Origin of the sequence: Mycobacterium sp. 050272 (assembly GCF_039023525.1) — a bacterium.
GTDB lineage: Bacteria > Actinomycetota > Actinomycetes > Mycobacteriales > Mycobacteriaceae > Mycobacterium.
The window spans coordinates 1-55,001 of record NZ_JBCHKV010000020.1; the positions used below are offsets into that span (position 1 = coordinate 1).

General features: G+C 64.3%; 55 protein-coding genes, 1 tRNA gene and 2 pseudogenes (1 of these 58 running past the window's edge). 32 read left to right on the forward strand and 26 right to left on the reverse strand.

Annotated features, from left to right (window positions below; translation table 11 throughout):
• Positions 1–91: 91 nt before the first annotated feature.
• The gene (locus AAHS21_RS27105) at positions 92–421 is read right to left on the reverse strand and encodes a hypothetical protein (protein WP_342930605.1); all 330 of its coding nucleotides are present in this window, start codon (positions 419–421) and stop codon (positions 92–94) included.
• 345 nt (positions 422–766) lie between these two features.
• Between AAHS21_RS27105 and AAHS21_RS27110 the strand changes: the two genes are divergently transcribed.
• Positions 767–1,231 carry a CAP domain-containing protein gene (locus tag AAHS21_RS27110; protein WP_342930694.1) on the forward strand — a complete coding sequence of 155 codons (465 nt, stop codon included), beginning with the start codon at positions 767–769 and terminating at the stop codon, positions 1,229–1,231.
• A 275-nt stretch (positions 1,232–1,506) separates the two neighbouring features.
• Here the strand turns inward: AAHS21_RS27110 and AAHS21_RS27115 are convergent, their stop codons facing one another.
• Positions 1,507–2,046, reverse strand: coding sequence for a restriction endonuclease (locus AAHS21_RS27115; protein WP_342930606.1), 540 nt, complete (start codon positions 2,044–2,046; stop codon positions 1,507–1,509).
• A 219-nt stretch (positions 2,047–2,265) separates the two neighbouring features.
• Here AAHS21_RS27115 and pstS point away from each other — a divergent pair, with 219 nt between their 5' ends.
• Positions 2,266–3,342, forward strand: coding sequence for a phosphate ABC transporter substrate-binding protein PstS (gene pstS / locus AAHS21_RS27120; RefSeq protein ID WP_342930695.1), 1,077 nt, complete (start codon positions 2,266–2,268; stop codon positions 3,340–3,342).
• Positions 3,343–3,361: 19 nt separating this feature from the next.
• Here pstS and AAHS21_RS27125 read toward each other — a convergent pair whose 3' ends face one another.
• A complete protein-coding gene (locus AAHS21_RS27125; protein ID WP_342930607.1) occupies positions 3,362–4,186 on the reverse strand; it encodes an SDR family NAD(P)-dependent oxidoreductase in 825 nt (274 codons plus the stop codon).
• A 195-nt stretch (positions 4,187–4,381) separates the two neighbouring features.
• Between AAHS21_RS27125 and AAHS21_RS27130 the strand changes: the two genes are divergently transcribed.
• The 6 genes and pseudogenes from AAHS21_RS27130 (at position 4,382) to mtf2 (ending at position 9,291) form a co-directional block, all read left to right on the forward strand.
• Complete coding sequence (locus AAHS21_RS27130; RefSeq protein WP_342930608.1) at positions 4,382–4,690, forward strand: RNA 2'-phosphotransferase; 309 nt, start codon at positions 4,382–4,384, stop codon at positions 4,688–4,690.
• Positions 4,691–4,750: 60 nt separating this feature from the next.
• Positions 4,751–6,607, forward strand: coding sequence for a hypothetical protein (locus AAHS21_RS27135; RefSeq protein WP_342930609.1), 1,857 nt, complete (start codon positions 4,751–4,753; stop codon positions 6,605–6,607).
• Positions 6,604–7,047: a hypothetical protein gene (locus tag AAHS21_RS27140; protein ID WP_342930610.1), complete on the forward strand. Its 444-nt coding sequence runs from the start codon at positions 6,604–6,606 to the stop codon at positions 7,045–7,047. The genes AAHS21_RS27135 and AAHS21_RS27140 overlap by 4 nt, the downstream gene beginning before the upstream one ends.
• Positions 7,048–7,081: 34 nt before the next feature.
• A pseudogene (locus AAHS21_RS27145) lies at positions 7,082–7,334 on the forward strand (hypothetical protein).
• 221 nt (positions 7,335–7,555) lie between these two features.
• Positions 7,556–8,386: an LLM class F420-dependent oxidoreductase gene (locus AAHS21_RS27150; RefSeq protein WP_096290934.1), complete on the forward strand. Its 831-nt coding sequence runs from the start codon at positions 7,556–7,558 to the stop codon at positions 8,384–8,386.
• Between the two features lie 83 nt (positions 8,387–8,469).
• The gene (gene mtf2, locus AAHS21_RS27155; protein WP_342930611.1) at positions 8,470–9,291 is read left to right on the forward strand and encodes a fatty-acid O-methyltransferase Mtf2; all 822 of its coding nucleotides are present in this window, start codon (positions 8,470–8,472) and stop codon (positions 9,289–9,291) included.
• 25 nt (positions 9,292–9,316) lie between these two features.
• Here the strand turns inward: mtf2 and AAHS21_RS27160 are convergent, their stop codons facing one another.
• Positions 9,317–11,095: an NAD-binding protein gene (locus tag AAHS21_RS27160; protein ID WP_342930612.1), complete on the reverse strand. Its 1,779-nt coding sequence runs from the start codon at positions 11,093–11,095 to the stop codon at positions 9,317–9,319.
• A 318-nt stretch (positions 11,096–11,413) separates the two neighbouring features.
• Here AAHS21_RS27160 and glnA point away from each other — a divergent pair, with 318 nt between their 5' ends.
• Complete coding sequence (glnA, locus tag AAHS21_RS27165; protein ID WP_342930613.1) at positions 11,414–12,850, forward strand: type I glutamate--ammonia ligase; 1,437 nt, start codon at positions 11,414–11,416, stop codon at positions 12,848–12,850.
• A gap of 18 nt (positions 12,851–12,868) precedes the next feature.
• On the opposite strand, the gene AAHS21_RS27170 is transcribed toward glnA, so the two are convergent.
• From AAHS21_RS27170 to AAHS21_RS27185, 4 genes are read right to left on the reverse strand one after another with little or no spacing between them, the layout of a single operon-like run.
• Positions 12,869–14,584: an ATP-binding cassette domain-containing protein gene (locus AAHS21_RS27170; RefSeq protein WP_342930614.1), complete on the reverse strand. Its 1,716-nt coding sequence runs from the start codon at positions 14,582–14,584 to the stop codon at positions 12,869–12,871.
• A gap of 8 nt (positions 14,585–14,592) precedes the next feature.
• Complete coding sequence (locus AAHS21_RS27175; protein ID WP_342930615.1) at positions 14,593–15,501, reverse strand: phosphatidate cytidylyltransferase; 909 nt, start codon at positions 15,499–15,501, stop codon at positions 14,593–14,595.
• Between the two features lies 1 nt (position 15,502).
• On the reverse strand, positions 15,503–16,138 hold the full coding sequence (locus AAHS21_RS27180) for a lysophospholipid acyltransferase family protein (RefSeq protein WP_342930616.1): 636 nt from the start codon (positions 16,136–16,138) through the stop codon (positions 15,503–15,505).
• Positions 16,135–16,884, reverse strand: coding sequence for a CDP-alcohol phosphatidyltransferase family protein (locus AAHS21_RS27185; protein ID WP_342930617.1), 750 nt, complete (start codon positions 16,882–16,884; stop codon positions 16,135–16,137). Before AAHS21_RS27185 ends, AAHS21_RS27180 begins: the two co-directional genes overlap by 4 nt.
• A 147-nt stretch (positions 16,885–17,031) precedes the next feature.
• Here AAHS21_RS27185 and AAHS21_RS27190 point away from each other — a divergent pair, with 147 nt between their 5' ends.
• Positions 17,032–17,358 (forward strand): DUF732 domain-containing protein, encoded by a 327-nt coding sequence (locus tag AAHS21_RS27190; RefSeq protein ID WP_342930618.1) that lies wholly within the window; start codon positions 17,032–17,034, stop codon positions 17,356–17,358.
• A gap of 8 nt (positions 17,359–17,366) precedes the next feature.
• Here AAHS21_RS27190 and AAHS21_RS27195 read toward each other — a convergent pair whose 3' ends face one another.
• Positions 17,367–18,650 carry a cytochrome P450 gene (locus AAHS21_RS27195; protein WP_342930619.1) on the reverse strand — a complete coding sequence of 428 codons (1,284 nt, stop codon included), beginning with the start codon at positions 18,648–18,650 and terminating at the stop codon, positions 17,367–17,369.
• Positions 18,651–18,870: 220 nt separating this feature from the next.
• On the opposite strand from AAHS21_RS27195, the gene AAHS21_RS27200 reads away from it, so the two are divergent.
• Positions 18,871–19,536, forward strand: coding sequence for a hemolysin III family protein (locus tag AAHS21_RS27200; RefSeq protein ID WP_342930620.1), 666 nt, complete (start codon positions 18,871–18,873; stop codon positions 19,534–19,536).
• Between the two features lie 30 nt (positions 19,537–19,566).
• On the opposite strand, the gene AAHS21_RS27205 is transcribed toward AAHS21_RS27200, so the two are convergent.
• Positions 19,567–20,196, reverse strand: a complete 630-nt coding sequence (locus AAHS21_RS27205) for a DUF732 domain-containing protein (protein WP_342930621.1) — start codon at positions 20,194–20,196, stop codon at positions 19,567–19,569.
• 39 nt (positions 20,197–20,235) lie between these two features.
• A complete protein-coding gene (locus tag AAHS21_RS27210) occupies positions 20,236–23,121 on the reverse strand; it encodes an RND family transporter (RefSeq protein WP_342930622.1) in 2,886 nt (961 codons plus the stop codon).
• A 374-nt stretch (positions 23,122–23,495) separates the two neighbouring features.
• On the opposite strand from AAHS21_RS27210, the gene AAHS21_RS27215 reads away from it, so the two are divergent.
• Positions 23,496–25,778, forward strand: a complete 2,283-nt coding sequence (locus AAHS21_RS27215) for an SDR family oxidoreductase (RefSeq protein ID WP_342930623.1) — start codon at positions 23,496–23,498, stop codon at positions 25,776–25,778.
• Positions 25,779–25,798: 20 nt separating this feature from the next.
• The gene (locus AAHS21_RS27220; protein ID WP_342930624.1) at positions 25,799–26,194 is read left to right on the forward strand and encodes a DUF4267 domain-containing protein; all 396 of its coding nucleotides are present in this window, start codon (positions 25,799–25,801) and stop codon (positions 26,192–26,194) included.
• On the opposite strand, the gene AAHS21_RS27225 is transcribed toward AAHS21_RS27220, so the two are convergent.
• Positions 26,166–27,689, reverse strand: coding sequence for an NAD(P)-binding domain-containing protein (locus AAHS21_RS27225; RefSeq protein WP_342930625.1), 1,524 nt, complete (start codon positions 27,687–27,689; stop codon positions 26,166–26,168). The two genes, AAHS21_RS27220 and AAHS21_RS27225, sit on opposite strands and share 29 nt — an antisense overlap.
• A 104-nt stretch (positions 27,690–27,793) precedes the next feature.
• Here AAHS21_RS27225 and AAHS21_RS27230 point away from each other — a divergent pair, with 104 nt between their 5' ends.
• The gene (locus tag AAHS21_RS27230; RefSeq protein WP_342930626.1) at positions 27,794–28,621 is read left to right on the forward strand and encodes an LLM class F420-dependent oxidoreductase; all 828 of its coding nucleotides are present in this window, start codon (positions 27,794–27,796) and stop codon (positions 28,619–28,621) included.
• A gap of 2 nt (positions 28,622–28,623) precedes the next feature.
• On the opposite strand, the gene AAHS21_RS27235 is transcribed toward AAHS21_RS27230, so the two are convergent.
• On the reverse strand, positions 28,624–30,087 hold the full coding sequence (locus tag AAHS21_RS27235) for a YdiU family protein (protein ID WP_342930627.1): 1,464 nt from the start codon (positions 30,085–30,087) through the stop codon (positions 28,624–28,626).
• 24 nt (positions 30,088–30,111) lie between these two features.
• Positions 30,112–30,678 (reverse strand): hemerythrin domain-containing protein, encoded by a 567-nt coding sequence (locus AAHS21_RS27240; protein WP_342930628.1) that lies wholly within the window; start codon positions 30,676–30,678, stop codon positions 30,112–30,114.
• Here AAHS21_RS27240 and AAHS21_RS27245 point away from each other — a divergent pair.
• From AAHS21_RS27245 to AAHS21_RS27260, 4 genes and pseudogenes are all read left to right on the forward strand, one after another.
• On the forward strand, positions 30,677–30,844 hold the full coding sequence (locus AAHS21_RS27245) for a hypothetical protein (RefSeq protein ID WP_342930629.1): 168 nt from the start codon (positions 30,677–30,679) through the stop codon (positions 30,842–30,844). The genes AAHS21_RS27240 and AAHS21_RS27245 overlap by 2 nt on opposite strands.
• Before the next feature lie 90 nt (positions 30,845–30,934).
• Positions 30,935–31,806 (forward strand): annotated as a pseudogene (locus AAHS21_RS27250) (LLM class F420-dependent oxidoreductase).
• A gap of 33 nt (positions 31,807–31,839) precedes the next feature.
• Complete coding sequence (locus AAHS21_RS27255) at positions 31,840–32,466, forward strand: GNAT family N-acetyltransferase (protein ID WP_342930630.1); 627 nt, start codon at positions 31,840–31,842, stop codon at positions 32,464–32,466.
• 25 nt (positions 32,467–32,491) lie between these two features.
• Positions 32,492–33,550: a hypothetical protein gene (locus AAHS21_RS27260; RefSeq protein WP_342930631.1), complete on the forward strand. Its 1,059-nt coding sequence runs from the start codon at positions 32,492–32,494 to the stop codon at positions 33,548–33,550.
• Positions 33,551–33,575: 25 nt separating this feature from the next.
• On the opposite strand, the gene AAHS21_RS27265 is transcribed toward AAHS21_RS27260, so the two are convergent.
• The 3 genes from AAHS21_RS27265 to crcB (AAHS21_RS27275) are packed head-to-tail and all read right to left on the reverse strand — an operon-like array spanning position 33,576 to position 35,433.
• On the reverse strand, positions 33,576–34,673 hold the full coding sequence (locus AAHS21_RS27265; protein WP_342930632.1) for a DUF190 domain-containing protein: 1,098 nt from the start codon (positions 34,671–34,673) through the stop codon (positions 33,576–33,578).
• Complete coding sequence (gene crcB, locus AAHS21_RS27270; RefSeq protein ID WP_342930633.1) at positions 34,670–35,038, reverse strand: fluoride efflux transporter CrcB; 369 nt, start codon at positions 35,036–35,038, stop codon at positions 34,670–34,672. Before crcB (AAHS21_RS27270) ends, AAHS21_RS27265 begins: the two co-directional genes overlap by 4 nt.
• A complete protein-coding gene (gene crcB, locus AAHS21_RS27275) occupies positions 35,035–35,433 on the reverse strand; it encodes a fluoride efflux transporter CrcB (RefSeq protein WP_342930634.1) in 399 nt (132 codons plus the stop codon). The genes crcB (AAHS21_RS27270) and crcB (AAHS21_RS27275) overlap by 4 nt, the downstream gene beginning before the upstream one ends.
• Positions 35,434–35,513: 80 nt before the next feature.
• On the opposite strand from crcB (AAHS21_RS27275), the gene pgm reads away from it, so the two are divergent.
• The 7 genes from pgm to AAHS21_RS27310 all read left to right on the forward strand — a co-directional run bounded on the left by pgm (position 35,514) and on the right by AAHS21_RS27310 (position 42,006).
• Complete coding sequence (gene pgm / locus AAHS21_RS27280; protein ID WP_342930635.1) at positions 35,514–37,145, forward strand: phosphoglucomutase (alpha-D-glucose-1,6-bisphosphate-dependent); 1,632 nt, start codon at positions 35,514–35,516, stop codon at positions 37,143–37,145.
• 113 nt (positions 37,146–37,258) lie between these two features.
• Entirely contained in the window at positions 37,259–38,413 is a 1,155-nt protein-coding gene (locus AAHS21_RS27285) for an MFS transporter (RefSeq protein ID WP_342930636.1), read from the forward strand.
• Positions 38,414–38,469: 56 nt separating this feature from the next.
• Positions 38,470–38,542 (forward strand) — tRNA-Ala (locus AAHS21_RS27290).
• A 148-nt stretch (positions 38,543–38,690) separates the two neighbouring features.
• A complete protein-coding gene (locus AAHS21_RS27295; protein WP_342930637.1) occupies positions 38,691–39,941 on the forward strand; it encodes a DUF4010 domain-containing protein in 1,251 nt (416 codons plus the stop codon).
• Between the two features lie 237 nt (positions 39,942–40,178).
• Positions 40,179–40,484 (forward strand): hypothetical protein, encoded by a 306-nt coding sequence (locus AAHS21_RS27300; protein ID WP_342930638.1) that lies wholly within the window; start codon positions 40,179–40,181, stop codon positions 40,482–40,484.
• Positions 40,485–40,554: 70 nt separating this feature from the next.
• Positions 40,555–41,010, forward strand: coding sequence for a hypothetical protein (locus tag AAHS21_RS27305; RefSeq protein ID WP_342930639.1), 456 nt, complete (start codon positions 40,555–40,557; stop codon positions 41,008–41,010).
• A gap of 105 nt (positions 41,011–41,115) precedes the next feature.
• Complete coding sequence (locus AAHS21_RS27310; RefSeq protein ID WP_342930640.1) at positions 41,116–42,006, forward strand: DUF1295 domain-containing protein; 891 nt, start codon at positions 41,116–41,118, stop codon at positions 42,004–42,006.
• 6 nt (positions 42,007–42,012) lie between these two features.
• Here the strand turns inward: AAHS21_RS27310 and AAHS21_RS27315 are convergent, their stop codons facing one another.
• The 4 genes from AAHS21_RS27315 to AAHS21_RS27330 form a co-directional block, all read right to left on the reverse strand.
• Positions 42,013–42,873: a pyridoxamine 5'-phosphate oxidase family protein gene (locus tag AAHS21_RS27315; protein ID WP_342930641.1), complete on the reverse strand. Its 861-nt coding sequence runs from the start codon at positions 42,871–42,873 to the stop codon at positions 42,013–42,015.
• Positions 42,874–42,920: 47 nt separating this feature from the next.
• Entirely contained in the window at positions 42,921–43,619 is a 699-nt protein-coding gene (locus tag AAHS21_RS27320) for a PAS and ANTAR domain-containing protein (RefSeq protein ID WP_342930642.1), read from the reverse strand.
• Entirely contained in the window at positions 43,616–43,804 is a 189-nt protein-coding gene (locus AAHS21_RS27325) for a hypothetical protein (protein ID WP_342930643.1), read from the reverse strand. The genes AAHS21_RS27320 and AAHS21_RS27325 overlap by 4 nt, the downstream gene beginning before the upstream one ends.
• 249 nt (positions 43,805–44,053) lie before the next feature.
• Positions 44,054–44,239 (reverse strand): hypothetical protein, encoded by a 186-nt coding sequence (locus AAHS21_RS27330; RefSeq protein WP_342930644.1) that lies wholly within the window; start codon positions 44,237–44,239, stop codon positions 44,054–44,056.
• A 189-nt stretch (positions 44,240–44,428) separates the two neighbouring features.
• On the opposite strand from AAHS21_RS27330, the gene AAHS21_RS27335 reads away from it, so the two are divergent.
• From AAHS21_RS27335 to AAHS21_RS27345, 3 genes are all read left to right on the forward strand, one after another.
• Positions 44,429–45,307 (forward strand): CoA ester lyase, encoded by an 879-nt coding sequence (locus AAHS21_RS27335; protein WP_342930645.1) that lies wholly within the window; start codon positions 44,429–44,431, stop codon positions 45,305–45,307.
• Entirely contained in the window at positions 45,304–46,110 is an 807-nt protein-coding gene (locus tag AAHS21_RS27340; protein ID WP_342930646.1) for an SDR family oxidoreductase, read from the forward strand. The genes AAHS21_RS27335 and AAHS21_RS27340 overlap by 4 nt, the downstream gene beginning before the upstream one ends.
• A 171-nt stretch (positions 46,111–46,281) precedes the next feature.
• Positions 46,282–46,488: a long chain fatty acid-CoA synthetase Faa4p gene (locus AAHS21_RS27345; RefSeq protein ID WP_342930696.1), complete on the forward strand. Its 207-nt coding sequence runs from the start codon at positions 46,282–46,284 to the stop codon at positions 46,486–46,488.
• Positions 46,489–46,534: 46 nt separating this feature from the next.
• On the opposite strand, the gene AAHS21_RS27350 is transcribed toward AAHS21_RS27345, so the two are convergent.
• Both AAHS21_RS27350 and AAHS21_RS27355 read right to left on the reverse strand, forming a co-directional pair.
• On the reverse strand, positions 46,535–48,970 hold the full coding sequence (locus AAHS21_RS27350; RefSeq protein ID WP_342930697.1) for a glycogen/starch/alpha-glucan phosphorylase: 2,436 nt from the start codon (positions 48,968–48,970) through the stop codon (positions 46,535–46,537).
• A gap of 285 nt (positions 48,971–49,255) precedes the next feature.
• Positions 49,256–50,329, reverse strand: coding sequence for an NAD(P)-dependent alcohol dehydrogenase (locus tag AAHS21_RS27355; protein ID WP_342930647.1), 1,074 nt, complete (start codon positions 50,327–50,329; stop codon positions 49,256–49,258).
• A 200-nt stretch (positions 50,330–50,529) separates the two neighbouring features.
• Between AAHS21_RS27355 and AAHS21_RS27360 the strand changes: the two genes are divergently transcribed.
• Complete coding sequence (locus AAHS21_RS27360; protein ID WP_342930648.1) at positions 50,530–51,363, forward strand: alpha/beta hydrolase; 834 nt, start codon at positions 50,530–50,532, stop codon at positions 51,361–51,363.
• On the opposite strand, the gene AAHS21_RS27365 is transcribed toward AAHS21_RS27360, so the two are convergent.
• Positions 51,360–52,070: a hypothetical protein gene (locus AAHS21_RS27365; RefSeq protein ID WP_342930649.1), complete on the reverse strand. Its 711-nt coding sequence runs from the start codon at positions 52,068–52,070 to the stop codon at positions 51,360–51,362. The two genes, AAHS21_RS27360 and AAHS21_RS27365, sit on opposite strands and share 4 nt — an antisense overlap.
• A gap of 196 nt (positions 52,071–52,266) precedes the next feature.
• Complete coding sequence (locus AAHS21_RS27370) at positions 52,267–52,605, reverse strand: multidrug efflux SMR transporter (protein ID WP_096285756.1); 339 nt, start codon at positions 52,603–52,605, stop codon at positions 52,267–52,269.
• 53 nt (positions 52,606–52,658) lie between these two features.
• On the opposite strand from AAHS21_RS27370, the gene AAHS21_RS27375 reads away from it, so the two are divergent.
• A complete protein-coding gene (locus AAHS21_RS27375) occupies positions 52,659–53,078 on the forward strand; it encodes a DoxX family protein (protein WP_342930698.1) in 420 nt (139 codons plus the stop codon).
• A 3-nt stretch (positions 53,079–53,081) separates the two neighbouring features.
• On the opposite strand, the gene AAHS21_RS27380 is transcribed toward AAHS21_RS27375, so the two are convergent.
• Positions 53,082–53,717 carry a hypothetical protein gene (locus AAHS21_RS27380; RefSeq protein ID WP_342930650.1) on the reverse strand — a complete coding sequence of 212 codons (636 nt, stop codon included), beginning with the start codon at positions 53,715–53,717 and terminating at the stop codon, positions 53,082–53,084.
• Between the two features lie 173 nt (positions 53,718–53,890).
• On the opposite strand from AAHS21_RS27380, the gene AAHS21_RS27385 reads away from it, so the two are divergent.
• Together AAHS21_RS27385 and AAHS21_RS27390 are read left to right on the forward strand one after the other, a co-directional pair.
• A complete protein-coding gene (locus tag AAHS21_RS27385; RefSeq protein ID WP_342930651.1) occupies positions 53,891–54,691 on the forward strand; it encodes an SDR family NAD(P)-dependent oxidoreductase in 801 nt (266 codons plus the stop codon).
• A protein-coding gene (locus AAHS21_RS27390) for a phosphotransferase family protein (protein WP_342930652.1) crosses the window boundary here: on the forward strand, positions 54,691–55,001 show its 5' portion. 649 nt of this gene lie beyond the right edge of the window; the window shows 311 of its 960 coding nt (coding positions 1–311); it begins with the start codon at positions 54,691–54,693; its stop codon lies beyond the right edge, outside the window. The genes AAHS21_RS27385 and AAHS21_RS27390 overlap by 1 nt, the downstream gene beginning before the upstream one ends.

The following is a 55,001-nucleotide window of genomic DNA, read 5'->3' on the forward strand; positions in this document are numbered from 1 at the left end:
GACGCGCCGTGGGCTTCCCCGGCAACTGTTCCTTCGGCATACCTGCATCCTCGTTTCCAAGGTCAGGAGCCTCCGGGATTTCCAGGGCGTTTCAGGCGGGCGGAATTGCGCCGTCGCAGCCGCCGGGTGGGGGCGGGGCCGGGAAAGGTTCGTCGCCGCTGACGCAGTCGAAGTGCCAAATGGGAGGACCCCAGCTCTCCCCGGTGTCTTGCGACTGGCGCCACTGGTGCCAGAACGATCCGTCGGGATACTTGGTGCCGTCGCAGACAAATCCCATGAATCGCTGGCCCTCGCAGTAGTTCGTCGGGAGGTCCGGAAGGTGTGGGTCCGGTGGATCAGCGGTGGCAACCCCCGTAGAAAGCATGATTGCTGCGGTGCAGCTCAGTAGCGCAGCGCTGATGCGAGCAGGTTTGGATTTCATGTCGACTCCTATTCAAGGTGTGGGATGCGCCTCGGCGCCTCGGTTACGGCTTCCGGTTGCTCCCTTCCGCCATCCTTACTATAGCTAATCTATATATATCACTCCTACTAAAATATGTGAAATAACGGATTGTATGTGATAGGTCACCCACGCTCTCAGCATGGGGAGTCACTCGAACCCAAAGCTGACGGGTTGGTCCCGGCGCATCAGGAGGGGTGGGAGTTGCGACGGTCCAGAGACGGCCGCCCGCACGGCATCAATCTGCCTGGAGCCGCCGCGGGATGGTCACTAGACGGTAACGTCTGCGCGCCCACGATCGACAAACAATGCGTGACAGCAGGCAACATGACGAGGAAAGTCAAGATTGTCGCCGTGCTCTCGTTCGGCGCCTTGTTCCTTACGGCTCCCGGGACCGTTGCTAATTTTCCGGCGCACGCAGACGACTCGTTCTACAGCGGCGTAAACCGGGTTCGCGAAGGATGCCCGGCGATCGGCAACGATCCGCGTTTGACGGAAGCGGCGCAGCGGCACGCGGACGACATGCTGAAAAGCGGTGTGAACGGCCATATCGGTTCGGACGGCTCGTCACCGCAGGTGCGTATCACGGATGCGGGCTACCGGACTCCCTACAGCGGCGAGGTCGTCTTCTGGGGTACCGGATCCGCTGCGAATCCGAGCCAAGCTCTGGATTTGTGGATGCAAAGTCCGCCCCACCGCGCGATCATCCTGAATTGCGCCTTTACCGCCGCCGGCTTCGCAACCGCGTCTGACGGAAACAAAATGACCGTCGTCGGTGACTTCGCGGCTTGACGCCATCAAGACAGATGCCGAATCGCTTGCCTGAGGTTCGGCTTCGATTCCTGGGCGTGGCACTGCAGTTATTCTCTCGCCGCTACGGCGGCGTCCCGCCCGACGGGCATCGCACTAAGTTCAGCGGTGACGAGGAGCAGCTATGAAGCCGTAGCTATATAGGGGCACTCTCTTTCCCGTTGGTTGAGGATCGGCGCAATGGCTTTGAGTGAGTTCACCGGAGCACACTGCGCCTGGCAACGCCTCGTGGGCATACCGACGCAGGATCGAAAACCTCAGTTACGCAACACTTTTCCAGTGGGCGCAGGGACCCAGCTTTGCAACGCCTTGCGGCCGATCAGTTGACAACCGTGTGTGTAGGCCAATTGCTTTGCGGCAGTAGTGAACTCCTGATTACTCACCACGATGCTGCGCGTGCACCCGTGATGGCGCGCGCCGGCCACCACCTGCTGGACAGCGGCGACTCCAATCGTCTTACCGTGCCGCTTGCACTGGATCGCCGCATACTGGCCGTCCTTCTGCGCGATCAGGTCGACGCCGTAGTCACCGACGGCAGGGGTGAAGCTGACCTGCCAGCCCGCGCGCTGCATGCGTGCCGCGACGTAGTCTTCGAACTCCACGCCGTCCATTGCGTCGATTTCCCCGATGCCCGCAAAGGTCCGTAATCGCCGGCGCGACCGACGGTAGGCCGGCTGAATCAAGCCGGCGAAGAGCAGTCCACAACAAGCTCCCACCACACCCAGCACGAGGCGGTGCGTGAAGAATCCCAACAGCAGCCCGAAGTAGAGCGGGAGAAAAGCGAAGGCCGTCCTCATGCCGTCGCGACGTCTCGCAACCCCCGCGCGCCGGTCGCGGAAGTGACGATCGTTGGCGCCCTATTCATGAGCCGATGATAGAGATGAGCGACGACAAACAACGTCGTCCGACGACGGGGATGTCGCGCGCTTGGAGTACGTGCCCCGCGACGGGCCGAAAATAAAGGGGAGGACGTGAACTTTCGCTACCGCACGGCGTTGGTTGTGGTGTCGCTGGCGTTGGTCGCGGCCTGCGGGTCAAGCAAGACAGGCGGTTCGCCCGGGTCATCTATGGCGCCCGTGGTCACTGCGCCCGCGACGTCAAAGGTGACATTGTGGGAAACCGGTTCCAAAGATCTCTACCCGCTGATCGATGCCTGGGCCGCGGCCTATCACGTGAAATATCCAAACGTCACGATCACAACGGACGGCACTGTGTCCGCGTTCGGGATCTCGCAAGCGGCTGCCGGAGCTGTCAATATCGGCGCTTCCGGCGCCTATCTGTCCGCTGCCGACGTCGCCGCGCACCCGGGGCTGATGAACATCGCGGTGGCCATTTCGGCGCTGCACATCAGCTACAACCTGCCCGGCATCACCGAGCACCTCAAGCTGGACGGCAAAGTGCTGGCGGCGATGTATCAGGGCACGGTCAAAACCTGGAACGACCCGCAGATCGCCGCGCTCAACCCCGGCGTGGACTTGCCCGCTACCGCGGTGATTCCGCTTCATCGTTCCGACGGTTCCGGCGACACATTCTTGTTCACCGAGTATCTGTCGAAGCAAGACCCCGACGGCTGGGGCAAGTCACCCGGCGCCGGCACCACCGTCGATTTTCCCGCGGTCCCGGGTGCGCGGGTTGAAGACGATGCCGAGGGCAAGGCGGGCATGCTGAACGACTGCGCCGCGAACCCCGGCTGTGTCACGTACCACGGCAGCGGCTACCTCGACGTGGCCCACCAGAAGGGACTGGGTGAAGCCCAATTGGGTAACGCTGCAGGCAATTTCCTGCTCGCCGACTCCCAGAGCATTGGGGCCGCAGCGGCCAGCTTGGCCGGACAGACCCCGCAGAACCAGTCGATCTCGCTGGTCAACGCGCCCGCCGCGGACGGGTACCCGATCGTGAGCTATCTGTACGCCGTCGTCTACGGCAACCAGAAGGATCCCGCCACGGCGCAGACTCTGCAGGCGTTTCTGCACTGGGCGGTGACCGACGGGAGCAGTCCCTCGTTCTTGGAATCCGTTCATGCCTATGTCTGGCCACTGCCGGGTGCTGTCGCGAAGTTATCCGACGCCCAGATCGCCAAGATCGCCGGCTAGGCGCAGGTGCGCCGAATCCTTAAGACGCCGACGCGGAGCCCTTGCCCAACCCACGTTCCATGAAGCGCCCCATGGTCATGACGGCGCGGCGGCGTGGCATCAACCGGGTGGTGAGCAAGGTGACGAAGCGGTTCGGGCGTCCGGGCATGACGAGATGCTTACGGCCAATGGCTTTTAGCGTTTCCGCCGCGGCGTCGCGTGGATCGGCGATCTGCCAGCGGGGATACTGCGACAAAGCATCGCCCTGCGTGTCCATCAGCCCGGCGGACATGACGAGTACGTCGACGCCGCTACCGCGGGTTTCGTACCACAGCACCTCGCCGAACACGATCTGAAACGCCTTGTTGGCGGCGTACGCGCCGGTGTATGGCGCGGGTATCAGGCCGGCACCCGACGCGACGATCACGATGGCTCCTCGGCCCCGCTTCGTCATCAAATGCGCGAAGCGGTAGATGAGGTTGACGTACGCGCGCGCATTGACGTCGATCATGGCGTTGTGGACGTCCAACGACATGTCCAGGATTTTCGGTGTGTCCTTCGGGGTGTACATGTGGTTGCAGACAAGCACGTCGACGGTGATATCGGCGAGTTGGTCAAGGATCTTCGGATACACCGACAAGTCACCGAGATCGACAGCGATAGTGCGGACTTCGACGCCGTACTCGGTCCGAAGCGTCGTGGCCCGCGCTTCCAGCTCCTCTGCCAGGATGTCAACAAGCACGAGATTGAGACGGCGACTGGCTATTTCGCGCGCATAAGCAAAGCCGAGTCCTCGTTCCCCGGCGCTACCGGTGATCAGTGCCCAGGAACCCGCGTATCGATCAAGCGGATGGTGTTGACTCACGAAACCTCCAAAAACGTGTTCCCGTCCAGCGTGCGAATCGTACGGCCCAGCTGCTCGTGCAAGGTCGGCGACTTGTACAACCCGCCGCCATTGAGCCCGTCGCGGTCGTCTCGGTCAGCCGGGGGTGAGGGGCGTCGCCTCGCAAAACCAGCTAAGCTTCACGGCGCGGTGCCGGGGACCGAAAGGGGGGTCATCGTGGCTGATGAATTGGATGTCGATCTCGTCGCGCTGCACGTTGGTAGCAATCACGTGCTCAATGGGATCGGCGAGGCCGCCGTGGACTTCGTCGGCCATGAAGACGGGCTGGCCGATGCCGCGCCGGGTTGGGTGGGGTCCTCGCAGCTGGCGTTGGGTCAGCTGGCGGCGCGGTGGGAGGCCCGGCACAGCCAACACAAGCTTCAGGTAGGCGGATTGGGGACGCACGTCGCCGAAGCGCTGGTCGTCTACTCCACGAACGAGGACCGTTCGGCCGGCATGCTCAGGTCGGTGCAGGAACAGGGGTAGCGAGTGGGGTCGCTGACTCCCGCGGATGTCAAGCGCTGGGATCTGAACGCGATTCGTGCGGTGTTCGAGACGGCCACCGGACGCGCTAATACGTTGCAGCGCTTGGGGGAAAGCCTGCAGCAGGCCCACAGCGTGCTCGCCGAGTGGCAAGGTGAAGCAGGCGACGCATTTCGCGTCGATGTAGGAAAGATTCGGCGCGACATCGAGGCGGACGGCGCGGAATCCAAGCAGGTGGCAGCGGCGGTGTCGCGGGCCGAGGCGGATGTGAGTGCGTGCAAGCGCGAGCTGGATGACGTCGAACGGGCCGCCCAGGCTAACGGTTGGTCCATCACGCCGGACTGGCGGATCGACGTCGGCCCCGGGGGGATTCCCGCGAATCGACTCGATCTCGCGTACAAGCTGCAGAACCTGCAGGGGGAGATCGACGCCTGCAAACTTCACGCCCACACCGCCGATCACGAGCTTGCCGCGGCGATCAACGCTGCCGTCGGCGCAGCCCCGCCGGGTGCTCCCGGATCCGCGCCGGGCGGTGCCCCGGCGCCGCAAGGCCCGCCGAACCAGGCGCCGGGGGGCAAGCCGAAGACGTGGCAGGACATGTTGGCGCCCGCTGGCGGCGCGGACGCTGCACCGGGCGGCGCTCCGCCGAAGGACGCCCCAGTGCCCGTGGGCAGGCCGAAGACCTGGCAAGACATGTTGATGCCCGCCGACAACCCGCCTGAGGGTGTCCCGCCCAAAGGCGCACCCGCTCCGGCGGCCGTGGCGCCCGGCGGTACCCCGCCAAAGGTGCCGCCGGCTCCGGCAGCAGGGGGCAAGCCGCGGTCGCTGCAGGAAATGCTGTTGCCCGGGGGCCCCGTACCGCTGCCCCAGCCGAGCCCGGCGGAGTTGGAAAGTGCCAAGGGGTTGTTGCGCAAGGTGATGCTTGGCGACGGCGTGCCGCCGGATCAGATCGAAGCACGAGTGAACGAAGTGGTGGCCGGCGCACAGCGGTGGATCGACCAGGGCGGAATACCTCCCTACCTCCCTCCGGAGGCGAAGCCGTTGCCACCGCCGGGATTCGGCGAAGGTTTCGCTGACCGCTGGTTCGCCACCGAAGAAAACGTTCACAATCTCCTCGGGGTGGGAAATCGCGGATTGCCCGGCGCGCTGGACGCGTGGAAGCAAATGATCCAAGGCACAGTCGAGACTGTCCAAAACCCGGCGGGAGCCGCGATCGGCGAAGTGCAAAATGCCCTGAACTCGCCGAGTCCGGCCTACTACCTGGGCGGCAAATCCGCCGACGCGGCGGTGTCGTTGCCCGCGATGCTCTTCGGGCCGGAGGTTGCAGGCGTGGGAAAGTTGGCAGACATTGATGCCGCCGCCGCAATCGATTACGGCCCGACGCATTTGCCGCACACTCCGATCGGTTTGGAACATCCGTTCGGCTATCACTCGATTGCCGACCAGGCGGGACAGGATCTCTATTACGCATTCACGCACGGTGAGCCCACCGCGGACCTCAATCGGCAAATCGCTGAAATGTCGACTCACTACGTTGGGGAAACCCCAGACCGAGTAGTCCTGGGCAAATTCAACACGTACGAAGGCGGTTATATCGGTGAAGCCAGAGGTCACGGCGGAATCTATTTCGACACAGGCGATCCGACCTGGCAAGCCATGACGTTCGGCCTCGACAAGTCTGCTGAGCGAAGCCTCATATGGCCGGTTAACGAACAATTCCTCCGAGGCCAAATGGAAAGCGGTATCCCACGGATCGAATATCATTTGCCGCAGGGGGTTGGTAGCGTGGAGGAGCTGATGACGCTCGATCCGGATTCTTATTCTGCTAAGGAAATTTCGTTCTTGAAGAGCAATGCGGAGATGTACGGTTACCGGCAAGTCGGGGATTCGTGGGTACGTATTATAGGGGATCGGGGATGACACGAGAGTTCCTGGCAGGCGTCCAGTCTATCGTCGGGCCTGTATTGACGGACCTGGGCTTTCAGCTAGATGGGTTCGACGATGATGTGGATGAAGGGGGTCGAAAGGGCTCCGTTGCATTCTTCCGTTCGGAGGACTGCAGAATCCAAGTTTATGAGTCGACTCGAGACGGCGCGATTAATTGCATGATCGCCGCGTTGGACGCCCCGAAGGTGTTCGGTCCCCACGATCAGTCCGGAAAATGGCAATACCTTCCGAGGTTTGCCATGAGGAAGGGAGTCTCGCTCGAAGAAATCAGGAAGGACAATCTAGCAGTCGACTTTCCGACCAATGATCAATTGCTTGAATCAGTGCGGGAGCGCATCCAGAAGTATTTTCCCATCGCCCACGAAGGAATTCTCGAGATGGACGGGCCGGAGTACTGGAAATCGAACCCGTGAATTTCACGTGCTACACCTTTTTGGCGTTCGACCCATGGCCGTAGGGTTCCGAACGCGTAACGGTCTGAATATCTATGTCGACGAGGACGGCTCGTATCACTTCACCTTCTATGAGCGGGGCGAGCTAGGGTTCGACCGGACGAGCGACGTGGACGACCTTCTTTACTGGTACACCCAAGATGTTTTTACGAGTCAAGTGTTAAGACGAGTGGGAGACTGCAGCACTTTTCCGCAACGGCCAGCCCGAAGACATCGCGCTACTGCCCGACATCGGTGAACCGCTGTAGACCTCGCCGGCCGACCTCACGCTCCCGGTCGATGCCCAACGTGCCCGCCTCACAGCGACAACCCGGATGTTGTCGCTCGGAGGCGGGCATGAACGACATCCTGCGGACGCGAGGCCGGTGTGGCTGGTGTGGCGACCCGCGATGGCCCGGAATTTGCGTCGTGCGTACACGTGTTGGTTGACGGGTAGACGACGGATCACCGGCGACAGACAGGGACGAGCATGAAATTCGGAATCGCGACGTTCGTCAACGACGACACCATCGACACGATCTCGCTGGCACGCGCCATCGAAGAGCGAGGCTTCGAGTCGTTGGTGATCGCGGAGCACACGCACATTCCGGCGAGTCGGGAGTCTCCGTATCCGCAGGGTGGCAAGCTGCCCTCGATTTACTACCGCACCCTCGACCCGTTCGTGACGTTGGCTGCGGCGGCCGCCGTGACCTCGTCGATCGAGTTGGTCACCGGGATCGCCCTACTTATTGAACGCGATCCGATCACCACGGCCAAGGAGGCCGCCAGTATCGACCTGATCTCCGGTGGGCGCTTCGTGTTTGGCGTAGGCGCGGGATGGAACATCGAGGAGTTGCGCAATCACGGAACTGACCCGAAGACGCGTGGCGCACTGCTCGACGAACGTATCGAGGCCATCAAAGCGCTGTGGACAACCGAACCCGCTGAGTATCACGGCAAGTACGTCAACTTCGACGCTTCCTATCAGCGCCCCAAGCCGGTTCAGAAACCGCACCCGCCGATTTTCATCGGCGGCGACTCGGACGCCACCGTCAAACGAGTAATCCGCCATGACGCCGGTTGGATGTCCAACCCACTTCCGGTGGAGCGATTGACCAAGCGGATCGACCAAATGCGCGAGGCCGGGGGCAAGGCGGTTCCGCTGGCGACGTTTGGCACGCCGGCCGATCCCGATTACTGGGACTCGCTCGCGGGCTTGGGTTACGAGCGAGTCGCTTTGTTGTTGCCGACCAAGCCGCTTGACGAATCGCTTCGGATTCTCGACGACCACGCCTCAAAGGTTGCCAGCTACAACGGTTAAGCCGAGCTTTCGTGGCCTCGCTGTCCATATGCGAATTCGGATAAATTCGCTCGGGCCGATGATCATGGCACTACACTCCGTCCATGGAACTCGAGGCCCCAGAGTTTCGTCCTTCGCCGCTTTGGACTCTCAAAGCGAAATTCATCCAGTTCGTATACCAATATTTTTATCCCTACTTGACCCGTCGGCTTCGCGCCGACGACGTCCTGTTCCTCAATTACGGGTACGAGGAAGATCCGCCGATGGCCATACCGCTGTCGGCCTCCGACGAGCACGACCGTTACTTCATCCAGCTCTACCACCGGGTCGCGACCCAGGTTGACCTTGCCGGCAAGCGGGTGCTGGAGGTCGGCTGCGGCCACGGCGGCGGGGCCTCATACCTGATGCGTACCGCGCATCCGGCGTCCTACACGGCACTGGACTTGAACCCGATCGGGATCGCGTTCTGTCAAAAGCGGCACCGCCTGGCCGGCCTCGAATTCACCAAAGGCGACGCCGAGCATCTGCCGTTCCCCGACCAATCATTTGACGCGGTCATCAATATCGAATCCTCACATCTCTACCGCGAGTTCCCGCGTTTCCTCGATGAGGTAGGCCGTGTGCTCCGCCCTGGAGGGCATTTCTTATATGCCGACTTCCGCTTCGCCGACACCGTCACCGACTGGGAAAAGCAACTGGCGAACGCGCCGATGAGGATGCTTTCGCACACGACAATTAATGAGCAGGTTGTCCGCGGCATGGAAAAGAATTCGCAGTGGTGGGTACGCGCGGTCGATCGCCTGGTGCCGGCGATCCTGCACAGGTGGCTCCTGGTCCACGGTTACGTGCTGGTGTGGCGGGTTCACCAGGACATGCAAAGCGGCGGATCCACCGACTACCGGATGTACTGCTTCGCCAAGGCATGACACCCTTCGGCCGGCGACCGGTTCGTCAAGCGTCGGGGTCGGGCGCCCATCTGGGTGGGCGCACGTCTGGCCGGTGCGCCGAGCGCGCCGCGGCGAGCGTCGCTGCGCGCTGACCGTTGATAGCGGTCAGCGGGGGAGGCTGACCCTTGCGCAGCGTCGCGATCAGCTCGCGGTAAGGCCCGACGAGGTAGACAGTGTCACCGGCCTTCAGTCGGGCGTCGCGGCGAGGGCGCAACCTGATCGGCCCTTCGGGTCGAGTGATCGCAATGACGCGCGTCTGGGTGGACAGTTCGACCATCTGCAGGCCATCCAGCTCACTGCCCGCCGCCACCAGCATTCCACCGACCATGAACGAGCGCTGTCCGACCCAAAACGTCCCCAGCACCTGCAACCCCATCGCCGCTCCGATGAACCAGGGGGCTGCCAGATCGACGATCGACCGCACGTTCTCGAAACCGAACCGCCGATGGACCGCGGTGCCGAGCGCGCGGCCCTGAACCCGCATGACGATCGGCACCTTGGTATCGGCACCCAAGATCTCCAGCAAGACGATGCCGGTCTCGATGTTCTCCATGTCGTCCTTGGTCACCACCGCCACGCCCCGGGCCCGCTCGACGTGCGCCGATTCCAGCGTCTGCCGCATCGTTGAATCCCCGAAGATCACCGGCACATCGAGTTCGGCGATGGTCGAAAGGAACCGGTTGTTCTCGTTCGGCTCGATGACCAGGACGTCGTATCCGGCGGCGGTCAGGTCGGTCACCACGCGGACGCCAATTGAGCCCAGTCCGACCACGACGACGTGGTCGCGCATATGACGCGCTCGCCGCAGCCCGGCCGTCTGGACGAACCGCCGCGACAGGAGCAGATCGGCCAGGAATGCGACCGGGAGGGCAGTGACTATGACGCCGCCGAACATCACTGCGACGGCGAACAGCCGCAGCCAAGGAGATTGTTGCGCGAAGCTGAAATCGCCGTAGCCCACGGTCGTAACGGTCTCGGAGGTGAAGTACAGGGCGTCGATCCACGACATCCTCGGGTGCAGGTAATAGAACCGAACCACGGCAGTCGATCCGAGCGTCAACAGCACCGCGAAGGCCAGTGAGGGAAACAGCATCGGGTTCACGTCGTCGCGCATGGCGCGCAAAGCGTCGATGACGCGTCGCACCCGGGAGTGACGAGAGCGCTTCGCGCTGGTAGGAGGCACCGTGATCCCGCGGGCCTGCAATTCGTCTTTGACGCCGATCATCGACGTCCAGTCGCCGGCGTAGACCCGCAGATCCCGGCCCGGGCATGGCACCACCTCGCCCGGTGCGGGTGAGTTCTTGCCGTGGACCACTGCCACGGGTGCCAGGTCGGCGTGGATCTCGCGAAGGGTTGCCTCATAGGGTGCTTCGGACCCCCAGACGACGAATTCGATTCCAGCCGTATCGAACTGGTGTGCGTTGCGCGACAGTACTGCTTCGACGAGGGATGGCGTCGCGAGGTCGGCGACGTCCAAGATCGCGCCAGGGCCGTTGACTGCGGTAACCGCTTCGCGCAGCACGTCGTTGGCCAGCCGGGCCACCACACGGACATTGGGGCTGTATTCGCGTGCCAGCAAAGCGATTTCGAGATTAACCGCATCATTGGGTCCGGCACACACGACGGCGCGGGCGCGATGCACCCCGGCGCCGAGTAGATCGGCGGCGGTGTTGATCTTGATGATCCGCGCGCCTGCGCCTCTGAGCTCCTCAGCGATCGTCTTGGACAGCGGGTCGTCGCCGCTGACGATGATTTCGCGATGGAATTGAAAGACTTCGCCCATTTCGCGTGATCATTCGTTCCTTTGCCGCCAGCTGATCGCGACGACTAGCCGGCACAGGACGACGGTAGGTGTTCGGGCTGATTGCCATTCGGCTGCGGCTTTGCGTTCTGCGCCATGAGTACTCCGACCTCTACTTACACCAGCTTCGGCTGGCTCATATGACTATCGGGCACAACGTCGGATAGCGCCACCTGAGGAGCGAGCGAAAGTCAACCCCGATCTTTATGAGGCGCAACAGGTTCGACTCGAATGCGTCACGCGGACGAAATAGTTGAGGCGTAGAAAGCGCTGTCGCGCCATCAAGAAAAGGAGCATTCCTTGTCCGACAAGACGCCCGACGACATCTTCAAACTCGCCAAGGATCAGAACGTCGAGTACGTCGACGTCCGCTTCTGCGATCTGCCCGGAACCATGCAGCACTTCACGATTCCGATCTACGCCTTCGACGAGAACGTATTCGAGGAGGGCCTGGCCTTCGACGGGTCCTCGATTCGCGGGTTCCAATCGATCCACGAGTCCGACATGTTGCTGCTTCCCGATCCGGAAACCGCGACCATCGACCCGTTTCGTGCGCGCAAGACGCTCAACGTCAACTTCTTCGTGCACGACCCCTTCACATTCGAGGTGTACTCGCGTGACCCGCGCAATGTCGCGCGCAAAGCGGAGAACTACTTGATCAGCTCCGGCATTGCGGACATCGCGTATTTCGGCCCGGAAGCCGAGTTCTACATCTTCGACTCGGTGAGCTTTGACTCCCGCACCAACGGATCGTTCTACAAAGTGGACGCGACGTCTGGGTGGTGGAACACCGGAGAGGCGAACGAGTCCGACGGCACGCCCAACCTCGGGTACAAGGTTCGGCCGAAAGGCGGGTACTTCCCGGTAGCGCCTACCGACCACTATGTCGACCTGCGCGATGAGATTCTCACCCATCTGACCAATGCCGGCTTTGCTCTGGAGAAGGGCCACCACGAAGTCGGCAGCGGCGGTCAGGCCGAAATCAATTACAAGTTCAACACATTGCTGCATGCGGCTGACGATCACCAGATGTTCAAATACATCGTCAAGCAAACCGCCTGGCAGGCAGGCAAAACCGTGACGTTCATGCCCAAGCCGCTGTTCGGTGACAACGGCTCCGGCATGCACTGCCACCAGTCGCTGTGGAAAGACGACATCCCGCTGATGTATGACGACACGGGTTATGCCGGCCTGTCGGACCTCGCGCGCCACTACATCGGCGGATTGCTCTACCACGCGCCGTCGCTGCTGGCGTTCACCAACCCGACCGTGAATTCCTACAAGCGGCTGGTACCCGGTTATGAGGCCCCGATCAACCTGGTGTACAGCCAGCGCAACCGGTCGGCGTGCGTGCGTATCCCCATTACCGGCACCAACCCGAAGACCAAACGGCTGGAGTTCCGTTGCCCCGACTCGTCGGGAAACCCGTATCTGTCGTTCGCGGCCCAACTGATGGCGGGGCTGGATGGGATCAAACACAAGATCGAGCCCCCACCCCCGGTCGACAAGGACCTCTACGAGCTGCCGCCCGAGGAGGCCGCCGAGATCCCGCAGGCGCCCACCCAGCTGGCCGCGGTGATCGATCGGCTGGAGGAAGACAGTGAATACCTCACCGAGGAAAGCGTTTTCACGCCCGATCTGATCGAGGCGTGGATCAGCTACAAGCGCGACTACGAGCTTGCACCGTTCAATCTGCGGCCGACCCCGTACGAATTCGAGCTCTACTACGACGTCTAGATCAGCCGAGTCGCCGGCTTAGGCTCGCTCCTCGCGTCGCATCCGCCACCACGCGAATCCGGCGAAGGCCACGGCCAGCAACCCCAACATGGTTATGTCGAGAAGCCATGTCGACGCGACGCGGTGCCAGTGGGAGTCGTCCGCGATCCCCACGACGAGGTGAGTCAGGTCTGCCGTCGACGCGGTGGCCGCGAAGCCCCATCGCCCGGGCGTGAACCAGGCGAGGGTCTCGAACAGCGGCCGGCCGGTCACCGGTATGAACCCACCGGCGAGTACCAGTTGCGCCATCAGCGTCATCGCCAGCAGCACGATGACCTGATCGCTGGTACGAGCGAACGCCGAAATCGCAAGCCCCGCAATCATCGCCGCCACGCAAGTCGCGGCGACACCGACGAACAGCTCCAACATCGGGCTGCCCAGCGCCGCCGCCCCTGAGGGGCCAGGCTTGCCGATTCCAGGTGCGGTAACAATCAGGACCAGAATCGCCGACTGCATCGCCGCAACCCCGCCAAAGACCGCGATCTTCGCCAGAAGGTATGCAGTGGAGGATAATCCGGCCGCCTGCTCGCGCCGAAAGATCGGACGTTCACCGACGAGGTCGCGCGCGGTGAGCGTGCTGCCCATCAGGATTGCCGCGAAGCTCGTCAGTGCAATGACATGCTTCGCTTCGAGCGGCACAGCGGCATCCGCATGGCCGAGTCCGGCATGCCCGGCCACGGTCAGTGGCAGCAGCCCGACGATGAACGGCAGGACGGTGAGGAAAGCGAAATAGCCGCGGTTGGCGACTAGGAGCCGAACCTGCCGGCGCACCAGCGTCGACAGCTGACGCAACAGGCCGACCCGCGCGACTTCAACCCGCTCTGCGGGTTGGGCGCAAATGAGCTGTACGGCAGTCATTTCCCCCCGCGACCCGACGCCTTCGGTGAAACGCCGTCGAACGCCGTCGGGATCGGCGCATACGATGTTGAAGATGTCGGCCCAGTCGTTGGCTCCGATGGTCGATCCAATCTCACTGGGGTGACCGCAGAACGCGGTCTTGCCGCCGGGCGCCAGTAGCAGTACCTGGTCGCACACCTCGAGGAACGTCAACGAATGCGTCACCACCACGATCACACGACCCGCGTCGGCGAGCCGGCGCAGCATCGTCATGACGGCGCGGTCCAGCGCCGGATCCAGCCCTGTCGTGGGTTCGTCGAGAACAAGGAGCGCGGGATGCGCCAACAGCTCCAAGGCAATTGAGACGCGCTTGCGTTGCCCGCCCGACAGCTTTTCGATGCGCGTCGCGACGTGAGCTGTCAGCTCCAGTTCCTCGAGTACCGATGCGATCACCCGGCGGCGATCGCAGGCGGTGATGTCGGCGGGCATTCGGAGTTGCGCCGCGAACCCCAGTGCCTGGCTGACCGTCAGCCGGCCATGCACGACATCGTCTTGGGGCACCATCCCGATCCGGTTGCGCAACGCCGCGCCTGTGGTGTGCAGGTTACGACCGTCCAACGACACTGCGCCGTTGCTCGGACGCGTGGCTCCGGTGATCACTTTGGCGAGTGTGGACTTTCCCGCACCCGAGGGGCCGATCACCGCCGTCAACGTACCCGGGCGGGCTGTGAACGAAATTCCATCCAGTGCAACGATATTGCGCTCGAGCACAAGACTCACGTCACGTACGTCGAGGCCGCCGACCCTGGTGGTCGGTGGGATGCGGACGGCGAAGGCGGGTGCCACAGAACAGGTCATCTGATTCCTTATCCGAGTAGATAGGCCAACGGGAGTGCCAGCAGTAACGAGTCGATCCGGTCGAGCAGGCCTCCGAAGCCCGGAAGCCAGCAGCCGGCGTCCTTTACCTGCGCCTGCCGCTTCAACATCGACTCCAGCAGGTCGCCGAAGAGACCACCGAGCGAGACGGCGACAAGCAGTCCGATCGAAATCGTGCCCAGCAGCGAGAGAACGACGAACGCTCCGATGATCGCTCCGACGATCCCGCCGACCGTCTTGTTGGGGCTCAGTGGCGACAACGGACGACGCGCCCAAGCCATGCGGCGCAACCCCTTTCCGCCACACCACGCGGCCACGTCAGTGGCCGCGACGGCGAAGCACAGTAGATACGCGTCCGGCCACACCATCACCAGGTGGGCCAGCGACCAGCAGATCCACACCGAGCCGAAACCGGCGAAGGCCGTGCGCCTGGCGCCGTGATCGACGTCGCCGCCGAGCACCGAAGGAGCCGAGCACAGCAGCACGACGACGGGCGCGAGTTGCAACAGCGACGGGCGCAACCACGCCACGATCGGGTAGAGCACCGCTGCCGCCACGAGCAGGTAGGTATCCGGTCGCCGCAGTCTTACTAATCGCGCGTATTCGGCCACCGCGACGACGGCCAGTGCCGCCGCCAGCGCGGCGGTGGTGCCGTGGCCGATCCACACCGGGAGGCCGACGGCAGGCGCGATCAGCGCCCAGGTGCGCCACTTCTGGATCAGCTCGCGCTTGCGGGAGACGAGGACGACGATGCCGGCCAGGGCCAGGATCGCCACCGTGACCCACAGCAGAAACACGGCCCGGGAGTAGAGGTGGATGTGCAGGGGGCCCAGGTCGACATTGAGCGGCATGCGCCGATCCCGGCGGACGAAGGACAGGTAGTTCTCGACGATCGCCATGTCAGGATGCGAGCGCGTAGCGGTCGGCGGCGTCGGCAACGGCGCCGTCGCGCAAGGCCAGCACGTGTGCCCGCAGTTGCGGGGCCGACGTGGTGTGCGGGTCCAGCGGCGCGCCCACCTGGACGTGCATCGGGGCGGGGGAGTAGCGGCCGTCCTTGGGCAGCACGTCGGCGGTCCCCGTGATCGCGATGGGCACGATCGGCACACCGCAATCGCGTGCCAGTCGTATTGCACCGGAACGGAACTCGCCGATGGTGCCGTCGGTCGAACGGGTGCCCTCGGGGTAGATGACGACGGTACGGCCGGCCTTGAGGGCGGGGCCGGCCGCCGCGAGCAGCGCGGCATACGTGCCGTCACCGGAGCGCCGGACCGGCAGGATCCCCGCGAGTGACGTCGCGACGAAGCGCCGTACGGGCACGTCGAACCAGTAGTCGGCCGCGGCGCCGAATACCGGGCGGGTCGCCGGCGCAAGCGCCGCCAGCAGCACCGCGGTGTCGGCGTGCGAGCTGTGGTTCGCTACGACCACGCAACCACCCGCGGCGCTCCAGCGCCCGCTCACGGTCAGCCCACCCGAGGCGGCGCACACGATCCGCCAGAGCCAGTGCCGGAGCACGCTCTGCATCCGGTTCGTGGTCATGCTGCCACTCCGGTGAGAGGTTGCGTGACGAGGTTCAGCGGTTGGGTGATCGTGTTGATCGGCTGCGTGACCGCATCGAAGTGCTCCATCAACACGACACGCTGGGACAGCTGATCGCTCAGGCGGGATTCGTTGCCTCGCTGGGTCTTTAGCTCGCGATGTGCTGCCCGAAGCCGCAGCACCGTGGTGATCAGCGAACCGTTCACCAGCTGCGCCAGTAGTACGGGCATGATGACCGGAAACGCCGTGGCCAGCACGACGAACAGGCAACGTTCCGTTTTGCCCAGCGGGCCGCCGTTGCGGCGAGTTGCGCCCGCAGCCGCCGCGGCCAGCGACGCGAATGTCGGTAGCGTCGCGGCAAGCGCGGCGACGAGGACCTGAAACTCGAGCCAGGACAGCCAGTGCAGTCCGGGGCCGTGCTGACGTGCCGCCCACACCGCCAGGCCGGCGAACGCGAGCAGATCCGCCGTTCGGTCTCCGAGCTCGTTAATGACGAATCCCCAGGGCCGGCTTACGCCGCGGGCGCGGGCCACCGCGCCGTCGAGGTTGGCTCCGGCCAGCCGCAGCACCATGAACAGCGCCCCGAGTGACCAGCATCCGAACGCGACCGCTACGCCCGCTGCCGCGGCGGCGGTGACGCCGGCAGCGGTGAACACGTCCGGCGAGATCCGCCGCGCCACGGCGGCGTCGACGATGGGTGTCAACCGCTTGGTGAACCACGGCTTGAGTGCGTAGAGGCTGGTCACGGCGGCTCCTTTCGTATTGTGCCGATCTGTTGCAGATTCGCTGCCTGGCTGGTCTTGCGATTGCGACGAGTACATCGGGCGACGGCGACTACCGATCCCAATAACGGTCGGCGGGACAACCGCGCGGGACTGTAGGAAGATGAAGCGATGCGAGGGGTTATCGTTTTTGCGAGCTTTGCTGCTGTCATCGCTGTTGCCGCACCGGCACAAGCCGACCCAGGGGACACGACCTTTCTGACCGAGCTCAAGAACGCCGGCATCACCTATCAGACGCCGAGCGTCGCCATCGGGGTCGGCAAGAGCGAATGCAAACTGATGGATGAAGGCATGCCCGAGACCGAGGTCATCAAGGACCTGGAGGAGAGCAATCCGGCATTCAAGGGAGACAGCCCCGTCGCGTTCACCACGATCGCGGTGAACGCGTACTGCCCCCAACACGCAGGGGAACTGACACCGCCTCCGCCGGCCGCGTAGTCAAACCGCTACGGGGCTTGGCTGACGTCTCCCGGCCGTGTCCGCAATTGGACCGGTAGGCGTTTGAACCCATGCAAGGTGACCAGCTCGAGTGGCTCGGGTTGCTCTCGCAGGCTCAGGCTGGGAAACCGCTCGAATAAGGCGCGCAGTGCGATCGCGGCCTCGATCCGTGCCAAGGCCGCGCCGAGGCAACCGTGGATTCCTGAGCCGAATGCCACGTGATCTCGTGCATTGGGTCTGGTGATGTCGAACTGACCGGGATTGCTGAAAACCCGAGGGTCGCGGTTGGCGCCGCCCATCAACAGCACGAACATCGAGCCGGCGCGGATGTGCTCCCCGCCGATCTCGGCGTCGCGCCGGGCGCTGCGCACCAGCATCTGCACCGGGCTCTCGAATCGCAGGATCTCTTCGACCGCCGCGGGCCACAGCCCCGGGTCGTCGCGCAATAGGGCCAGCTGGTGTGGATGCTGAAGCAGCAGCACGATTCCGTTGCCGATCAGGTTCACCGTCGTCTCGAACCCGGCTCCAACCAGCAGTGCCGCGTTGGCAGCGAATTCGCGATGGGTCAGCTCGCCGCCGGCGGCCACGCGGCCGAACGGGTCGTCGCGCGCGTCACCGGCACGCGCCCGCTGGATGAATGCGGCGGCATAGCTGTCTACCTCTTGCAGACGCTCGACGGCCTGGCGAAACGTCTTCCAGCTGGTGCCGAAATCCAAAAGCGGGGCCAAGCTGTAGCCCCATTCGCGCACCTGCGGGCGCGCATCGACGGGCAACCCCAGGATCTCGGTGATCACCGCCACCGGCAGTTCCGTCGCGAAGTCGGCGACCAGGTCGGGCCGCGGGTTGCGCTCCAACCCGTCCAGCAGTTCCGCCGTGATCTCCTCGACTCGCGCGCCGAGCCGATCGATGGCCCGTGGTGTGAAGCTCTGCGCGAATAAGCGCCGATAGCGAGTGTGATCCGGGGGATTGGACATCACCATCGCCGGGCGCTCCACGGGATTGGGCAGGCCGGGATCCGTTCGGTCCAATAATGCCGGAAATGGCTGCGGCAGAGGCGCGTTCACGATGTTGGTGACCCCAAAGCGGTCATCGCGCAACACCATCCGGCAGATTTCGTGGTCGGCGCTGACCCACACAAAGGGCCGGCGCACCAGCCGGCCCTGTTGCCTGATGTCGTCGACCAGGCGATACATCTCTTCTCCGCGGGCCCGGCCCAGCAGAAATCGGGCCAAGGGTTGTCGGCGGCGGGCCTGCACCGCCAGGAACGCGCGCGGCGCACCGTACCTCGCCATCCAGCGAAACCAGATGCTCGTCCGGATAACGATCCTCCTTGGCGCGGCGGCGACGTCGTGGCCGGAACATATCACCGGCGCTCCGGTCACGCGCGGTACAGGTTATTCATAGGCGCGACATAGCCATTGCCCACGGTACGGCAGCACGATGTAACCAGATTCAGTTCGACCACGGGATGAATAACGCTTGACGGTAGGTGAGTCAGTGGTGAGGGGGACCATGGTTATCCAAAGCAATTCGGTCGCCCTCACGAGGCCGCGGTTGCGCGGATGGATCCATCTGTATTGCGCCGTAGCTGCCTTCATCGCCGGTACGGCGCTGGTGGTGGTGTCGTGGGCGCTGGAATCGAAGCGGGCCGGGCATTCGACGCTGACCTACACCTTGTCAATCGTGGCGATGTTCGCAGTCAGCGCCATATATCACCGCGTGTACTGGGAGTCGGCCACGGCCAGAAAATGGATGCGGCGGCTCGACCACTCGATGATCTTCGTGTTCATCGCCGGCAGCTACACACCATTTGCCAGACTGGACATGCCGCGCGGGACCGGATATGTGGTGCTGGCGATCGTGTGGGGTGGCGCGGCGGCCGGAACCGCGCTGACGCTGTTCTGGCCGTCGGCGCCGCGGTGGCTCGGTGTGACGCTGTACCTGCTGCTGGGCTGGGTTGCGATCTGGTATAGCCCGTTGATCCTGCACACCGCCGGAGTGGCCGCGACCGTCTTGCTGGCCGTTGGCGGCGCGCTGTACAGCGTGGGGGCGGTGTTCTACGGGCTGCGCTGGCCCGACCCGTGGCCGAGGACATTCGGCTACCACGAGGTCTTCCACGCGTGCACCGCGGTCGCGGCGATCTGCCAGTACATCGCGATGTGGTTCGCCGTCTTCTAACCCGCTGCTGTCACTGGCTCGGCGAGGTCGTTAAGGACCGCTGCCGACCAGGTTGTTGTTCTGCGGGCAGTAGGCGTGGACCGAGGTGGTCACGTACGCCTCGGCATGGCTACCAAGCGCGGGGTTGCTCGACCGGAAGTCCGCGATGATCTGCTGCACCGTCATGCCCAGACGGATGTTCTCGCACACCATCTTGCCGTTGTAGATGGCGGCGTCCGGATTGGCGAAGGAAATGCCCTGGTCGTTGAGGTCCTGAACGTATTTGTTGTCCTGGCCGGGTGTGGACACAATCGACGACGGGGCGGTCGTCGATGCGGTTCCCGGTGCCGGGACCGCCGCTGTGGATGTCGTGGCCGCGGTCGGCGCAGGCGCTGTGGCCTTGGGATGCGAGGTCAGCAGCGAACGCCCCAGAACGATCGCACCGGCGACCACCAGCCCGGCCGCCAGCACGGCGGCGGCGATACGCCAGGTAGCCCGCCATGATTGACGCGGATTCGCCGCGTCGCCCGGGGCCGCGACATCGTCATCGTCGCGCGACCATGCCAGGCCGGCCGCGCTCGCCGAAGTGGGCGCCTCGGGTTCCGCGGCAGTAGGCGCGGCAACCGTCTCGCCACCGTTGAGCTCGGCGGTCTTGTCGGTCGCTGGTCCCGGCTCGGACATGACGGCCATGGTACGGGCCGCGAACGACGACCCGGGGTGTTAGTCCGGCGCCCGGGTGCCGAGCAGTTCGCGGACCTGTGGGCGGGTGCCCTCGGACCGCAGCAGGTAACTGGCCGGTCGCGGCCGCACCTTCAACGGCCACCAGAACCAGCGTCGCAGCAGCGCGGCAATGGATGGCGTCATAAAGGCGCGCACGATCAGGGTGTCGAACAGCAGGCCCAGACCGATCGTGGTCCCGATCTGGCCGATTACCGTCAGGTCGCTCACTACCATCGAGGCCATCGTGACGGCGAACACCAGGCCCGCGGCCGTGACGACCTTTCCGGTGCCGCCCATCGCCCGGATGATGCCGGTGTTGATACCGGCGCCGAGTTCTTCTTTCATTCGTGAGACGAGCAGCAGGTTGTAATCGGACCCCACCGCCAACAGAATGATGACCGACATCGGCAACACGAGCCATTCCAACCCGAGCCCGATAATGTGCTGCCAGAGCAGCACGGACAATCCGATGGAAGCCCCCAGCGAAGTCACCACGGTACCCACGATCACCATCGCGGCCACAAAACTTCGCGTGATCATCAGCATGATCGCGAAAATGAGGCAGAGCGAAGCAATTCCGGCGATCATCAGGTCGTATCGGGAGCCGTCATGCAGGTCTTTGTAGGTCGCGGAGACGCCGCCGACGTAAATACTGGTGTTTTCCAGTGGGGTCGACTTCAGCGCCTCCTCGGCCGCGGTTTTAATCGCTTGGACACGCGCGATGCCTTCCGGAGTTGCGGGGTCGCCCCTGTCCGAAATGGTCATGCGTGCCGCTTTCCCATCCGGTGACATGAACAGACCCATCACCTTCTGGAAGGTGGGGTTCTTAAAGACCTCCGGCGGCAGGTAGAACGAATCGTCGTTCTTCGCCGCGTCGAATGCCTCACCCATCTCCGTGGAGATACTGCCCTGCGAGTCCGCCTGGCCGATGATGCCGCTCATGGTGGAATGCATGGTCAGCATCATGGTGCGCATGCTCTTCATGGTTTCGATCTGAATCGGAAGCTCGGCAGCCAGTTTCGGCATCAGCACATCGATCTTGTCGATGTTCACCACCAGTTCGCCCAGCTTGTCATTGATCGCGTCGATCCCGTCAAACGAATCGAAAAGCGACCTGATCGCAAAGCACACGGGAATGTCGTAGCAGTGTTTTTCCCAGTAGAAGTAGCTGCGGATCGGCCTCAGGAAATCCTCGAAATTCGAAATCTGGTCTCGCAATTCGCCGGTGATGGCCTGAACTTCGTGCGTCCTGCCGGCCAGATCATGGGTGACGGCGTTGAGCTGCAGTATCAGGTGATACAGCGTGGTGGTGATCCCGATCGTCTTGTTCAGCTCATCGGCCTGCACGAGCATGTCGTTCATGCGGGCTTTTTGATATTCCATGTTGACCAGCTGGCTCGCGTTCATCACGCCGAACCTGAACGGAATCGTCGTATGCGCCATCGCGGTCCCCGAGGGCCGGGTAACAGATTGCACCCGGGAAACGCCCGGAACCGCGAGCACACCCTTGGCCAATCGTTCCAGCACCAGAAAATCTGACGGATTGCGCATATCGTGATCGGCTTCGACCAATACGAATTCGGGCAACATCCGGCCCAGCGGGAAGTGTCGATTCGCGGCTGCGTATCCCTGGTTGGTCGGAAGGTCCTCAGGCAGATACACGCGGTCGTGGTAATTGGTCGTGTAGCCGGGCAGCGCGAGCAAGCCGACCAGAGTAACCGCGCACGCCGCCGCGAAAATGGGTCCCGGCCAGCGGACGACCGCCGTGCCGATCCGTCGCCAGCGCCGATCCGAGATCGTTCGCTTAGGCTCCAACAGGCCGAAGCGGCCGCCGATCGCAAGAACCGCCGGAACCAGCGTGAGCGCGATCGCCACGGCGACGAGCATGCCGATCGCGCAGGGGATACCGATCGTTTGGAAGTAGGGCATCCGGGTGAAGCTGAGGCAGAAAACCGATCCGGCGATCGTCAAACCGGAAGCCAAGACAACCTTCGCGGTGCTGCGGTAGGTCGTGTAGAAGGCCGCTTCCACATCTTCACCGGTCTGGCGAGCCTCCTGATACCGGCCGACGAAGAATATGCCGTAATCGGTTCCGGCGGCCAGCGCAAGCGTGACCAGCAGATTGACGGCGAAAGTAGAAAGGCTGATGGCGCCGATATTGCCGAAGAATGCGACGATCTGGCGCGCCACCTGCAGTTCTATTCCGACCATCAGCAACAGCAGAATGACGGTGATGAGCGACCGATAGACCATCAGCAGCATCAGGAAGATCACCGCCAGGCTTACCAGGGTGACCTTGAGGATCGTCTTCTGACCGCTGTGATTCAGGTCCGAAATGAGCGGCGCCGGACCGGTGACGTAGACCTTGACATCTGGCGGCGGAGGAACCCGATTGACGAGGTCGCGGACGGCATCCGCTGATTCGTTCGCCAGGCTGGTGCCCTGGTTGCCGGCCAGCTTCAGCTGGACGTAGGCGGCCTTACCGTCGTCACTTTGGGCACCGCTGGCCGTGACCGGATTTCCCCACAGGTCCTGAATATGCTGAATATGCTCCGGATCGCTTTCCAATTGCTTGAGCAATTGGTTGTAGTAATGGTGAGCATCGTCGCGCAGCGGCTGCTGGCTCTCCAGCACGATCATCGCCAAAGCGTCCGAATTGGATTCTTTGAAGTCCTGGCCCAGGCGCTGCATCGCCTGAATTGACGGCGCATCCTTGGGGCTCAGCGACACCGAACGCTGTTGCTCCACCTTGTCGAGGGAGGGGACCGCCATCGTCACGATGACGGTCAGGGCCAGCCACGCCAAGATGATGGGCACAGACAACGCATGGATCGACCGTGCGACGAAGGGCGTGCGGCGTTCGCCGGCCACGCGTGGATCGCTCATGCGGCCCTCGGGCAGCAGAAGTTGTCGGCGTTCACATCAGGCGTGGTCCCCCATGACCACCCCGTCCACCCCGGTGCGCCAGCAGCTGCTGTCACTATTGCTCGTCTCCTCTGGTGATGCGATCAACCCGCCGCGAGAGCAGGCGACTTCCAGGCAAGGCTTCCAAAGTCTCTCATTGATGCATCGCCCGCGACAGGAAACCTATTACAGCCGACCGTAGCGGCCCACCGACCCGGGCGCTCGCCAGGGCAATGAGCTGCGGTAACGGGTCCAAGTTCGCCCATCAGATGGCGGCGCCCCTGATGGGCAAGTAAGTTCGCGTGGGGGTTAATCGGGCAGTTTCAGCGCGGAATTTCGCGCGAGGACGGGTGTCAATGCATTGGGCGATCACCGGAGCGACCGGGTTTCTCGGGATTCACATCCTGGGCGAACTCCTCCGCGGGGACGAAACCTTCACCCTGCTGACCCGGCCGCAGTCGGACCCCATCAACCGCATCGCCAAGGCGCTCCCGCTGGCGGTCATCGATGGGCAGGTGTGGACCGAGGAGGAGCTGCGCGAACGACTCACCGTCGTGCCGGTCGATCTCGTCGCTCCCAAGTTGGGGCTGTCTGACGAGCGATTCCAGGAACTAGCCGACAGCGCGGATGCGATATTGCATTGCGCCGGCAGCATCGAGCTGGACGCCGACCTTGCCGAGCTGCGCTTGACCAACGTCGGTGGAACTACCCGAATCCTCGAACTCGCCGAGGCTGGAGCTCGGGAGCCGGATCTGTTCCATGTGTCCACTGCCTTTGTGGCCGGGAAGCGTCGATCGGGTCTGATCTACGAGACGGAGCTCAGCGACGTCCAGGGCTTCGAGAACAACTACGAGCAGTCCAAATTCGAGTCCGAGTCGCTGGTGCGGGACTGGGCGCAACGCACCGGGCGCCGGGTGGTGGTGCTGCGACCGAGTGCCCTGATCGTCGATCGCCCACCACATCCGGACTTCCCGCTGCATCCGCTTTCCTTTCTGTCGACGTCCGCGGACAGCGGCATGCGCCTGTTCTCGGTCTCCGGGCGGCCGATGCGCACCAAGATGTCGATCAGGCTCCGAGGCGACCTCAACGGTCATCTGAACTACATGCCTGCCGACGAGGCCGCCGACGAGATGGTCCGCCTGATGCGGCTGGCCCCCGAAGGCCTGAATACCTACCACGTCGTCCACCACCAGGACGTCGCGGTCCAGACGCTGGTGGATCTGTTCAATGCGCTCTCACCAATCCCGCTGACGTTGGTCGAGGGCCCGATCGAGGACCCCAATCTGCTGGAGCGGCGGCTGCGGTGGGCCAGCGGATTCTTTCCTTACCTGGCGCACAGCCGAACTTACGACACCACCGGTACGCGAGCGGTCATTGGCGAGCCACATCGCCGCACCATCGTCGACTTCGACTATCTCCTGGGCAGCGTGGGACGGTACAAGCGCTACCTCACCTTCAGACCCGAGAAGCATGAACCCCGGGAGTCGGCGTCGACGATCGCACCCCTGGTCTCGGTCGAGGGGCCATTCGACGTCAGTGCCCACAGCGCTGACGCGCCTCGCCCGATACGAGGGCTGACATTCATCGTCACGGTAGGACGAAGCGGATCGACCGCGCTGTCGCGCATCCTCACTGCTCACCCAGATGTGCTCAGCCTCAACGAGTTCTACCTCTCGGTGCGGGCGTCGTCTGCGGCCGGCCAGCTGCTGTCGGGCGAGCAGTTCTGGCGGATGCTGGCCGAGCCTCATCCGATCTTCGACTCCATGGTCCGGGGTGGTTCGGCCATGCCGGAATTCATTTATCCGCGACTGCGGGGAACCCGATTCGATGCGAGCACAACCGGGATCCCCGCGATTTCGATGATGACGCTGCCGCATCTGTCGTCGGACCCTGACGCAGTGTTCGATGCCCTTGCCGCGGAGGTTCCGACGTGGCCGGAGCAGACGTCGCGACTGCATTATGAGCGGCTGTTCGCTTGGCTTGCAAGGCATTTCGGTGGCACGGTCGTGGTGGAGCGCTCAGCCATGTCGTTGAGCAGTGTCCCGTGGCTGCGCGAGACTTTCCCGGACGCGAAGTTCGTGCACCTGTACCGGAACGGTCCGGACACGGCGGTCTCGATGAGTGAGCACACCGGATTTCGCTTGATGGCGCTGATTCAAGACGCGCTGGAGCTGCTCGATCTCGACCCGGAGCGACGGCACCCTGGGCTGCGGCTGGATCCCACAGCGATACCGATCGAGCTCGCGTCGCTAATCGGTGACACCTGCGAGGTGGACACCCTGATGGGCCAGAACCTGCCGATCACCCGCTTCGGCCGGATGTGGAGCGAGCTGATCGTCACCGGCGAATCCGAGCTCGCCGACCTGCCCGCGGACCGCTACCTTCCGTTGTCGTACGCGGGCCTGGTCGCTGACACCCGGTCGTCGCTGGCGCAGCTGGCGAGTTTCCTCAACGTCGAGGCCGACCCGAAGTGGCTGGAATTCGGGACCAGCGTGATCGACCCGAAGTTCACCGGCGCCTCCGCTCGATTGTCCGCCGATGAGCTGCGGGCAGTGATCGAAAGCTGTGCTCCCGGCGCGGCCTGCCTTGCCAAGCATGCCGTTGGCGCCGGAGCGGATGGGGTTAGCGCGGCCCGGTGAGGCAGGGATAGGCTGCGGCCATGCCGATCGACCGTGCCGCGCTCATCGCGGGCAGTATCCGACTCGCCTCAGGTGTTCATTTTCTCGTCGATCCCCTCGGTGCCAACAAGCTCTGGGGCGACCCGGGGGAGCCGACCCCGACGGCTCGACTGCTGCTGCGCTCGATGGGCTACCGCGATGCGTTGATCGGCGGACTGCTTTTGTCGGCGGCGTTGCGCGGCAAGAACACTCGCGGCTGGTTCCTGGCATCCGGTGGGGCCGACGCGGCAGATCTGCTGGGCGGGCTGAGTGTCCACAACGAGCTCAAACGATCGCAGCAGCTGATCGGTCTCGGCGGCGCCGCCATCGGAATCGGCGTCGGGTTGTGGGGCGCGGCGCGGCCCGGACCTAAATCGGTGGGAGCCCCGGAGGGCTGAGCCCCGGCACCGCGCCAGCGGCTCGGACCCGCAACCAATTGCGCTGTTCGCGCTCAGTCATGTCGTTCGAAGTGATCGCACCGAAGCGCGCGGCATCGCGGGCGAATCGCTCGGCGGCGTCGGGCAATGCGTCTGGTCCCTCGAGACGGAAACAACTCGGCGCCAGCGGACCGAATAGCAGCGCGCGGCGCAGCTGCGGCCAGTTATTCAGGTCGGGCTCGACCCCGGCGGCCCGGGCGAAGGTGAGTGCCGCGAGGTCCATCCGGGTTTTCTGCGGCGTTCCTCGCACGGAGCGGTACGCGTCGATCGCCGACCGTTGGGCGCCCACACTGATTGGCGGGATCGTGCCGCCCCATGTGTACGCGATCCACCGAGCCTGAAGTTCCAGCGGCACAAAGTATCCGCCCGACTGGTCCCACAGGCCCATGAACGCGACGCCGGGAAGGTCGGGATGAAAGGTGTAGCGGTCGGCATTCATGTGCACCGCGTCGAGGTCGAGGACCGCCCGGATGTCCTCACCGAGGAACGGCAGACGCAGTTGGTAGCCGGTGCCGAACACGATTGCGTCGAAATCCTCGGCACGCTCGTCGGCGAAGGTCACGGTCGGGCCCGCGACGGATTTCATCCACGGGCGCACGGAGATTCGGCCCTCGGCCACGAGAGGAAGGTAGTGCTGACTCAGCGTCACACCGGCCACGGACAACGAGGGATCGGGCGCGGGTGCTCCGTACTGATCCGGGCTGCCCGCGGCGCCGACGACGATCTCCTTGAGGAACTGGTCAACGTCGGCCGCGGTCAGGGCCTCGGTCGCCAAGGCGCCGTACCGGGTGTAGAGCCGGTTGTCGGACGGGACGCCGGCGGCGAACTTCGGCACGATGTAGCGTTGCCGTCGCTGAGTTACGACGACGCGTGCCGCACCGAGTTCGGCGACTTCGGAGGCGATTTCCAGGGCGCTGATCGCGCAGCCCGCGACAAGAACTCGCTTGCCGCGATAGGTCAATCCGCCACGGTAGTGATAAGAGGAGATGGCCCCCGCCGAGCCGGAGAAGGTCTCAAGTCCCGGCACGGCGGGGATGGTGGGGGCATGAAATCGCCCGCTGGCCACCACAATTCGGTCAAAGTGTTCCTCGGCGCCGGCGTAGGTCACGACCCAGCCGACTCCATTCCTGCTGATCAGTTCGACCCGTGTGCCCAGGCGCATACGTGGGGTTAGCCCGAACGTGTTGGCGTAGCGGTGCAGGTAGTCCAGAACCTCGCGATTGGCTAAGTAGACGTGGTCCGTCGTGTGGTCGAGGTCGCTGAAGGCAGTGACGGTGCGACTGCTGTTGGTGTGCATGCTCGGCCAGACGCCACTGTGGCCGTCCAGGCCGGCCCATTGCCCGCCCAACATCGGAGCTTGCTCGAAGATCGTCGGCTCAAATCCCTGCTGCAACAGCCAACGCGCGGCGACCAGTCCGCTCGGCCCGGCGCCGATCACCGCAACGTCTTTCGTCATCGGAGAACTGTCGCACGACTTCGGCGCATCCGGAATCTGATCCGGTGACACCCGGGCCGGGATGGGGTTGACTGATGACCGTAAATCGGCCAAGGGAGCAGAGCATGGGTATCGGTGTCCTGACGTTTGTCACTGACGAGGGGATCGGCCCGGTCGAGCTGGGCAGAGCACTCGAGGAGCGGGGGTTCGACGCGTTGTTCCTTGCCGAGCACACGCACATCCCGGTCGACGCCAAGACCCCTTATCCGTTGGGCGGCCCGATCCCACGTAAGTACCACCGCACGCTGGATCCGTTCGTGGCGTTGACCGCGGCAGCGGTGGCGACCGAGAACTTGGTTCTGGGCACCGGCATCGCCCTGGTTCCGCAGCGGGACCCGATCCTGACGGCCAAGGAAGTGGTGTCGCTGGATCGGGTGTCGCAGGGACGCTTTCGTTTCGGGGTCGGCGTGGGCTGGCTGCGTGAAGAGACTGCCAACCACGGCGTCGATCCTGCGGTGCGCGGGCGTGTGGCCGATGAGAGGCTGGGCGCGATGCTGGAGATCTGGACGCAGGAAACGGCGGAATTCCACGGAGATTTTGTGAACTTCGACCCGATCTACGCGTGGCCGAAGTCGCTGACGAAACCCCACCCGCCGCTGTACATCGGTGGCGGCCCAGCCAGTTTCAAACGTATCGACCGGTTGAAGGCCGGGTGGCTTCCGATGGCACCGTCACCGGACGTGCTGTCGAGCCAGCTCGAAGAACTACGCGCCACCGTGGGGCACGACGTGCCGTTGATCAACATGCACATGGGGGACTCGACGGCGAAAGCCGTTGAGGGCTACCGCGATCTCGGCGTCGAGCACGTGCTGGTCGAGCTGGAGACCGAACCTCGGGACGAGACGCTGCGACACCTGGACGAGCTGCAAGCCGAATTCTCGAAATTAGCCTAAAGCTAAGTGCCGCAGAAGGTTTGGTAGTTACCGAAATCCTCGGGAGCCGGTTCGGCGTAGCGCTCGAGGCCGGGCCGTTCGTCGTATGGGGCGGCCACCACGTCCAGCAGCTGGCGCACCGGGTCGAGATCGCCCCCTGTCGCGGCGGCCAGGGCTTCCTCGACCAAATGGTTGCGCGGAATGTAGATCGGGTTGGCGCGATCCATCGATTCGGCGTCGGGGCCCAACCCGCGCCAGCGCGACAACCATTCGTCGAAGCCGGCGAGGTCGATGAATAGACCGCGGACGGGTTCGGCATCCCCTCGGGCTGCGGAGCCCAGGTGGCGGAAGAAGGACGTGTAGTCGACGCGGCTTTCCCTGAGCATGCGCAGTAATTCGTCGACGAACGGCGCCAGCATCGCTGCGTCCGTGTCCGCGGGCAAGCCGAGTTTGGCACGCATGCCCGACGACCATGTGGCGTCGTACTCGGTCTGAAATACCCCGAAGGCCTGCTCGGCGAACGCGATTCCCTCGTCGACGTTGTCGGCAAGCAAGGGAAGCAGGGCCTCGGCGAACCGGGCCAGATTCCACCCGACAATGGCGGGCTGATTGCCGTATGCGTAGCGGCCCCAGTGGTCGATCGAACTGAAGACCGTGTCGGGGTCGTAGGCCTCCATGAACGCGCACGGACCGTAGTCGATCGTCTCACCGGAGATCGTGGTGTTGTCGGTGTTCATCACCCCGTGGACGAATCCGATCAGCATCCATCGCGCGACCAGGCGGGCCTGGCCACCGACCACCGCTTCGAACAGCGCGCGGTAAGGATGGCCGGTGTCGGCCGCCGCAGGATAGTGGCGTGCGATCGCATGGTCGGCGAGGCGTCGCAGCAAGTCGGCGTCGCGGGTCAGGGCTGCGTATTGGAAGCTGCCGACGCGGAGGTGACTACTGGCGACTCGAATGAGCACGGCGCCCGGCAGCAGTGTCTCGCGCTGTATCGGTCGCCCGGTGGCGACCACGGCCAGGGAGCGCGTCGTCGGTACGCCCAGCGCGTGCATCGCTTCGCTGATCACGTACTCGCGCAGCATGGGGCCCACCGCCGCGAGACCATCGCCGCCGCGCGCGAACGGCGTCGGGCCCGAGCCTTTGAGGTGGATGTCGCGAATTCGTCCGAGCTGGTCGGACAGCTCTCCCAGCAGCAGCGCGCGTCCGTCACCCAGCCGCGGCTGTAGGCCGCCGAATTGGTGCCCGGCGTAGGCCTGTGCGACCGGGACCGCGCCGGGCGGCAACAGGTTGCCAACGAGAAATCGCAGGCCGTCGGGTCCGACCAGCCAGGACGCATCGAGACCTAGTCCGGTGGCCAGCGACTCGTTGAGCACGAGCTGCCGCGGGTCCGGGGAGGCCTCGGCCTGCCAGCGAACAGCCATCTCGGGCAGTTCGCGGGCGAAGCGGTCTTGCAGGGGGACGCGGATCTCCGACGCAACACTCACGTCGTCCAGCCTACGAGCATTGAGTTAGCCGATGACTTGACGCAGCGCATCGCGAGCACGGTCAAGCATCGATGCGAACGGTCCGAGCGCGAAATTCAACTTCGCCGATTCCACACCGGGGTGGGGGTGCGTCGGGGCGATCGCCTGGGCCGCCTTGACCGCGGTGGTCATGCGCTTGAGATCGTCTGCGTCCAGAACCTTTTCCAGGAAAGGAAATTCGTTGTTCTCCTCGTTTGCCGCATGATCGAGAACTGCCTCTCGCAATTTGGTGAGTTCGTCGATGAACTTTTTCGAGGTGATGTCCAGCTTTTCGATTTGCGATAGCAGCTCCTTGGCTTCGTGCTCCTCTTCGAGTCGAGCATCGACGACTGCGTCGCCGGCATCGGCCTCGCGCCGGACCCGAGGATGTACCACCATTTCCTCGGCGGTCTCATGAACGGCCAGCAATTGACGCAAAGCGGCGAACGGCTTCTCACGTGCTTGGGGGTCCGACGCGAGCAGCACCTCATCGAACATGTCCTCGATCAAATTGTGCTGCGCTTTGAGAAATGCGATCACTTCGTCGGGGGATTCGATGATCATCTCGGTCATGGGTACCTCCGGAATCAGGGCGGTAAAAACTTTCGGAGCCGGGCTGGGCGCCGTCCGTAACGCGTACCCGGGTGAGGCCTACATAAACGCCGGTGTGCTGATCAGCACCCTTTTCTGCATTAGCTACGCCGGTGGAATCAGCGCCAAACGCCGTATCCGGGTGTGACGCTGGTTACCGCGATCTCGACGGTAGCCACGCGCAGGTCTTGGCGAAGTTGCTCAACGGCCGCTGAACTTGGCGTGCGACGATCGTGCGATGCAGCTCGGATTGCACGCATTGGGAATCGGGGCCGGCGCCGACCGCGCGGTAATCGATGCCCTGGCCTCCAGCGCGGACGAATGCGGTTTCGCCACGCTCTGGGCGGGCGAGCACGTCGTCATGGTGGACCGATCCGCCTCGCCCTACCCGTACTCCGACGACGGTGTTATTGCCGTTCCGGCACAAGCGGATTGGCTTGACCCGATGATCGCGCTGGCGTTCGCCGCGGCGGCATCGTCGCGGATCACCATCGCGACGGGCGTCTTACTGCTCCCCGAGCACCATCCGGTGGTAGTCGCCAAGCAGGCGGCGAGCTTGGATCGGTTGAGCGGCGGCCGGTTGACCCTCGGCGTGGGGATCGGGTGGTCCAAAGAGGAATTCGCTGCTCTTGGAGTGCCTTTCGAGCATCGTGCGGCGCGCACGGCGGAATACGTTGCCGCGATGCGCACAGTGTGGCGCGACGACGTCGCGTCGTTCGGCGGGAAGTTCGTCGGTTTCGACTCGATCCGGGTGAATCCCAAACCAATTCGTGATCGTCGCATCCCGATCATGTTGGGGGGCAACAGCGATCCCGCACTACAGCGGATCGCAAGCTGGGGCGATGGCTGGTACGGGTTCAACCTCGACGACGTGGCGGCGGTGCGCGAGCGCGTCGGCACGCTGAGTCGACTGTGCGCCCAGGCAGGTCGCGACCGTGCCGAACTGCGGTGGCGGTGGCGCTGCGCAGTCCGCGCGAAAGCGATGTCGACAGATTGGCTGAATTGGGCGTCGACGAATTGGTCCTCGTGGCGACTCCGCCCGAAGGCGCGGACGCGGTCGCCGGCTGGGTTGGCGCGCTTGCCGATCGGTGGCTCAAAAGTTGCGGTTAGCCTGCGGCGATGAGGGTAGGCTGCGCGGAAGACATGTCAGACTTTGAAGTGATCCTGCCCCGGCAACTGACCGATATCAGCGCCGAGGTCCGCAATGTCGCACCGCCGCCGATGCCGCAATTGCCCGAGCCGTACGGTTTGCGTCTCGTCGATCCGGATGCCGACGCCGAGACGATCTCCGAATGGATGAACCGACCGCATCTGGCCGAATCGTGGGAGTATCCCTGGCCGCCGGAGCGCTGGCGCCGTTACCTGCGTGCGCAACTCGAGAGCAGCTTCTCTCGCCCCCTGCTGGCCAGCTTGGAGGGGGTCGACCGCGGGTACCTCGAACTTTATAGGGCAGCAAAGGATTCCATCGCGGCCAGATATGACTACGATCCCCACGATTTGGGCCTGCACGTCGCGGTGGCCGATTTGGACTACATAAGTCAGGGACACGTCAGCTACCTGCTGCCGCATTTGTTGGTCAGCATCTTCGGCCTTGATCCGCAATGTCGCCGAATCATGTTCGATCCCGACCACCGCAACGTCTTGGCGCGCAAGTTCTGTGAGCGGGGTGGTTGCGTTTATCTCGGCGAGCACGACATGTCCAACCGGCGGATGGCGCTGTACGTTTTGCCTCGCACGCCAGACGACGTGCCCCGGGCCCGCGAGTGCTGAGCTGTCTCTGCGAAAGTGAATAGCCATGTGGGCTCGGCTTGTGGTGGCGCCGTGGTGGGTGCTGTGGTTGGTGAACGCGGCAACGTTCACGATCACGCTGTCGGTGATCTGTGGGCTGGGGCTTCCCGGCTTTGGGGCCGCCGGCTGGGCCTGGCCGCTGCTGTGGGTGCTGGTGTTCAGCCTGATCGTGACCGCGCTGTTGACGCGCGCCCGGCGCCCGATTCAGCAAAGCTACGCGCGCACCGTGACCGGCCTGGACCTGGCGCAGCGATCGCAAGCTGTCAGGGCGCTGCGTCGTGGTGAGGTGCCGTCGGACCCGGCCGTGTTGGCGGCCGCCATCCGCATCGGTGACCTTTCGATGGCGTACCAGCGCCGAGTGCCGGCATGGCAGCGCAGGGCTTCATGGGTCGTCCCCGCTCTATGGGTGGTCGCGGCGGTGCTGGAATTCGTCGGCAACGACACGCGGGCCGGGCTGACCTGGAGCGGGTTGGCGTTGCTGGTGTCGGCTCGAATGGCTTGGGCGATGTACAAAGTGCGCGAGTTGCCCAGACGTCTGCAGCTACTGCGTTCGGCGGCCGATTCCAGCCCGCAAGCGCTTTCGGTGCTGGCTCAGGCGCACGACTCCGCAGCGCCGCCGCCGAATCGGCGGTTTCGGCTGGCTTTTGTCGTCGTTGTGGTCATCGCGGTGGCCGGAGCAGTTTTCGCGGTGTATCGGCAGGGCCAGCCCAGCCGGGACTGCCGCACCGCCGACGCGGTCGTGGGGTTCATCCACGAGCACCCCGACATGCTCGACGCCTCGTTGATCACGCCCGGCGGCCCCGGCCTGGACAAGTACCAGGACTGGTCGGATCGACTCGTCGCGTACTCGCAGCAGGTGTCATCGCCCGATCTCGCACCGCACCTGCACCGCATCGCCAAGATTTCCACCGATGCGGTGGGGGTGGTGACCGACGCGCGACGTGACTCGTTCGCGACCCAGTCCACCGACGAGATGCTTGCTCGTCGAGATGCTTACCACGGCCTCGTCAGCCAGCTGATCGATGAGGACAAAGCCCTCATTCCGCCGTGTCATCCGCGCCGTTAGAGGCTGTCCCGCAACCGGTTTGGCGTCAGTAGTCGTGCTGGGCCAACGAGATGTCGCCCAGGCGCTGCGTCTCGTCGAGTGACAGCACCGCCGGAACCATTTCGCTGGTCACCAACCCGTGGCGGCCGGTCAGCTCGTCGACGATGTCGAAGCTGCGCGCGATCGAGTCCGGCGTGTCGACGACGATGGTCGTCACCGGAACCCGCCGCGCAACCTGAAACAGTCTGTCCCCGTGCGGTTTATGGTCTCCGTGAAATCCCCACATGCCGCGCAGCACGGTGGCGCCACGCGCCGTTCCCGAACGCATCAGGCGATGCACAAGGGCGCGATGGATCGGCAACGTGTCGTGCCGGGTGGCTTCGGCGGTGTACACCATCAGCTTTTGCCACAGGGTGCGTCCCTGGTCGTCTGTCATCGGCAGCTGCTGGGGGCGGGCGAACATCTCACCGTCGCGTTTGCACAAGCGCACCCGTTCGACCGTCAGCAGAGGTTGGGCAAGCACGTCGGCCAATTCCGTTGCGGCAGCACAAACCTGCTCAGTCGACCCGATGCCGATGATCATCATCGGGACATTGACGTTGCGGCCGAAGAATCGCGCCCGCCGGCGCTGTCCGTGGACGGTGCCATCGACGCCGAGAAGCGCTATGGCACCGGCGAATCCGTGCTGATACATCCGTTCGCAGACCGCGTAATATGCTGCTTTCCCGGCGACGCGCTCTTGCCGGCCGACATACACCGTCAGTTTCGCGGCATCGCCGTTGTGCGCGTCGAAGTCGCCAAGCACGTCGGTACCCTGTTGCCGGGTGATCAGCCGCGCCCGCTCCAGCGTCAGCAGCCCGCGGCCCGTCAGCGCGGCGACTTCGTCGACCAGGGAGCGGATCTTCGGCTCCACGTCGACCGCGGCGACCGCGACAGCGGGATCTTCGGACAGACTCAACGACACGTCGCTGCGCAGCTCGTGGCTCGCCCCGAAACTGGCGATGCCGCGCAGCATCACGCTGGTCGCCACATCGTTGGCGCCGAACAGGTCGAACATCGCGTCGGCCAGGAAGCGTCCGGCGTCGCCAACGGCGCGCTGGCGTTCGCCGAAGTATGCGGTCAACTTCAGGCAGGGCTGGTTCATAGCTGCTCCGCCAACCATTGTCCGAGCAACGCCGCCGCGACGCCGAGCACGACGCTGACCACGATGTTGGCGGTCGCCGCCCACATCCGCCGCTCTTCGCCGAGCCGCTGAGTCTCCAGCATCCAGGTGGAAAAGGTGGTGTAGGCGCCGACGAACGCGGTGCCCGCCAGCAATGCCGCGTCCTTGCTCAACGCCAGGCCGCCGAGGAATCCGAGCAGTGCGGCGCCGCTGATGTTCACCGCCAGCGTGCCAACCGGAAAAGGCCGCGCCGCCCGGCGGGTGACGGTGCGGTCCACCAGGAACCGTGACACCGAACCGATGCCGCCGACCAGTGCGACCCCGGCCCATACCAAGAACGTCGTCATGAGCGCACCCGCACCCGGCGCACCAACGCGGTCGCCAGGTGTGCAGCCAGCAACCCGAGCACGATGCTGGAGACGGTGTAGGCCAGTGCCAGCAGCCAGTGGCCGTGTTCGAGCATCTTCAGCGTCTCGACCTGCATGGTCGAAAAAGTCGTTAAACCGCCGCACAATCCGGTGCCGAGCAGCGGTCGTCGATAACTCGACAGCGGCAATCGCTCCAGCAGGCGAGTGGTGAAATAGCCCACCAAGAAGGCGCCCACGATGTTGACGACAAACGTCGGCCACGGCCACCTCGCCGGGTCTGGTTGGGCGAGAGTGTTCAGCGCCGCGCGGGCGATCGAGCCCACCGCTCCGCCGGCAAAAACCGCGCCCAACTCGCGATAGTCAGGTCGTGCCACCGGTTGGTTCCCTTTCGTTTGCCAATGCGCTACGCAGCGTAGAGCGACGTGCGCGTCCGACACGGGCACAATCTGTAGACATGGCCAACCCGCGAGCCGGTCAGCCGGCCCAGCCCGAAGACCTCGTCGACCTATCCCATTTAGTTACGGCGTACTACACCATCCAACCCGACCCCGACGACGTTGCGCAGCAGGTGGCCTTCGGCACATCCGGTCACCGCGGCTCGGCCCTGAATGGCGCGTTCAACGAAGCCCACATCGTGGCGATCACCCAGGCGATCGTCGAATACCGGGCCGCGCACGACACCACCGGCCCGTTGTTCATCGGCCGCGACACCCACGGCCTCTCCGAGCCGGCATGGGTGTCAGCGCTCGAGGTGCTGGCCGCCAACGACGTGGTCGCCATGATCGACTCGGCCGACCGCTACACGCCGACTCCCGCGGTCAGCCACGCCATCCTCACCTACAACCGTGGCCGCACCGATGCGCTGGCCGACGGAATCGTTGTGACGCCGTCGCACAACCCGCCCTACGATGGCGGTTTCAAATACAACCCGCCCAACGGCGGCCCGGCGGACACCGACGCGACGAACGCAATTGCCAAGCGTGCCAACGAGATTCTGCGCGACGGTGGTTCTGGTGTGAATCGGGTGCCGCTGGCGCGCGCGCTGCAGACCGCCCAGCGCCACGACTACATGGACGCCTACGTCGCCGACTTGCCGAACGTGGTCGATCTCGACGTGATCCGCAAGGCCGGGGTGCGGATCGGCGCCGACCCGCTGGGCGGGGCAAGCGTGGACTACTGGGCCGCCATCGCCGAACGGCACAACCTCGACCTGACCGTGGTCAATCCACTCGTCGACGCGACGTGGCGGTTCATGACGCTCGACCACGACGGCAAGATCCGGATGGATTGCAGCTCCCCGAATGCGATGGCTGGGTTGATCGCCAACCGGGATCGCTATCAAATCGCCACCGGCAACGACGCCGACTCGGACCGCCACGGCATCGTCACCCCCGACGCGGGGTTGATGAATCCCAATCACTATCTGGCCGCGGCCATCGACTACCTCTACACCCACCGGCCGTCCTGGCCGGCGGGCATCGCGGTCGGCAAGACCGCGGTCAGCTCGTCGATCATCGACCGGGTGGTCGCTGGCATCGAACGCAAACTGGTCGAGGTGCCGGTCGGATTCAAGTGGTTCGTCGACGGCCTGATCGGCGGCACCATCGGATTCGGCGGCGAGGAGTCGGCGGGGGCGTCGTTTCTGCGACGTGACGGATTGGTGTGGACCACCGACAAGGACGGCATCACGCTGGCGCTGTTGGCTTCCGAGATTCTGGCCGTCACCGGATCCACGCCGTCGCAGCGGTATCAGGCGCTGGCCGACAAGTACGGCACTCCGTATTACGCGCGGGTCGACGCGCCCGCCAACCGCGAGCAGAAAGCCCGGCTGTCCAAGCTGTCGCCCGACGAGGTGACCGCGACCGAGTTGGCGGGGGAGCCGATCACGGCCAAGCTGACCGCCGCGCCGGGCAATGGCGCCGCGCTGGGCGGCCTGAAAGTGACGACCGCCAATGCGTGGTTTGCTGCGCGGCCATCGGGCACCGAGGATGTCTACAAGATCTACGCCGAATCCTTCAACGGACCCGAGCATTTGGCCGAGGTGCAAGAAAGCGCGCGCGAGGTAGTTAATAAAGTTATTGGATGACCTAATAAAGTCATCGGGTGACCTTTACCCTCTGTCGTGGCCGCGCAGGGGGGCGCGGATCCCGTCCCGTCCAGTTGCCGCGCGAAGTTTGGATCCTCAGCTGGGCCAATGTAATGGCTGCGCTGGGATACGGCGTTATCTCGCCCGCCATGCCCACCTTCGCACGGACCTTCGGAGTCGATATCGAGGCGGTGACATTCCTAGTCGCCGTCTTTTCGGTGGCCAGGTTGTTTTTCGCACCGGTCAGTGGCTTGTTGGTGCAGCGCTGGGGTGAACGGCGCGTCTACATCAACGGTGTGCTGATCGTCGGGGTGACCACCGCGGCGTGCGCGTTCTCGGAAAACTACTGGCAATTGCTTTCGTTCCGGGCTCTCAGCGGCATCGGGTCGACGATGTTCTTCGTCGCCGCGCTGGGGCTGATGATTCACATCAGCCCGCCGGACGCGCGGGGACGGGTTGCGGGTTTGTTCACCACGTCGTTCATGATCGGCGCAGTCGGCGGTCCCGCGGTCGGTGGCTTGACGGCCGGATGGGGCCTGACCGCCCCGTTTATCGTCTACGGCGTCATGATGCTGGGCGTCGCGTTGGTGCTGTACTTCAGCCTGCGGGACTCGGCGCTGGTCGCGCCGTCGGAGCCGACACGCTCGACGGTGACGATGCGTGAGGCGTTGCGATCCCGGGCGTACCGGTCCTCCTTGCTGTCCAACTTCGCGACCGGCTGGTCGGCGTTCGGGCTCCGTGTCGCGTTGGTGCCGCTTTTCGTCACCGATGTCATGCACCGCAGTGTCGGAATCACCGGTGTAGTCCTCGCGGCTTTCGCGGCCGGCAACGCATTGGCCGTCATCCCCAGCGGCTATCTGTCCGACCGGATGGGACGGCGCGCGCTGCTGATCGTCGGCCTGGCGACCACGGGCGTGGCGACCGCTTGCCTTGGCGTCGTAGCGTCGTTGCCGGTGTTTCTGGTCGCATCATTCGTGATCGGCGCGACGACCGGTATCTACATGTCCCCGATGCAGGCTGCCGTCGCCGACATCCTGGGCAATCAGGCGCGCGCCGGCCTCCCGGTGGCGGCAGTGCAGATGTTCTCCGATCTCGGCGCCATCATCGGCGCGATGGCGGTCGGCTGGGTGGCCGCACGGCTCAGCTTCGGCTGGGACTTCACCATCAGCGGGACTGTGCTGCTGATCGCGGCCATCGGCTGGATGGTGTCACCGGAAACACGGCCCGCGCTGGAACTAGCGTCTGAACCGGAGCTCGATGCTGCCTGACCAGCGGTTTTGAAGGACGGTTGCCAGTGGTGTAGCTTCGATTGGCACAACTTCTTGGGGCTATGGCGCAGTTGGTAGCGCACCACACTGGCAGTGTGGGGGTCAGGGGTTCGAATCCCCTTAGCTCCACAAACGGGAACCTGCTCTGACTTCGGTTGGGGCGGGTTTCTTGGTTCGCGGGCCGAGCCGTCGCTTTCCCGCTTCAGGTTTGGTTCGCGGGCACCCGACGTGAATTATTCTGGGCCGCAACGCACTGGTCTGCTGGACGGGAGTCGTTGTGAGCTGGCAGCAAATCCAGCCGTTCCTGGTGGCGCTGGCCATTGGGTTGCTGCTCGGCTTGGAGCGCGAACGCAGCCACAGCCGCAGGCTCCCTGCTGGAACGCGCTCGTTCGCGCTCCTGTCGCTGGTCGGAGCCATCACCGCCAGCTTCAGCGAGTGGGCGGTGCTGGCCGGCCTCGTTGTCGTCGGGGCGCTGATGACGCTCGCCTACTTTCGCAGCAGCGAACGAGATCCCGGAACTACCACAGCGATCGCCGCACTCGCGGCTTATCTGCTCGGCGCGCTCGCCTACACACGCCCGGCGGTAGCCGTGGCCATCGCCGTGGTCGTCGCTGGCCTGCTCGTGTCGAAGGCTCGCATCCATCGCTTTGCCCGCGAGATCGTCAGCGACGTCGAAGTAGAGGACGCCATCAAGTTCTTTGTGGTGGCGCTCGTGATCCTGCCGCTGCTGCCGGATCAGCAGCTCGGGCCGTATGGCGTACTGAACCCGGCGAAGGTGTGGCTGCTGGTGGTACTGCTCACGGGTATCGGCTGGGTCGGCTACATCGGTGTTCGGGCCCTGGGGCCCGAACGGGGCGTGCTCGTCACCGGTTTGGCAGGCGGGTTCGTCTCGGCGACGGCGACGACGGCGTCGATGGGACGGCTCAGCCGGACGGCGACCAGCATGCGTGCACCGCTCGCCAGTGCACTGCTCGCGAGCCTCGCGACCTTCGTGCAGTTGCTCATCGTGATTGCGCTCGTCGACGTCGAAGTGCTGCGCCGGCTATGGCCTCCGGTGGTCGCTGGAGCGGTCGTGCTGGTGGGCGCCGCCGCCGTCGTCTACCGAGGTGGCACACACCGCCAGAATGCCGCGCAGGACCAGGAAGTCGGGGCGACCAAGGCGGGTCGGCCGTTCGCGTTGCGGCCCGCGCTCATTCTGGCCGCGGTGCTGACCTTCGCCCTGCTCGTCGGTCGTTGGGGCGCCGACATACTCGGCCCGAAAGGGGTAGTGCTAGCGACCTTCGCTGCGGGTCTCGCCGATGCCCACGCCGGCGCGGTTGCCGCTGCCAGCCTCGCTGCCAAGGGGGACATCACCGTCGACACCGCGCTGGTCGCGGTGGCCGCCGCGCTGGGTTCCAACCTGCTGGTCAAGACGGTGTTGGCTTTCACCGCCGGCGGTCGTCGCTTCGGGCTTGGTTTTCTTGGGGCCATGGCCGTGCCGGCCGTGGTGTTCGGTGTCGCCCTGACCGCGGCGGTACTCGTGGTGTGAGCCGGGAGCTGCGGCCACGTGTGATCGAAAGGCCCGTGTAGTCAGGACTTGTGACCCTGTCGCCGGTCCTTCTCCCAGAGCACTCTGAGGTGTGTGTCGACGGCGCGGATACAAACCGGACCTATTGGGCCGCATGGCAATCGAGTCGGCTTATGATCAGCGGCTGCGCAACGGGGTGGAGCATCCGTGGTCCTATGAGGTCATCAGTGGCCGCTCGGTAGTGAAAGGAAAGACAACATGAAGCGCGAAGTCTGCAAATTCTTCTCCGGAGCATTTGCCGCGCTGGCCTATGCTCACGCCGCGTATGCCGTTGCGACGGATCAGGGCATCGTCGATGAGCCGATCCTCTTCAGCAGACGGTGGGGCATCAAATTCATGTGGACCGAGGCCGCTATTTACTCGGTGCTTGGTCTGGTGCTCGGGTATTTCGGGTGGATATCCAAACCTCAAGAGCCACTAGATAAGTCGGATTTGTTTGCGACAAACGGGCAAAGTGCGCAACCTGTGGGCTCGGGTGATGGGTCACGGCTCGTAGGCCGCTGATTTACCCAGGGGCGTCCACACAAACCTTTGGCTAGTCCAAAACACGACCCGACGAAGGGGAGGTCCGCTGATGGCCAGGCACACGTATCACCGGTTCCTGGGTGGCGTAGCTTTAGCCGCTGCGGCTTTCTCCGCTGTCGGGACATCTGCTACCGCCAGCGCCGTCTACCCTGGTGTCCCAGAGTGGTTTTCACAGGCCAAAGAGCACTTCGACAATACGAGGAACTACATGCAGGCGGTGATCGACGCGATCGCCGCCAACGACATCGGTGCTCTCCGGTCGGCGTGTTCATTGGCTCACGACGAATTGAGCGTCAACCTCCAGGCCCACCTGCCTACGCCGGACCCGGCACTGACTACCGCGTTGCAATCAGAGATCGACGACGCTCATACGGCGATGCACATCTGCATGTCATTAGGGCCGAACAGCACCTCAGCCGATTTAGAGCGAGCCGATTCGTTTATGCAGCAGGCCAATCTACACATGAAGACCGTCGACGCCATTCTGGCCACAGACCTAAGTTGACGGCCGCTCCGCTCAACACATCCCTGTCGCAGAAGGCCGCGGCTCGCCACGGCTGGGACACGCAACGGAGAAAGTCGGCCGAGTCCTGCTAGCTACGCTGCGACCATGGCAACGATCAGTAAGGCGCGGTCCCTGGGGCTAGTCACGGTGGCGTACCTCGTCGCCCTCGCGGTGGCCACAATATGGCTGACCTGGGGGCCGGGCACCGGGCAGCTCTGGCTCGATACGTTGATCGCCGACGTGCTGGCTACTGTCGTGGTTTTCGCATTCAGCCGTGCCTACCGCAATTCGAGCTTCTACGACGCCTACTGGAGCGTCGTTCCGCCGCTGTTGTTGTTCTATTGGTGGAGCCGCGTGTCACCCGCGGTCGACCAGCTGCGGTGCTCGCTGTTGTCCGTTGTTGTGGTGCTGTGGGCCGTGCGGCTGACAGCGAACTGGGTTTATGCGTTTCCGGGCCTACACCACGAGGACTGGCGGTATCCGATGTTCAAGCAGCGGGCCGGCCGTTGGGAATTTCTGGCCGACCTGTCCGCGATCCACTTGATTCCGACGTTGGAGGTATTTTTGGGCATGGTCCCGGCATACGTCGCGGTCACCCGGACCGGCCCGGGGTGGGTGTGGCTCAGCTGGGTTGGTTTCGTCGTCGGCGTGGCCGCCGTCGCGCTGGAGCTCGTCGCCGATGTGCAGATGCACCGGTTCGTCGCGCGGCGACAGGTTGGTGCGGCGATGGACCGAGGCCTCTGGAGCTGGTCGCGGCACCCGAACTATTTCGGCGAGTTCAGTTTCTGGCTGGCGGTTGCGTTGTTCGGTATCGCGGCGGCGCCCGCGGACTGGTGGTGGCTGATCCTGGGAGCGGTCGCGATGCTGGCGATGTTCCTGGGCGCGAGCATTCCGATGATGGAAGAGCGCAGCCTGCAACGTCGCCCGTCCTATCAGGACGTCATCGACCGGGTGCCCCGGTTCCTGCCCCGCCCGCCCCGAAAGGCGAAGGCTTAAAGGGAATTACGCGACCGGTGACGACGCGATAACCGAGCCGACCGCGAATGCGACGCGCCGCCCCACGCCGCCGTCGTCACCCTCGGCGCCGAGGCGGGTCCACTCCACCTGGGCGGTACCGGACAGCTGCAAGCTGGCGCCGGTGGCGAAGTCGACGAACAGCAGGGCGGCCTCGTCGTCGACCGCCAGGTTGCCGAAGCTGTTGAACATGTTGTTGCCGGGGTAATCCGGCCACCACAGCCGCTCGGCGCTCTCGACCCGCACAAATCCCGGTGCACCTCCGCGATGCGAGGCATCACTGCCCCGGGTGGGATGCGTGGTACCGAGAAAGAACGTGTCCGAGGCCTCGATGGTTGCCTGTTGACTGTCGCTCAAAGACGTTGTCTGGCTCAGGTTTTCGGGAGGGGCGGTGAGGGCAGCGACGTTGACGTCGTGCCGGTGGATGTATTGAGGGCAGTTGCCGTACGCCTGGTCGACGTGCACCGTCATGCTCGCATCGTCGCTCTCGGTGAGGCTGCCATTGATGCGCATTCTGCGCCGGGCGGCGAAATCGATGGCGATCAATCCGATCTGTTGGCCGACCGGCATCCGCTGCAGGGGATCACCCTCGCGCGGAACAGCCGAAATCCGCAAGGTGTCTTCGCCGCCGTGCAGGAACCCCGGCTGCCCCGACAACGGGGAGACCCACAGCACGCCCCGGCGGTCGCGTCCGGTGATCGCGGCAAAACGCTGAGTTGTCAGGAATTGCGCGCCGCCCGCGGACAAGCCTTGGGCTCCCAGCATGGTTTCCAGGCGTTTTGCGGCCATTTCGACGCCGGCTCGGCGTTGGGTGGCCACCTCACCCTCATGAAAGCCCGTCACTGTCACGCGCTGAGTAACGCCGCCGACGCTGCAGAACTTCCCGGTGTTTCGTCCTAATCGGCGCGACGCTGCGCGGTCATCAGCGCATGGTCGAAAATGGTTCTATCGACCATTGCGCTCGCCGCGGTCGCCCGCAAAGCGACACCGATTTGTTCGGCCAGCACCCGCAATTTGACATTGTTTTTCTGGGACAGCCAGCTGAGTAAATCGAAAGCCGATTTCTCATCGAGGTCGTAGATGAGCATCAGCATGCCTTTGACGTGCTCGATCGGCGCACGTTTGTCCGCTATCTCGCCCAACCGCGCGGTGATGGTGTCCTCACGTGAGTGATGCGCCGGGGTGACGTCGAGGTAGAAGCCGTGGGTGCCGATCGCTTCACCGCGTCTATTCAAGAACTGATCTCCGATGACGACCACCCAGCGCACAACGCCGCCGGTGTCGATGATGCGGTGCCGGCAGCTCAACGCCCCACGGATGTGCGTGATCGCGTCGATGGTCGCGGCGATTCGATCGCGGTCATCGGGATGCTGGTGCGAAAGCACCAGCTCGGTTGTCGGCGTAACGGCTCCCGGCTCATACCCGTGCAACCGTTGCACCTGCTCGGACCACTCCCAGCGCTGGTCATCGAAGTAGAAGCGGAACCATCCCACGGCCCGCGGGGAGACCGCAGCCAGACCATGGGCGGCACCGATGTCGTCGGCACTTGCCGGCGACGAATGAAGATCAACGCGACTAACGGTCCGTCTGGTCATCGGCGAAGCCTCACTTGCTCGTAAGCGTTGCTGGCGTCCTTCAGCTTCGCCACGCTGTCCGCCGTGCGGAGCGGGGACATCAACTCCAGGACCGCGTCGGCCATCTCGCTGGCCTTCGATACCAGCGGGTCACTGCTGTGTTTCTCCTCCGAGAATCGAAACGCCGCGGATCTCAACTCGGCCATCTCTTCATCCGTGGGGGATCGGTGGCCGAGCCAGTGGTCGCCAAGAAACCAAAAGACTCGCACCGCCAGGTCATCGGCACGCTGGAGTTGACTCATATTTCGGAATTCGGAGCTGTGTGTCCCACGGATGGGTGATTGTGATCACCGACCCGCGGCTGGGGCCCGGGCGCGATCGCGGCCGAGGTCGGCTGACAAACCGTTGGGATCGAATCGGTGGCTCGAACCCCGTTCTCCGGCTTGGGTATTGCCTCAGTGCCTGCGAGGCTTGTGGCTGTTCACCGCGTCGTGTATCAGCAATCCCACTAAGGCCGCCACGCAGAGTGGCACATACAGCCTGAAGTTGGTTGAGGCTTGCTCATAAAGCGCGATGTAGGCGATCGTTACGAGCGCCACCATCGTAAGCAAGATGCCGCGATTGACTTTGTCAGTGCTCATGCTTCGACCTATCTTTTTGGTCGGCACTACGCCGCGAGTACCAGCATAAACCTGCCAACGCGGATTCTCACTGCCCTATTTCGCGCGTCGCGACAATGACGCGAATTGTGCGACAAATTCGTGGTGATTTCGCAATGCGGGCCGCCACCACTTTCCGGGCCGACGACGCCAGAGCTCTACGCTAACCTCATGGCACCGACGCCGCGCCCGCGCCGATCAGCTCTCTATCTCCCCGGCAACAAAGATCGCGCACTCGAAAAGGGGAAATCGCTTCCGGCCGACGTGCTGATCTTCGACCTCGAGGATGCCGTTGGACCCGACGCCAAGGTCGGCTCCAGGGCCAAAGTGTGCGAGGCGGTCTCGTCAGACGGCTATCGACCTCGCGAGGTCGTGGTGCGTATCAACGGCGCGGGCACCGACTGGCACGAGGACGATCTCGCCGCCGTGGCCGGTTCGGCGGCCGAGGGGGTGCTGGTGCCCAAGGTAGAGACCGGAAAAGAAGTCCAAACGCTGGCCGATGCCCTTGATGCGCTCGGTGCGCCGCAGTCGTTGCAGCTGTGGGCCATGATCGAAACGCCGCGGGCCATCCTGCGGGCGGAGGAGATCGCGTCGGCCAGCGATCGGCTGACCGTGCTGGTGGTCGGCACCAACGACCTGGTCAACGACCTGCATGGTCTGCATGTGCCCGGACGTGCACCGGTGGTACCCGCGTTGGCGCTTGCGGTGTTGGGTGCGCGAGCGGCGGGCAAGTCCATCTTGGACGGCGTATTCAACGCCATCGACGACGAAGCGGGTTTGCGGGCCGAGGCACAGCAGGGCCGCGAGATGGGTTTCGACGGCAAGACCTTGATCCATCCGTCCCAGGTTGCCCCCGCCAACGAATTGTTCGGTCCGTCGGACAAAGAGCTGACCGATGCCCGCGAGATCGTCTGGGCGTATGAGCAGGCCCAGGCGGCGGGGAACAGCGTGATCACCGTGAATGGCCGCATGATCGAAAGCCTGCACGTGCGTGACGCGCAGCGGATCCTGAACCTGGCCGACCTCATCGCCGAACTGGAATCCCAATGACATTGCGCCCGGGCCCATTTCGGGCGGACTTGCTGCAAGGGAAGGTGGCGCTGGTAACCGGTGGGGCCACCGGATTGGGTTTGGAGATCGCGCGGGTATTGGGCAGCCATGGCGCTCGCGTGGCCATCTGCAGCCGAAAGGAACCCAATCTTCAGGCCGCGGTTAGGACGTTGCGGGAAGAGGGGATTGAGGCCGTTTACGGCGTCTGCGACGTCCGTAGCAGCGAGCAGGTCACGGTCGTCGTCGAGGACGTGCTGGCCGCCTTCGGTCGACTCGACATTGTCGTCAACAACGCCGCGGGTAATTTCCCGGTCCCGATCAGCGAGCTGAGCGCGGGTGGATTCAAAGCGGTGGTCGACATCGATCTACTGGGCACATTCAACGTATCCAAAGCAGCGTACGACTTTTGGCTGCGTGAGCATGGTGGCACCGTCGTGAACATCAGTGCGGCGATCCAATACCGGGGCATGGCGCTGCAGGCGCACGTCGTGTCGGCCAAGGCCGGCGTTGACGCGTTCAGCCGCGCGTGTGCGATCGAATGGGGACCCGATGGGGTTCGGGTCAATGTCGTTGCCCCCGGCGCGATGTCGGGGACCGAGGGCGTCCGCCGAATCGCTGGCGACGACCAGCACCGAGCCATTCAGAACCCGCTGCGGCGCCCCGGCTCGACCACCGAGGTCGCCGAGACGGTGTTGTTCCTGGTCAGCGACGCCGCATCCTATGTGACGGGGGCTGTGCTGGTGGTCGACGGCGGTGGCTGGCTGACCTCCAGCGGTGTGCCGGACTTGCCGGGCTACCACTGATTACCGTCCTACAACGGTGTGATTACATCGGGACCTCGTCGGCCCCTGCCGATTAGGTGTTTTGCGGGGTTTCGCATTATTCTTGCGCGCGGCCCATTGTCGACTCAGGAAAAGCAGATGCTTATTCAGCCCACCCTGCGACGCGCGCAATCGCCGCGCAGCGCTGCGCGTGTGACCTTCCCAAAGGTCGGTCAGTGCTTCGACATCGAGATCACTCGCGATAGCGACGGGTGGATCGTCCGAGTCCCCGAGATCGCCGCCGTCGCGCGCGCTAGCCGCCGCGCCATGGTCGATTCGGTGGCGCGCGAATGCATCGCCGCCCGCACCGGTATCCCGGTCGGTTACATCATCGTCTACGTCTCGAAAGAGACCCGCTAGCGCCGCAATCTGCATTGCGACGCCAGCGGTCTATCGCCCTGGCGACTTAGATCTTCACCGTCAGCGGCCAGACCTTCCAGATGTCGTCGCAGTACTCGGCGATGGCGCGATCCGACGAGAACTTGCCGCTGCGTGCGGTATTCAGGATCGACATCTTGGTCCACGACTCCCCATCCAGCCACGCGGCACTCACCCGGCTCTGGCACTCCACATAAGAGGCGTAGTCGGCGCACACGAGGAAGGGGTCGTCGTAACGCAGGTTGTCCACCAGCGGCTTGAACACCTCGATGTCGCCGTGCGAGAACGTGCCGTCGGCAATCAGATTCAGCACCGCGGCCAGCTCGTCATTGCTGTCGATGTAATCCGACGGACGGTAACCGCTCGCCTTGAGCGCCTCGACCTCTTCGACGGTCAGGCCGAACAGGAAGAAGTTCTCCGCTCCGGCCTCTTCGCGAATCTCGACGTTGGCTCCGTCGAGCGTGCCGACCGTCAGGGCGCCGTTGATCATGAACTTCATGTTGCCGGTTCCTGAAGCTTCCTTGCCCGCAGTGGAAATCTGCTCGGACACGTTGGCGGCCGGGTAGATCAGGTGCGCGTTCTGCACGTTGAAGTTCGGGATGAACGCCACCTTCAGGAACTTGTTGACGTCCGGGTCGTTGTTGATCGTTTCCCCGACCGCGTTGATCAGCTTGATGATCCGCTTGGCCAAGAAGTAACCGGGCGCCGCCTTGCCGCCGAAGACGAAGGCGCGCGGCGGAATCGAGAGCTCGGGGTTCTGCTTGAGCCGGTAGTACAGCGCGATGATGTGCAACACGTTGAGGTGCTGGCGCTTGTACTCGTGAATCCGCTTGACCTGGATGTCGAAGATCCATTGCGGGTTCAGTTCGACGCCGGTTGTTTCGCGGATGAAGTTGGCCAGCCGCGCTTTGTTGGTGCGCTTGATGTCACGCCACTGTTCCCGGAAGGACGAGTCGTCGACGAACGGCTCCAGCCCACGCAGCTTGCCCAGGTCCTTGAGCCAGCCGTCCCCGATGGTGCGGTCCAGCAGCTCGCGCAGACCGGGGTTGGACAGCGCGAGGAATCGCCGCGGCGTCACGCCATTCGTCTTGTTGCTGAACCGTTCTGGCCACATCTCGTAGAAGTCTTTGAGCACACTTTCTTTCAGCAGCTCCGAGTGCAGAGCGGCGACACCGTTGATGGCGTGGCTGCCGACGGTGGCCAAGTGTGCCATCCGCACGTTCTTGCCACCGTCCTCGCCGATGAGCGACATCCGGCGGACGCGGTCCGCGTCGCCGAGAAATCGGGTGCGCACCTCGTTGAGGAACCGCCGGTTGATCTCGTAAATGATCTCCAGGTGTCGCGGCAACGAGTCGCCGAACATCTGCAGCGGCCAGGTCTCGAGCGCTTCCGGCAGCAGGGTGTGGTTGGTGTAGGCGAAGGTCGCGACGGTGATGTCCCACGCCTCTTCCCACTCCAGGTGCCGCTCGTCGATCAGTAACCGCATCAGCTCGGCGACCCCAATGGACGGGTGAGTGTCGTTGAGCTGCAACGCGAATCGCTGGGGCAGCTCACGCACACCCGCGTCGGCGAGGTCGTCCATGATGTGCAGCACGTGCTGCAGCGAGCAGGACACGAAGAAGTGCTGCTGTAGCAGCCGAAGGCGCTTGCCGGCCTCCGGCTCGTCGTTGGGGTAGAGCACCTTGGTGACCGTCTCCGAAGTCACCTCGTCTTCGACCGCCTTGTAGTAGTCGCCGGTGTTGAAGGCGTCCAGCGCAAAAGATTTGACTGCCCGCGCGCTCCACAACGTCAGCACGTTGCAGGTGTTGACGCCGTAGCCCTGGATCGGGGTGTCGTACGCGACGCCCTTCAGTAACAGACCCGGTACCCACCGGGACCGCTCGTGGCCCGCCTCGTCGGTGTAGTGCTCGACGTAACCGCCCCACTTGACCAGATAGTTGACGTCGGGTTTAGCGATCTCCCAAGGGTTTCCGCGATCCAGCCAGTTGTCGGTCTGCTCGACCTGCCAGCCGTCGTGGATCTCCTGGTCGAAAATGCCGAATTCATATCGGATTCCGTAGCCGATTGCCGGACGTTCGAGGGTGGCCAGCGAGTCCAGGTAGCAGGCCGCCAGCCGGCCCAGGCCGCCGTTGCCCAACCCCGGTTCTTCCTCGCAGGCCAGCACCTCGTCGAGTCGCTGTCCCATCGCGGCCAGTGCGGACTTTGCCGCGCCCTCCAGGCCCAGGTTCAGCAGGTTGTTGCCCAGCTGCGGGCCCATCAGGAATTCCGCCGATAGGTAGCAGGTCACCTTGCGTCCGAGGTCGAGCGAGGTCTGCGTCGACGCGACCCGGCGGTCCTGCATGCGGTCGCGCACGGCCAGCGCCAGCGCCCGGTAATAGTGCTCCGGTCGCAGCGCCGCGGCTGGGCGGCCGATCGAGTAGCGCAGGTGATCGGTGATCGCGCGCTGCAGCGCGGGCGCGCCCATCCCGGTGCGCGAGTGCTCGGCCAGGTCGGCGGGCCGGGAAGGGGCGGCAGACAATCCGTCGGAGGGGGTCTGGTCGAGATCGGTCATAGTGATTCCTACTCCCTAGAGGTGGTGGCAGTATCGCACCGATCTGCCCAGCTTCGCGCAGTTCGTCAGTCTGGCAGCGGTGTTTGCACACCAGGCGCGGAATTGACGACCGTCACGTGAACGCAACCTCACGCACTGGCGACGAAACGGCGTTGGCGGGGGAGACGTCCGGACGCTGCTCACAGGACGTCGCGTCGGTCAGTCGAAGATGACGACTGCGCGTCCGACCACGTCGCCGCGCCCCAACGCGTCCAGACGTTCGTTGATGTCGTCCAAGTCGACCGGGTTGATGTGGTGTTTGATCAGCCCCTGGCTGGCGAGCGCAAGAACCTCGGTCAAGTCGTTGTGGTTGCCCCAGAACGAGCCGGAGTATGACTTCTCTCCGCTTACGAACGGAAAAATGGGTACCTGCGCGCCGCTCTGTCCGATCAAACCAACACAGGCGAGCGCGCCTTCCTTGCCCAAGATCGAAAACCCAAGCTCCAAAGACTCTTTGGCGCCGGCGCAGTCCAACACCGCATCGACCTCCCGGCGGCCGGTGAGGTCTTCCAGTTCGTTCTGCACCTCTTCGGCGGTTTTGTTCCGCGTGTTGACGGTGTGATGGGCGCCGTTTTCCTTTGCGACGGTGAGCTTGTCATCGTTGCGGGCGAATGCCACCACTGTCGCCCCGCCGCCGAGCAGTCGGGCGTACTGCACCCCGTAGCCTCCGAGGCCACCGATGCCGTTGACGACCACGGTGCGTCCCGCGCCGAGTTTTCCGGCCGCGAGGAGCTTCTTCATACCGCGGTACGGGGTCAGACCGGCATCGGTCAGCGGGGCCAGCGTCTGCGGCGTGTGATCCGCCTGTTCCGGTACGGCGATGACATGGCGGGCTTGCACCGGCATGTACTCCGCGAATCCGCCGGGCGGTCCGAACCCCGCCAACTGCCCGTTCGCGCAGAGTTGCTCGTTGCCTTCGTGGCATTGCCGGCATCGCCCGTCGCCCCAGTTCGGGTTGACCACGACCGGCGTCCCCTCGGCCAGCCCCGCCGCGGCGGGGACCTCGGCGCCCACCGCATGCACGTGTCCCGCCACCTCGTGACCCGGCGTAATGGGAAACGTGAGCGGGAAGCCTTCGCGGAAATAGCCGTCGACCAACTGGTAGTCGCTGCGGCACATGCCGGCGGCTGCCACCTTGACCAGGACCTCGTCCGGGCCGAAATCGGGCACGGGGATCTCCTCGAGCCGCAGCGGTTCGTTATAGGCGTGCATCCGCGCCGCCCGCATCTGCATGACGTTCCCCCTTCTCGGCGCACCACAGACACCCGCCCGGCCCGGGCGGCCTTGAGACATGTTGTGATACAGCCGCTTTGAATCTGACAATGCCAGCAAACAATCGCGGTGGCAACAGCAACTTTGCGGCGTCCGTAATGGAGCGCCGTCCGTCTCGATGTGCGGGGTCGGGCAGCGCCGGATTCGAATACGTTGTGGCCATGTGGAATGTCGACGGGCGCAAGGTGTTCGGAGTGGTCGCTGGCAGCGGAGAGCCGCTGCTGCTGCTGCACGGCTACCCGCAGAGCTCGTCCTGCTGGCGCCACCAGATCGCGGCGCTGGCCAACAGCCATCACGTTGTGGCGCCGGACTGGCCGGGCTTCGGCCGGTCCGATCCGCCGGCGACCGCACCCACCTATGAAAACGAAGTGGAGCGGATCGAGCGGTTCGTGCAACAGTTGGGCTGGCAACGATTCAACCTGTGCGCTCACGACTACGGCGGCTTCATCGGACTCGGCTACGCCATTCGCCACCCCGAACGGATATTGCGACTAGGTCTGTTGAACACCCGCGCGCATCGCATCTTCCGTCCGTGGTTCTACCGCTTCTCGCAGGGTCAACACTGGATCGCCGCACACCCCTTGCTCACCGCGGGCGCGCGACAATTGCCGCTGGCCGCGATCCACCATCGGGCACTGGCCCGCTATCGCGAAATCGGCTGCTTCGACACCGCGCTGGAAGCCGAATACCTGGGCTGGATGAACACTGCGCAAGGCAGGCGCACGTTTTGGGAATTCTTCGCGCACTATCGGGTGTCCGCGGTCCCATGGCTCGCCGAAGGCCTGGGAACCATCGACTGTCCGGTCTCCGTCGTCTGGGGCGATCGCGATCCGTATGTCCCGTTGCGCACCGCATGTGAACTGGCCGAGCGGATCCCGAACGCCGAATTGATCCGCCTGCGCGGCGCCGACCATTACGTCATGGAGGAGCGCCCCGCTGAGGTGACCGACGCCCTGACTCGCCTGCTGAGCGCGCCGGTGACCTGTCGCGCCTAGCCGGTGACCGTCATCTGTTCGTCGCTGCCATCCCACGAGCGGATGAAGACGTCGATCGGCACCTGCTCGTCGGCGCCACGCTCGCTGCCGCTGTCGTTGAGGTGCACGATTCCGGCCGCGGTGTCGACGCCGGTGACGACCACGGCGTGGTTGGCCAGCGGTTCCCCGTGCGAGTCTTTGTCCTCGACGGGGTCGCCCCAGATGACTTCGGCGTTGACCCCGGCAATAACCTTGCGGCCCTTGGCCAGATCCCGCTCGAGGGCCACCAAGCCCGTCGGAACGTGGGTCGATGCGGCGCTTGACTTGTCGGTGCTCACGGCACGGATTCCGTAGTGGGCTAGCAAGGCCGGCTCATCGTCGAACGAGGTGCCGTCACCGCTCTTGCGTCTCTTCGGCTTGTGGTAGATCGGCCCGGGGTGCACGCTGCTGGGCGTTGATTGCGCCAGCCCGACGATCTCGTGCTCGGACGGTTGCGTGCCGGTCAGTTCCCCGACCACGTCGGCGACCGCCATCTCGACGCAGTCGTCGTCGTATTGCTGGTAACGCCAGAATGGGGCGGCCGCGACGGGGTCGCCGTAAAGTGTGCCGACACCACTGGATGGGTTGCCGGGTGCGGCCTGGGCTACGACCACCGTCGACCCGAGTGCGGCCGCGCCGGTCAGCACCGCAATGGCAACGGCGCGGGCCACGGTCGCAATCCTGATCATGAGATCAGGTTCTCGTCGGAGCCTCTACGAATTCTTGGAGCCCTGATCGGGGTGCCGGGTGCGCCGGATTCGCCACCGAGAACGGTTACGCGGTCCAGGCGATCGACCCGGTTGGGCACCGGTGAAAGGGCAAAACCGCCAAGCGATTTCGGTATCACCGATAGCAAGCGCGTGCTCGCGTGGACGGAAGTGGTCGTCAGTGGGCCCCGGACAGGTTCAACGTGACCACTCCGACGATGATCAGCCCGACGCCGACGACCTTCGTCACCGAAATCGGGGAGCCCAAGAACAGCACCGCGATCAGCACGATGGCCGCGGTGCCGATCGCAGACCACAACGCGTAGGCGACGTCTGTCTGCATGCCCCGCTGGATCGACCACGCCAGCAGCGCGAAAGAGGCTCCGTAGCCGACCAGGCACACCACGGTGGGCCACAGCCGGGTGAAACCTTCGGTGCTCTTGAGCAGGCTGGTCGACACCACTTCCGCGATGATCGCGCCGAACAGGAGCAGGTATGTGAAAGCGCCTCCTTGCATACGGATGTGTCTACACCACGCTTGTGGACGACGGCCGTAACGTTGGCTGGGTGATGACGACGAATCTCGATCACCGCCTCGACAGCTACACACCGGTGGTGGTGAGTCTGTTCCGGTTGGTCTACGGCTTGTTGTTCGCCGGGTACGGCTCGATGATCCTGTTCGGCTGGCCTGTCGCCACGCCGGGTCCCGTTGAATTCGGGTCGTGGCCCGGCTGGTACGCCGGGCTGATCGAATTCGTTACGGGACTGCTGGTCGGTGCCGGATTGTTCACTCGCGCTGCGGCATTCGTCGCCTCGGGCACCATGGCGGTTGCCTACTTCTGGATGCATCAGCCGCACGCGCTGTGGCCGATCGGTGATCCACCGGGCGGCAACGCCGGAACACCGGCGATTCTGTTCTGCTTCGGCTTCTTGCTGCTGGTCTTCGTCGGCGGCGGCCGCTATTCGATCGACGCCCGGCGCCGACACTAAGGATCAGTCGCCCCAGCGACCATGCGTGGCCGCAAGTTCCAGCAGGGTGATGCCGTCGGTCTGGCGTTCGCGCAGCACCTGGTTGGGAAACGTGTAGGGCGGCGCCGCCTCGGCGCTGCGTTGTGCCTGCGCGACGATTGCATCCATCAGCGTGCGGGCCATGGACAATCGCGGGTAGCGGGCGTGGATCCGGGCCGCGATGTCCTCGTCGACGAATTCGGCGTTGCGGCCGAAATCCACACCCACACCGCTGCGCACCAGGTGGCACAGCGCTCCGCGGCGATCCGCGATGCCCATCGACGTGTGCAAGGCAATCGCCTCCCACACGCCGTCCACGAATGGGCGCTCGCAGCCGTGCTCGGTCAGCAGGGCGGCCGCGAGGTCGGCGCCTTCGACCTCGAACCTCTCCTTACCGGGCGCCGCGGCCCCCGCTCCGAGATCGTGCATGACGCATCCGAGAAACAGGGCGTCCGCGTCGTAGTCGGCGCCCGGGCGCATGCCCTCGTGCGCGGCGACCAGCTCTCCGAACAGGTAGCTGCGGACGCTGTGGTTGAACACTGACGGCGACTCGGTCGACTGTGCCAAACGAATGGCGGCTTGTGCGACGGAGGTGTCGGGGAGAGTGGATATCACCTGCATGAACGCCACGTTAGGCCCGCGGCTGCCAAATCGTGAGCGGCTAAAAAGACACGAGTCCCACGATTTGGGCCACCATGCCTGGGCGCCGTGCTTGTCCTCGGGCAGGATCGGTGATAATGACATTCTCTAGTTTGGAGAAGCCATTTCCGGAAACGTCCTGAGGAGCGTCGACGATGACCGCGGACAAACGATGCGACGGATTGGTGGCCCTGGTCACCGGAAGCAGCCGAGGTTTGGGCAAGGCGATCGCCGCACGGTTCGCGGCGCACGGTGCCACGGTCGCGCTGACCGCGCGGACGATGGACCCCGACCCTAAATACCACGGGTCGCTGCGCGAAACCGCCGACGAGATCGTCGCCGCGGGGGGCCGGGCCGTCGCCGTGCAGGCAGATCTGTCCCAGACCGAGGAGCGCGAGCGGCTGTTCGATACAGTCGTGGACGCCGTCGGCGCTCCGGACATCCTGGTGAACAACGCCGCGGTCACCTTCCTGCGACCCCTCGACGGGTTCCCCGAGCGCCGCGCCCGGCTGATGATGGAAATGCATGTGCTCGGGCCATTGCATTTGAGCCAGTTGGCAATTCCCGCGATGCGCGAGCGCGGGCGGGGCTGGATTCTGAACCTGACCTCAGTGGGCGGCGACCTACCGCCCGGCCCGCCCTTCTCCGAATTCGACCGAACCGCGGGCTTCGGCATTTACGGGACGGCCAAGGCCGCACTCAACCGGCTCACCAAAAGCCTTGCCGCAGAACTGTATGACGATGGAATCGCGGTCAACGCCGCCGCTCCGTCCAATCCCGTGGCCACCCCGGGTGCGGGCACTCTCGATTTGGCCAAGACGGACACCGAGGACATCGAGTTGATCACCGAGACGGCGTTCCGGTTGTGCACCGCAGATCCGAAGACCCTGACCGGCCGCATCGCGCATACCCAGCCCTTCCTCACGGAGGTCGGCTGGTTTCAGCCCGCCGGCTGATGATGGAGGTCGCTCTCGACGAGCTGCGCCGCCGGCTCGCGGCCGCCGACGTCACCGACGTCACCGCGCTGGCAGGAGGTGCCTCCAGCTTCACCTTTCGAGGCACCCGATCCGGTGAGCCCGTGGTGATCAAACTCGCACCGCCGGGGGTTGCGCCGATCGCACACCGCGATGTGCTGCGGCAGGCCCACATTCTCAAAGCGCTTGCCGGGACACGGGTTCCGGTGCCCGAGGTGCTGTGGGAGGATTCGGGAGATCCGCCCATGATCCCGCCGCTGTTCGTGATGTCGCACGTCGACGGTGACTGCGT

What these genes read in the sequence shown, in the direction of transcription:
- AAHS21_RS27105 (WP_342930605.1), bottom strand. Translation starts at nt 421, where the DNA reads ATGAAATCCAAACCTGCTCGCATCAGCGCTGCGCTACTGAGCTGCACC.
- AAHS21_RS27110 (WP_342930694.1), top strand. Translation starts at nt 767, where the DNA reads ATGACGAGGAAAGTCAAGATTGTCGCCGTGCTCTCGTTCGGCGCCTTG.
- AAHS21_RS27115 (WP_342930606.1), bottom strand. Translation starts at nt 2,046, where the DNA reads ATGAGGACGGCCTTCGCTTTTCTCCCGCTCTACTTCGGGCTGCTGTTG.
- AAHS21_RS27140 (WP_342930610.1), top strand. Translation starts at nt 6,604, where the DNA reads ATGACACGAGAGTTCCTGGCAGGCGTCCAGTCTATCGTCGGGCCTGTA.
- AAHS21_RS27150 (WP_096290934.1), top strand. Translation starts at nt 7,556, where the DNA reads ATGAAATTCGGAATCGCGACGTTCGTCAACGACGACACCATCGACACG.
- mtf2 (WP_342930611.1), top strand. Translation starts at nt 8,470, where the DNA reads ATGGAACTCGAGGCCCCAGAGTTTCGTCCTTCGCCGCTTTGGACTCTC.
- AAHS21_RS27160 (WP_342930612.1), bottom strand. Translation starts at nt 11,095, where the DNA reads ATGGGCGAAGTCTTTCAATTCCATCGCGAAATCATCGTCAGCGGCGAC.
- AAHS21_RS27170 (WP_342930614.1), bottom strand. Translation starts at nt 14,584, where the DNA reads ATGACCTGTTCTGTGGCACCCGCCTTCGCCGTCCGCATCCCACCGACC.
- AAHS21_RS27175 (WP_342930615.1), bottom strand. Translation starts at nt 15,501, where the DNA reads ATGGCGATCGTCGAGAACTACCTGTCCTTCGTCCGCCGGGATCGGCGC.
- AAHS21_RS27180 (WP_342930616.1), bottom strand. Translation starts at nt 16,138, where the DNA reads ATGACCACGAACCGGATGCAGAGCGTGCTCCGGCACTGGCTCTGGCGG.
- AAHS21_RS27190 (WP_342930618.1), top strand. Translation starts at nt 17,032, where the DNA reads ATGCGAGGGGTTATCGTTTTTGCGAGCTTTGCTGCTGTCATCGCTGTT.
- AAHS21_RS27195 (WP_342930619.1), bottom strand. Translation starts at nt 18,650, where the DNA reads ATGGCGAGGTACGGTGCGCCGCGCGCGTTCCTGGCGGTGCAGGCCCGC.
- AAHS21_RS27200 (WP_342930620.1), top strand. Translation starts at nt 18,871, where the DNA reads ATGGTTATCCAAAGCAATTCGGTCGCCCTCACGAGGCCGCGGTTGCGC.
- AAHS21_RS27205 (WP_342930621.1), bottom strand. Translation starts at nt 20,196, where the DNA reads ATGTCCGAGCCGGGACCAGCGACCGACAAGACCGCCGAGCTCAACGGT.
- AAHS21_RS27210 (WP_342930622.1), bottom strand. Translation starts at nt 23,121, where the DNA reads ATGAGCGATCCACGCGTGGCCGGCGAACGCCGCACGCCCTTCGTCGCA.
- AAHS21_RS27215 (WP_342930623.1), top strand. Translation starts at nt 23,496, where the DNA reads ATGCATTGGGCGATCACCGGAGCGACCGGGTTTCTCGGGATTCACATC.
- AAHS21_RS27220 (WP_342930624.1), top strand. Translation starts at nt 25,799, where the DNA reads ATGCCGATCGACCGTGCCGCGCTCATCGCGGGCAGTATCCGACTCGCC.
- AAHS21_RS27225 (WP_342930625.1), bottom strand. Translation starts at nt 27,689, where the DNA reads ATGACGAAAGACGTTGCGGTGATCGGCGCCGGGCCGAGCGGACTGGTC.
- AAHS21_RS27230 (WP_342930626.1), top strand. Translation starts at nt 27,794, where the DNA reads ATGGGTATCGGTGTCCTGACGTTTGTCACTGACGAGGGGATCGGCCCG.
- AAHS21_RS27245 (WP_342930629.1), top strand. Translation starts at nt 30,677, where the DNA reads ATGGGTACCTCCGGAATCAGGGCGGTAAAAACTTTCGGAGCCGGGCTG.
- AAHS21_RS27240 (WP_342930628.1), bottom strand. Translation starts at nt 30,678, where the DNA reads ATGACCGAGATGATCATCGAATCCCCCGACGAAGTGATCGCATTTCTC.
- AAHS21_RS27255 (WP_342930630.1), top strand. Translation starts at nt 31,840, where the DNA reads ATGTCAGACTTTGAAGTGATCCTGCCCCGGCAACTGACCGATATCAGC.
- AAHS21_RS27260 (WP_342930631.1), top strand. Translation starts at nt 32,492, where the DNA reads ATGTGGGCTCGGCTTGTGGTGGCGCCGTGGTGGGTGCTGTGGTTGGTG.
- AAHS21_RS27265 (WP_342930632.1), bottom strand. Translation starts at nt 34,673, where the DNA reads ATGAACCAGCCCTGCCTGAAGTTGACCGCATACTTCGGCGAACGCCAG.
- crcB (WP_342930633.1), bottom strand. Translation starts at nt 35,038, where the DNA reads ATGACGACGTTCTTGGTATGGGCCGGGGTCGCACTGGTCGGCGGCATC.
- pgm (WP_342930635.1), top strand. Translation starts at nt 35,514, where the DNA reads ATGGCCAACCCGCGAGCCGGTCAGCCGGCCCAGCCCGAAGACCTCGTC.
- AAHS21_RS27285 (WP_342930636.1), top strand. Translation starts at nt 37,259, where the DNA reads ATGGCTGCGCTGGGATACGGCGTTATCTCGCCCGCCATGCCCACCTTC.
- AAHS21_RS27300 (WP_342930638.1), top strand. Translation starts at nt 40,179, where the DNA reads ATGAAGCGCGAAGTCTGCAAATTCTTCTCCGGAGCATTTGCCGCGCTG.
- AAHS21_RS27305 (WP_342930639.1), top strand. Translation starts at nt 40,555, where the DNA reads ATGGCCAGGCACACGTATCACCGGTTCCTGGGTGGCGTAGCTTTAGCC.
- AAHS21_RS27310 (WP_342930640.1), top strand. Translation starts at nt 41,116, where the DNA reads ATGGCAACGATCAGTAAGGCGCGGTCCCTGGGGCTAGTCACGGTGGCG.
- AAHS21_RS27320 (WP_342930642.1), bottom strand. Translation starts at nt 43,619, where the DNA reads ATGACCAGACGGACCGTTAGTCGCGTTGATCTTCATTCGTCGCCGGCA.
- AAHS21_RS27325 (WP_342930643.1), bottom strand. Translation starts at nt 43,804, where the DNA reads ATGGCCGAGTTGAGATCCGCGGCGTTTCGATTCTCGGAGGAGAAACAC.
- AAHS21_RS27330 (WP_342930644.1), bottom strand. Translation starts at nt 44,239, where the DNA reads ATGAGCACTGACAAAGTCAATCGCGGCATCTTGCTTACGATGGTGGCG.
- AAHS21_RS27335 (WP_342930645.1), top strand. Translation starts at nt 44,429, where the DNA reads ATGGCACCGACGCCGCGCCCGCGCCGATCAGCTCTCTATCTCCCCGGC.
- AAHS21_RS27340 (WP_342930646.1), top strand. Translation starts at nt 45,304, where the DNA reads ATGACATTGCGCCCGGGCCCATTTCGGGCGGACTTGCTGCAAGGGAAG.
- AAHS21_RS27350 (WP_342930697.1), bottom strand. Translation starts at nt 48,970, where the DNA reads ATGGGCGCGCCCGCGCTGCAGCGCGCGATCACCGATCACCTGCGCTAC.
- AAHS21_RS27355 (WP_342930647.1), bottom strand. Translation starts at nt 50,329, where the DNA reads ATGCAGATGCGGGCGGCGCGGATGCACGCCTATAACGAACCGCTGCGG.
- AAHS21_RS27360 (WP_342930648.1), top strand. Translation starts at nt 50,530, where the DNA reads ATGTGGAATGTCGACGGGCGCAAGGTGTTCGGAGTGGTCGCTGGCAGC.
- AAHS21_RS27365 (WP_342930649.1), bottom strand. Translation starts at nt 52,070, where the DNA reads ATGATCAGGATTGCGACCGTGGCCCGCGCCGTTGCCATTGCGGTGCTG.
- AAHS21_RS27370 (WP_096285756.1), bottom strand. Translation starts at nt 52,605, where the DNA reads ATGCAAGGAGGCGCTTTCACATACCTGCTCCTGTTCGGCGCGATCATC.
- AAHS21_RS27375 (WP_342930698.1), top strand. Translation starts at nt 52,659, where the DNA reads ATGACGACGAATCTCGATCACCGCCTCGACAGCTACACACCGGTGGTG.
- AAHS21_RS27380 (WP_342930650.1), bottom strand. Translation starts at nt 53,717, where the DNA reads ATGCAGGTGATATCCACTCTCCCCGACACCTCCGTCGCACAAGCCGCC.
- AAHS21_RS27385 (WP_342930651.1), top strand. Translation starts at nt 53,891, where the DNA reads ATGACCGCGGACAAACGATGCGACGGATTGGTGGCCCTGGTCACCGGA.